The 54,226-nt window shown below is 69.3% G+C and carries 45 protein-coding genes and 1 pseudogene; 14 read left to right on the forward strand and 32 right to left on the reverse strand.

What is annotated here, in order from left to right:
- Positions 1–93 precede the first annotated feature (93 nt).
- Together ACFRMN_RS28215 and ACFRMN_RS28220 are read right to left on the reverse strand one after the other, a co-directional pair.
- Positions 94–2,730 (reverse strand): ABC transporter permease/substrate binding protein, encoded by a 2,637-nt coding sequence (locus ACFRMN_RS28215; protein ID WP_383024322.1) that lies wholly within the window; start codon positions 2,728–2,730, stop codon positions 94–96.
- A complete protein-coding gene (locus tag ACFRMN_RS28220; protein ID WP_383024325.1) occupies positions 2,723–3,868 on the reverse strand; it encodes a glycine betaine/L-proline ABC transporter ATP-binding protein in 1,146 nt (381 codons plus the stop codon). The genes ACFRMN_RS28215 and ACFRMN_RS28220 overlap by 8 nt, the downstream gene beginning before the upstream one ends.
- 365 nt (positions 3,869–4,233) lie before the next feature.
- Between ACFRMN_RS28220 and ACFRMN_RS28225 the strand changes: the two genes are divergently transcribed.
- Positions 4,234–5,139, forward strand: a complete 906-nt coding sequence (locus tag ACFRMN_RS28225; RefSeq protein ID WP_383024446.1) for a 5'-3' exonuclease H3TH domain-containing protein — start codon at positions 4,234–4,236, stop codon at positions 5,137–5,139.
- A 48-nt stretch (positions 5,140–5,187) separates the two neighbouring features.
- A complete protein-coding gene (locus tag ACFRMN_RS28230; protein ID WP_383024328.1) occupies positions 5,188–6,033 on the forward strand; it encodes a siderophore-interacting protein in 846 nt (281 codons plus the stop codon).
- 324 nt (positions 6,034–6,357) lie between these two features.
- Here ACFRMN_RS28230 and ACFRMN_RS28235 read toward each other — a convergent pair.
- Positions 6,358–6,921, reverse strand: a pseudogene (locus ACFRMN_RS28235) (ABC transporter); the annotation flags it as partial.
- A 121-nt stretch (positions 6,922–7,042) separates the two neighbouring features.
- Between ACFRMN_RS28235 and ACFRMN_RS28240 the strand changes: the two are divergent.
- Complete coding sequence (locus ACFRMN_RS28240; RefSeq protein WP_383024330.1) at positions 7,043–8,404, forward strand: cryptochrome/photolyase family protein; 1,362 nt, start codon at positions 7,043–7,045, stop codon at positions 8,402–8,404.
- An 89-nt stretch (positions 8,405–8,493) separates the two neighbouring features.
- Here the strand turns inward: ACFRMN_RS28240 and ACFRMN_RS28245 are convergent, their stop codons facing one another.
- Both ACFRMN_RS28245 and ACFRMN_RS28250 read right to left on the reverse strand, forming a co-directional pair.
- Positions 8,494–8,994 (reverse strand): DinB family protein, encoded by a 501-nt coding sequence (locus ACFRMN_RS28245; protein WP_383024333.1) that lies wholly within the window; start codon positions 8,992–8,994, stop codon positions 8,494–8,496.
- Positions 8,995–9,032: 38 nt separating this feature from the next.
- Positions 9,033–9,659 (reverse strand): class I SAM-dependent methyltransferase, encoded by a 627-nt coding sequence (locus ACFRMN_RS28250; protein ID WP_383024336.1) that lies wholly within the window; start codon positions 9,657–9,659, stop codon positions 9,033–9,035.
- 87 nt (positions 9,660–9,746) lie between these two features.
- Here ACFRMN_RS28250 and ACFRMN_RS28255 point away from each other — a divergent pair, with 87 nt between their 5' ends.
- Positions 9,747–10,352: a helix-turn-helix domain-containing protein gene (locus ACFRMN_RS28255; RefSeq protein ID WP_383024338.1), complete on the forward strand. Its 606-nt coding sequence runs from the start codon at positions 9,747–9,749 to the stop codon at positions 10,350–10,352.
- 94 nt (positions 10,353–10,446) lie between these two features.
- Here ACFRMN_RS28255 and ACFRMN_RS28260 read toward each other — a convergent pair whose 3' ends face one another.
- From ACFRMN_RS28260 to ACFRMN_RS28310, 11 genes are all read right to left on the reverse strand, one after another.
- The gene (locus ACFRMN_RS28260) at positions 10,447–13,275 is read right to left on the reverse strand and encodes a DEAD/DEAH box helicase (protein WP_383024341.1); all 2,829 of its coding nucleotides are present in this window, start codon (positions 13,273–13,275) and stop codon (positions 10,447–10,449) included.
- A gap of 235 nt (positions 13,276–13,510) precedes the next feature.
- Entirely contained in the window at positions 13,511–14,464 is a 954-nt protein-coding gene (gene tatC / locus ACFRMN_RS28265; protein ID WP_383024344.1) for a twin-arginine translocase subunit TatC, read from the reverse strand.
- A gap of 63 nt (positions 14,465–14,527) precedes the next feature.
- On the reverse strand, positions 14,528–14,821 hold the full coding sequence (gene tatA, locus ACFRMN_RS28270; protein WP_129772623.1) for a Sec-independent protein translocase subunit TatA: 294 nt from the start codon (positions 14,819–14,821) through the stop codon (positions 14,528–14,530).
- A gap of 209 nt (positions 14,822–15,030) precedes the next feature.
- Positions 15,031–15,228: a hypothetical protein gene (locus ACFRMN_RS28275; protein WP_383024347.1), complete on the reverse strand. Its 198-nt coding sequence runs from the start codon at positions 15,226–15,228 to the stop codon at positions 15,031–15,033.
- 89 nt (positions 15,229–15,317) lie between these two features.
- Entirely contained in the window at positions 15,318–15,578 is a 261-nt protein-coding gene (locus tag ACFRMN_RS28280; RefSeq protein WP_383024349.1) for a hypothetical protein, read from the reverse strand.
- Between the two features lie 35 nt (positions 15,579–15,613).
- Positions 15,614–16,570: a helix-turn-helix transcriptional regulator gene (locus tag ACFRMN_RS28285; RefSeq protein WP_383024352.1), complete on the reverse strand. Its 957-nt coding sequence runs from the start codon at positions 16,568–16,570 to the stop codon at positions 15,614–15,616.
- Between the two features lie 17 nt (positions 16,571–16,587).
- A complete protein-coding gene (locus tag ACFRMN_RS28290) occupies positions 16,588–17,544 on the reverse strand; it encodes a WYL domain-containing protein (RefSeq protein WP_326612859.1) in 957 nt (318 codons plus the stop codon).
- Positions 17,545–17,665: 121 nt separating this feature from the next.
- Positions 17,666–18,040 carry an FKBP-type peptidyl-prolyl cis-trans isomerase gene (locus tag ACFRMN_RS28295; RefSeq protein ID WP_382877400.1) on the reverse strand — a complete coding sequence of 125 codons (375 nt, stop codon included), beginning with the start codon at positions 18,038–18,040 and terminating at the stop codon, positions 17,666–17,668.
- Positions 18,041–18,083: 43 nt separating this feature from the next.
- Complete coding sequence (locus ACFRMN_RS28300; protein WP_383024356.1) at positions 18,084–19,019, reverse strand: FKBP-type peptidyl-prolyl cis-trans isomerase; 936 nt, start codon at positions 19,017–19,019, stop codon at positions 18,084–18,086.
- Between the two features lie 122 nt (positions 19,020–19,141).
- The gene (gene pafA, locus ACFRMN_RS28305) at positions 19,142–20,503 is read right to left on the reverse strand and encodes a Pup--protein ligase (RefSeq protein WP_383024359.1); all 1,362 of its coding nucleotides are present in this window, start codon (positions 20,501–20,503) and stop codon (positions 19,142–19,144) included.
- Positions 20,504–20,512: 9 nt separating this feature from the next.
- A complete protein-coding gene (locus ACFRMN_RS28310) occupies positions 20,513–21,772 on the reverse strand; it encodes an MFS transporter (RefSeq protein WP_383024362.1) in 1,260 nt (419 codons plus the stop codon).
- 147 nt (positions 21,773–21,919) lie between these two features.
- Between ACFRMN_RS28310 and ACFRMN_RS28315 the strand changes: the two genes are divergently transcribed.
- A complete protein-coding gene (locus ACFRMN_RS28315) occupies positions 21,920–22,957 on the forward strand; it encodes a LacI family DNA-binding transcriptional regulator (protein WP_383024364.1) in 1,038 nt (345 codons plus the stop codon).
- A gap of 73 nt (positions 22,958–23,030) precedes the next feature.
- Here ACFRMN_RS28315 and prcA read toward each other — a convergent pair whose 3' ends face one another.
- The 5 genes from prcA to arc form a co-directional block, all read right to left on the reverse strand.
- Positions 23,031–23,912: a proteasome subunit alpha gene (prcA, locus tag ACFRMN_RS28320; protein WP_383024367.1), complete on the reverse strand. Its 882-nt coding sequence runs from the start codon at positions 23,910–23,912 to the stop codon at positions 23,031–23,033.
- A gap of 52 nt (positions 23,913–23,964) precedes the next feature.
- Complete coding sequence (prcB, locus tag ACFRMN_RS28325; RefSeq protein WP_383024370.1) at positions 23,965–24,810, reverse strand: proteasome subunit beta; 846 nt, start codon at positions 24,808–24,810, stop codon at positions 23,965–23,967.
- A gap of 143 nt (positions 24,811–24,953) precedes the next feature.
- Positions 24,954–25,172 (reverse strand): ubiquitin-like protein Pup, encoded by a 219-nt coding sequence (locus ACFRMN_RS28330; RefSeq protein ID WP_030754525.1) that lies wholly within the window; start codon positions 25,170–25,172, stop codon positions 24,954–24,956.
- A gap of 134 nt (positions 25,173–25,306) precedes the next feature.
- A complete protein-coding gene (gene dop, locus ACFRMN_RS28335; RefSeq protein WP_383024373.1) occupies positions 25,307–26,818 on the reverse strand; it encodes a depupylase/deamidase Dop in 1,512 nt (503 codons plus the stop codon).
- Between the two features lie 242 nt (positions 26,819–27,060).
- A complete protein-coding gene (gene arc, locus ACFRMN_RS28340) occupies positions 27,061–28,827 on the reverse strand; it encodes a proteasome ATPase (protein WP_383024376.1) in 1,767 nt (588 codons plus the stop codon).
- 253 nt (positions 28,828–29,080) lie between these two features.
- On the opposite strand from arc, the gene ACFRMN_RS28345 reads away from it, so the two are divergent.
- Positions 29,081–29,401: a ferredoxin gene (locus tag ACFRMN_RS28345; protein ID WP_383024379.1), complete on the forward strand. Its 321-nt coding sequence runs from the start codon at positions 29,081–29,083 to the stop codon at positions 29,399–29,401.
- A 44-nt stretch (positions 29,402–29,445) separates the two neighbouring features.
- On the opposite strand, the gene ACFRMN_RS28350 is transcribed toward ACFRMN_RS28345, so the two are convergent.
- The 3 genes from ACFRMN_RS28350 to ACFRMN_RS28360 all read right to left on the reverse strand — a co-directional run bounded on the left by ACFRMN_RS28350 (position 29,446) and on the right by ACFRMN_RS28360 (position 32,433).
- Positions 29,446–30,039, reverse strand: a complete 594-nt coding sequence (locus ACFRMN_RS28350) for a hypothetical protein (protein ID WP_383024381.1) — start codon at positions 30,037–30,039, stop codon at positions 29,446–29,448.
- A gap of 181 nt (positions 30,040–30,220) precedes the next feature.
- On the reverse strand, positions 30,221–31,123 hold the full coding sequence (locus ACFRMN_RS28355; RefSeq protein ID WP_030354613.1) for a tRNA (adenine-N1)-methyltransferase: 903 nt from the start codon (positions 31,121–31,123) through the stop codon (positions 30,221–30,223).
- A 62-nt stretch (positions 31,124–31,185) separates the two neighbouring features.
- Entirely contained in the window at positions 31,186–32,433 is a 1,248-nt protein-coding gene (locus ACFRMN_RS28360) for a site-2 protease family protein (RefSeq protein WP_383024384.1), read from the reverse strand.
- Between the two features lie 106 nt (positions 32,434–32,539).
- On the opposite strand from ACFRMN_RS28360, the gene ACFRMN_RS28365 reads away from it, so the two are divergent.
- On the forward strand, positions 32,540–33,415 hold the full coding sequence (locus ACFRMN_RS28365) for a RecB family exonuclease (RefSeq protein WP_383024386.1): 876 nt from the start codon (positions 32,540–32,542) through the stop codon (positions 33,413–33,415).
- A gap of 87 nt (positions 33,416–33,502) precedes the next feature.
- A complete protein-coding gene (locus tag ACFRMN_RS28370; protein WP_383024389.1) occupies positions 33,503–34,174 on the forward strand; it encodes a response regulator in 672 nt (223 codons plus the stop codon).
- A 105-nt stretch (positions 34,175–34,279) separates the two neighbouring features.
- Here the strand turns inward: ACFRMN_RS28370 and ACFRMN_RS28375 are convergent, their stop codons facing one another.
- The 3 genes from ACFRMN_RS28375 to metH form a co-directional block, all read right to left on the reverse strand.
- Positions 34,280–35,884, reverse strand: a complete 1,605-nt coding sequence (locus ACFRMN_RS28375; protein ID WP_383024391.1) for an ABC transporter substrate-binding protein — start codon at positions 35,882–35,884, stop codon at positions 34,280–34,282.
- Between the two features lie 507 nt (positions 35,885–36,391).
- Positions 36,392–37,093: an HAD family hydrolase gene (locus ACFRMN_RS28380; RefSeq protein ID WP_383024392.1), complete on the reverse strand. Its 702-nt coding sequence runs from the start codon at positions 37,091–37,093 to the stop codon at positions 36,392–36,394.
- A 172-nt stretch (positions 37,094–37,265) separates the two neighbouring features.
- Positions 37,266–40,775, reverse strand: a complete 3,510-nt coding sequence (gene metH, locus ACFRMN_RS28385; RefSeq protein ID WP_383024396.1) for a methionine synthase — start codon at positions 40,773–40,775, stop codon at positions 37,266–37,268.
- 237 nt (positions 40,776–41,012) lie between these two features.
- On the opposite strand from metH, the gene ACFRMN_RS28390 reads away from it, so the two are divergent.
- The 5 genes from ACFRMN_RS28390 to ACFRMN_RS28410 all read left to right on the forward strand — a co-directional run bounded on the left by ACFRMN_RS28390 (position 41,013) and on the right by ACFRMN_RS28410 (position 46,875).
- On the forward strand, positions 41,013–41,777 hold the full coding sequence (locus ACFRMN_RS28390; RefSeq protein ID WP_383024399.1) for an IclR family transcriptional regulator: 765 nt from the start codon (positions 41,013–41,015) through the stop codon (positions 41,775–41,777).
- A 223-nt stretch (positions 41,778–42,000) separates the two neighbouring features.
- Complete coding sequence (locus tag ACFRMN_RS28395) at positions 42,001–42,792, forward strand: MIP/aquaporin family protein (RefSeq protein ID WP_383024402.1); 792 nt, start codon at positions 42,001–42,003, stop codon at positions 42,790–42,792.
- Between the two features lie 91 nt (positions 42,793–42,883).
- On the forward strand, positions 42,884–44,434 hold the full coding sequence (gene glpK, locus ACFRMN_RS28400) for a glycerol kinase GlpK (RefSeq protein WP_383024405.1): 1,551 nt from the start codon (positions 42,884–42,886) through the stop codon (positions 44,432–44,434).
- A 54-nt stretch (positions 44,435–44,488) separates the two neighbouring features.
- Positions 44,489–46,096, forward strand: coding sequence for an FAD-dependent oxidoreductase (locus tag ACFRMN_RS28405; RefSeq protein WP_383024408.1), 1,608 nt, complete (start codon positions 44,489–44,491; stop codon positions 46,094–46,096).
- 107 nt (positions 46,097–46,203) lie between these two features.
- A complete protein-coding gene (locus ACFRMN_RS28410; RefSeq protein ID WP_383024410.1) occupies positions 46,204–46,875 on the forward strand; it encodes a FadR/GntR family transcriptional regulator in 672 nt (223 codons plus the stop codon).
- A 73-nt stretch (positions 46,876–46,948) separates the two neighbouring features.
- Here ACFRMN_RS28410 and ACFRMN_RS28415 read toward each other — a convergent pair whose 3' ends face one another.
- The 5 genes from ACFRMN_RS28415 to ACFRMN_RS28435 are packed head-to-tail and all read right to left on the reverse strand — an operon-like array spanning position 46,949 to position 52,769.
- A complete protein-coding gene (locus tag ACFRMN_RS28415; protein WP_383024413.1) occupies positions 46,949–47,977 on the reverse strand; it encodes an ABC transporter permease in 1,029 nt (342 codons plus the stop codon).
- Positions 47,974–49,542 (reverse strand): sugar ABC transporter ATP-binding protein, encoded by a 1,569-nt coding sequence (locus ACFRMN_RS28420; protein WP_383024415.1) that lies wholly within the window; start codon positions 49,540–49,542, stop codon positions 47,974–47,976. Before ACFRMN_RS28420 ends, ACFRMN_RS28415 begins: the two co-directional genes overlap by 4 nt.
- 2 nt (positions 49,543–49,544) lie before the next feature.
- On the reverse strand, positions 49,545–50,618 hold the full coding sequence (locus ACFRMN_RS28425) for a sugar ABC transporter substrate-binding protein (protein ID WP_383024418.1): 1,074 nt from the start codon (positions 50,616–50,618) through the stop codon (positions 49,545–49,547).
- A 43-nt stretch (positions 50,619–50,661) separates the two neighbouring features.
- Positions 50,662–51,453 carry an SDR family NAD(P)-dependent oxidoreductase gene (locus ACFRMN_RS28430; RefSeq protein ID WP_383024421.1) on the reverse strand — a complete coding sequence of 264 codons (792 nt, stop codon included), beginning with the start codon at positions 51,451–51,453 and terminating at the stop codon, positions 50,662–50,664.
- The gene (locus ACFRMN_RS28435) at positions 51,450–52,769 is read right to left on the reverse strand and encodes an enolase C-terminal domain-like protein (RefSeq protein WP_383024423.1); all 1,320 of its coding nucleotides are present in this window, start codon (positions 52,767–52,769) and stop codon (positions 51,450–51,452) included. Before ACFRMN_RS28435 ends, ACFRMN_RS28430 begins: the two co-directional genes overlap by 4 nt.
- A gap of 250 nt (positions 52,770–53,019) precedes the next feature.
- Here ACFRMN_RS28435 and ACFRMN_RS28440 point away from each other — a divergent pair, with 250 nt between their 5' ends.
- A complete protein-coding gene (locus tag ACFRMN_RS28440) occupies positions 53,020–54,165 on the forward strand; it encodes a PAC2 family protein (RefSeq protein ID WP_383024426.1) in 1,146 nt (381 codons plus the stop codon).
- The last annotated feature ends 61 nt before the right edge of the window (positions 54,166–54,226 follow it).

Here is a 54,226-nt window from a genome sequence, read left to right on the forward strand (position 1 = left end):
GAGGCGCTGCGGCTGGCCGCCGCCCCGCCCCCCCCCCGGGTGGGGGGTTCTTCGCCCCCGTTCCCCCCCCCCCTCCCGCCTGCCGCGCTCTCGCTACACCGGGGCCATGGTGTCCGCGATGCCCGGATTATCAGCCATCCAGGCCTTGACGGCCTCTTCCTCGTGTCCCGTGCCGCGCTTCTGGATCTCGTTCTCCAGACCGGCGAGCTGCTGCTCGGTCAGCTTGAAGTCCTTGAACCACTTGGTCAGCTGCGGGTAATTCGTGGGGAAGTCCTTGTTGGTGACGGTGGTGAGCTGGTCGCCCTCGCCGAAGGCCTTCTTCGGGTCCTTCAGCTTGGTCAGTTCGTACTCGTTGTAGGCCCAGTGCGGAGTCCAGAGCATGACCGCGATCGGCTCCTTCTTCGCGTACGCCCGCTTCAGCTCGGCCAGCATGCTGGGCGTGGAGCTGTCGACGACCTCGTAGGACTTGTCGAGCCCGTACTCCGGCAGGACCGTGTCCTTGAGGATGTTCATGGTTTCCGTGCCGGCCTCGATCCCGACGATGCGGCCCTTGAACTCGTCCTCGCGGCCCTTGAGGTCATCGAGGGAATCGACGCCCTTGACATACGAGGGGACGGCGATCTCCAGCGAGGTCGGGCCGTACCAGGACCCGAGGTTGCGCAGACTCTCGTGGTACTTGTCCCAGTATCTCTTCTGCGTATTGGGCAGCCAGCCGTCGAACTGGACATCGATCTGGCCGCGGGCCATCGCGGCGTACATCGGACCGACCTCGAACTGCTTGAGGTTCATCGTGTACCCGCGCTCCTCCAGGACTGCCTTCCACAGATAGGTGGCGGCGATGTCCTCCTCCCACGGGAACCACGCGACCTGCAACGGCCGGTCGCGTTCGTCCTTGCCGTTCGCGGCCTTGGCGGCCTTCTGGGCCTGGGCGACCGGGGTCCACTTGTCGGCGACGCCCGGGTTCTCCTTGAGCCAGGCGCGGACGGCCTCCTGCTCCTTGCCCTTGCCGGTGACCTGGATCTTGGCCTCAAGGCTGGTGAGCTGCTTCTCGGTCATCGAGAAGTCCTTCAGCCAGGTGGCCACCCGGGGGTTGTCGGCCGAGAAGCCCTTGCGGGCCAGGGTGTGGACGCCGTCGCTCTCCGCGCCGAAGGCCTTCTTCGGGTCCGCCAGCTTGGTGAGGTCGTAGTCGTTGTAGGCCCAGTGCGGCGACCAGAGCACGACCGCGATCGGCTCCTTCTTCGCGTACGCCCGCTTCAGCTCGGCGAGCATGCCGGACGTGGAGCCGTCGATGAGCTTGTACTCGGTGTCGAGGCCGTAGGCCTTGAGGACCTTGTCCTTGAGCAGGCCCATCTCGCCCGCGCTGGGCTCGATGCCGACGATCCGGCCCTTGAAGGTGGAGGACTTGCCCTTGAGGTCGGCCAGGGAGTTGATGCCCTTGACGTACGAGGGCACGGAGATCTCCAGGGAGGTCTTGTCGTACCAGGACCCCAGGTCTTCCAGCTTGTCCTTGTACTTGGCCCAGTAGGCGGCGTGGGTGACCGGCAGCCAGGAGTCGGTCTGGAAGTCGATCTGACCGGCCGCCTGGCCGGTGTAGAGCGAGCCGGCCTCGTACTGCCGGGCGTCGACCTCGTAGCCGCGCTGCTCCAGCAGCTCCTTCCAGAGGAAGGTGGAGGCGATGCCCTCGTCCCAGGGGATGTACCCCATGCTGATCTTCTTGCCCTGGCCGACGTTCTTGGCGTCGGCGGTGGTGCCGCCGGACGAGGAGCCGCCGAACAGGCCGATGCCGCCCGCGACGAGCGCGAGAACGACGACACCGGCGATCGCGACGACGGGCTGCGGGCGGTGGTTCCAGAGCTTCAGTCCGCCGGTCAGTTCCTTCGCCTTGGCCAGCGCGCGGCGGCCGACCGGGGAGACCTGGAGGGAGAGCGAGCCGGTGATCCGGTCCAGGTACACGGCCAGGATGACGACGGAGAGACCCGCCTCGAAGCCGAGCCCGATGTCGATGTTGCCGAGCGCGCGGTAGACGGCGCCCCCGAGGCCGCCGCCGCCGACCATGCCGGCGATGACCACCATGGACAGGCCCAGCATGATGACCTGGTTGATACCCGCCATGATCGTCTGGAGGGCCAGCGGCAGCTGGACCCGCAGCAGGGTGTTACGGGGACTGGTGCCGAACGCCTCGGCGGCCTCGACCAGTTCCTCGTCGACCTGCCGGATACCGAGCTCGGTCATCCGGACGCCGGGCGGCAGGGCGAAGATGATCGTGGCGATGATGCCGGGCACCACGCCGATCCCGAAGAAGACGACGCCCGGGATCAGATAGACCATGGCGGGCATGGTCTGCATCAGGTCGAGCACCGGCCGGACGATCGAGCTGACCGTCTTGGAACGCGCGGCCCAGATGCCCAGCGGTATCGAGATGACCAGCACCACGATGGTCGCCACGAGCACCAGCGAAAGAGTCTCCATCGACTCGTCCCACAGCTCGATGGAGTCGATCAGCGCGAAGCCGCCGAAGGTGAGGACACCCGCGACCAGGCTGCGCAGCCACCAGGCGAGCACGGCCAGGATGCCCGCGAGGAGCAGCGGCTCAGGGGCGGAGAGCACCGCGTTGATGCCGTCGTACATGCCCGAGACGACCGAACCGATCGCGTCGAACAGCCAGGAGAGGTGGTTCTGGAGAAAGTCGACCGTGTCGTCGACCCAGTCGCCGAGAGGGAGCCTAGGCACTGGCTACCGCCTTGTCGGTCTGAGTCTTCGGCACCGTGATCCCGGCGGGCGCGCCGACGGGCACGGCGGGCGTCATCGGCTCGCCGAGGACGGCCAGCAGCCTGGCGCGCGGTACGACGCCGATGAGGGTGCCCGCGTCGTCGACGACGGCGACGGCGACCCCGCTGGTCGAGCACGGCGTGAACAGGTCGATGATCGGGGTGGACTCGGTGACGGTGGCGGGCGCGGCGGCGAGGACGTCCTGGGCGTCGCGCAGTTCCTTGCCGCCGTCCGCGACGGTGCCGAAGGCGGTCTCCGGGTCGGCCATGATGGCGCCCGCGGTGAGCACCCGGGAGCGGTCGACGTCCTGGGTGAAGGAGGCGACATAGTCGTTGGCCGGGGTGACGAGGATGTCCTCGGCGCTGCCCTGCTGGACGATCTCGCCGTCGCGCATGACCGCGATCCGGTCTCCGAGGCGCATGGCCTCGTTGAGGTCGTGGGTGATGAAGACGATGGTCTTCTTGAGCCGCTTCTGGAGCTGGAGCAGCTGATCCTGCATATCGCGCCGGATCAGCGGGTCGAGCGCACTGAAGGACTCGTCCATCAGCAGCAGATCGGCGTCGGTGGCGAGGGCGCGGGCAAGGCCGACGCGCTGCTGCATACCGCCGGAGAGCTCATCGGGCCAGGACGCCTCCCAGCCGCCCAGGCCGGTGAGTTCCAGCGCCTCGGCGGCGCGCTTCTGGCGCTCGGCCCGGGGCACGCCCTGCACTTCGAGGCCGTACCCGGCGTTCTCCAGAACGCTGCGGTGCGGGAAGAGCGCGAAGTGCTGGAAGACCATACTGATCTTGGTGGAGCGGACGTGGCGCAGCTCCTGCGGGCTCAGGGCGGTCAGGTCCTGGCCGTCGAAGAGCACCCGTCCCGAGGTGGGTTCCAGCAGCCCGTTGAGCATGCGCAGCAGCGTGGACTTGCCGGATCCCGACAGACCCATCACGACGAATATCTGGCCGGGCTCGACCGAGAACGAGGCGTCGATCACCGCTGCGGTCGTACCGTCGGTGCGCAGCTCGTCACGGTCCGTACCGTGTTCGAGCTTCGTCACGGCTTCGTCTGGTCGTCTGCCGAATACCTTGTACAGGTGTTCGGCTTGCAGCCTGGACACATACACCTCACGCGTTGAACGGAAAACGGCCCGTCACCCCCGCGGGCGGGCCGTGGAGCGGGCGGATTCTGTCCGCTTACCGGACGCGGCGTGTGAAGTCGCGACCTGGTTCGCTCCAGTCGCGCGCCTGCCCGTGCTTACACGGACCAAACAAAAAGGTGTCCCAGGTCACTCTCCTGAGGGAACACTTCGGCGTGAAAGGTCCTTTCGGAGACTGTCCGATCACCGTCGGTCACCTGGTGTGCCGTGTCCGCTGGGGTGGGGTCGCGGGGTGCGGTAGGCGGGTGTGCGGGTACGCGGGGGGGGTGCGGTACGCGGGCGTTGTCAGTGGGCTGGGGCATCATCGGGGTGTGACGCGACGCCTGATGCTCCTCGACACCGCCTCCCTCTACTACCGGGCCTACTTCGGGGTCCCCGACTCCGTACGGGCCCCCGACGGCACCCCGGTCAACGCGGTGCGCGGGCTGCTGGACTTCATCGGCCGCCTGGTCCAGGACCACCGCCCGGACGAGTTGGTGGCCTGCATGGACGCCGACTGGCGGCCCGCGTGGCGGGTGGAGCTGATCCCCTCCTACAAGGCCCACCGCGTGGCACGGCCCCACGAGGAAGGGCCCGACGAGGAGGACACCCCGGACACGCTGGCGCCGCAGGTCCCGATCATCGAGGCGGTGCTCGACGCGCTGGGCATCGCCAGGGTGGGCGTCGCGGGATACGAGGCGGACGATGTGATCGGCACGCTCGCCGGCCGGGCGACGGGTCCGGTGGACATCGTCACCGGCGACCGCGATCTCTATCAGCTGATCGACGACAAGCGTGGTGTGCGGGTGCTCTACCCCCTCAAGGGAGTGGGATCGCTGCACCTCACCGACGAGGCGGCGCTGCGCGAGAAGTACGGCGTGGACGGCCCCGGCTATGTCGATCTGGCCCTGCTGCGCGGGGACCCGAGCGACGGGCTGCCCGGGGTGCCGGGGATCGGCGAGAAGACCGCGGCCAAGCTGCTCGACGCCTTCGGTGATCTGGCCGGGATCATGGCGGCGGTCGACGACCCGCGCTCGAAGCTCACCCCGTCCCAGCGCAAGCGGCTGGACGAGGCCCGGGAGTATGTGGCGGTCGCGCCCACGGTGGTCCGGGTGGCCGGTGACGTACCCCTCCCGGACTTCGACCCGACGCTGCCCGCCGGGCCGCGCGATCCGGCCATGGTCGACGCGCTCGCCACCCGGTGGGGACTGGGTGGCGCGCTGCGCCGACTGCTCGCCACCCTCCAGCCGTGAGTGTTAGCTTAGGTAAACCTAAGCAACACAACCGTCAGGGAGACCGCCGTGGCAGAAAAGCCGGCCCGCACGTCACCGAAGGCCCACGAGGGGCAGGTCGTACGCACCGAGTGGCTCACCCCGCACATGGTGCGTGTGGTCCTGGGCGGTGAGGGGCTGGCCGCGGTGGAGTGCGGCGAGTTCAGCGATCACTACGTCAAGGTGCTGTTCGCCCCCGAGGGGGTCAGCTACCCCGAGCCGTTCGACATGGAGCGCATCCGCGCGGAGTTCCCCCGCGACCAGTGGCCCACCAACCGCACGTACACCGTGCGCGGTTGGGACCCGGTGGCACGGGAGATGGCCATCGACTTCGTCGTGCACGGCGACGAGGGGCTGGCGGGACCGTGGGCCGCGCGCGTGCGGCCGGGCGAGACAGTACGGTTCCTCGGCCCCGGCGGTCTCTACGTACCGGACCCGGCGGCCGACTGGCATCTGCTGGTGGGGGACGAGAGCGCCCTGCCCGCGATCGCCGCGTCACTGGAGCGGGTACCGGCCGGCGCGCTCGTCCACGCCTTCGTCGAGATCTCGGGCGCCGAGGAGGAGCAGAAGATCACCACACCCGACGGGACCGGGATCACCTGGCTGCACCGCGGCGAGCGTCCGGTGGGCGAAGCCCTGATCGCCGCCGTCCGCGGCCTCGACTTCCCCGCCGGGGACGTCCACGCGTTCGTGCACGGCGAGGCGGGCTTCGTGAAGGAGCTGCGCCGCCATCTGCGGCTGGAGCGGAACGTCCCGCGCGAGCGGCTGTCGGTCTCGGGGTACTGGCGGCTCGGCCAGACCGACGAGGCATGGCGGGCGGTCAAGCGCGAGTGGAACGAGCGGGTGGAGCGCGAGCAGGAGACCCCGGCCGCCTGAGCGCGACGCCCCGCCCTCGGCCCGTGCCGCGCTTGCGACCAAGGGCCGAGGGCTCGGAGCTCGTCCGGCCGGACAGGACCTGGCTAGACGGACTTCTGGTACGAGCGGAACGTACGCCGGATCACCGGCTGGATCAGCGAGATCAGCAGAAAGACGGGCCGGCGCACGATCGCCATCAGCTGACGCTGCGTCATGTACCAGGTGTGGGCAAGGGTTTCGGTACTCCCGGGCACCTCCGGCGGTGGCCCGAACGGGGGTGCCGGAAGTGCCGGAAGTGTCGTGAGCGCCGGCTCCGGCGGTGTCCGCCTGTGCCTCGGCCTCGGCCTCGGCCTCGGAGAACCGGCGCCCCGCGTACCGCAGATAAACGTCGTCCAGGGAAGGGCGGGCCACGGTGGCGGCGGCCACGGCCGCTCCAGCGCGCTCCAGCGCGGCGAGCAGGACGGGCACGGCGGCGGCGCCGTCATCGGCGCGGACGCTGACCCGGCGGCCGTCGACCGCCGGGTCGTGCAGACCGTCCAGCCCGGCGAGTACGTCGCTGAGGGCCGCCCGGTCGCCGTCGGCGCGCAGCTCCAGATGGACGGCGTCGCCGCGCGGTTCACCCTTGAGGGCGTCGGGGGTGCCCTCGACCACGATCCGGCCGCGGTCGACGATCGCGATGCGCTCGGCGAGCCGGTCGGCCTCCTCCAGATAGTGCGTGGTGAGCAGGATCGTCAGGCCCTCGTCACCGGCGAGCCGGATGATCTCGTCCCCCATGGCGGTCCGGGCCTCCGGATCGAGCCCGGTCGTCGGTTCGTCCAGGAAAGGCACCTCGGGCCGGTGGACCAGCCCGAGCGCCACATCGAGCCTGCGCCGCATACCGCCGGAGTACCCCTTGACCAGCCGCCGCCCGTACGACGGCGTTCCGGTCCTCGTGGATCGGGTACTCATGGTTCCGGTACTCATGGAGGCAAGCCTCAGGTCCCCCGCACGGCTCATCCGGCTGCCCGCGACTGCGACGAGGAATGTGGACATGAGCGTTGCGGTGGTGCTCTTCACCTCCGATCTGCGGGTGCACGACCAGCCGGTGCTGCGCGCCGCTCTGGACGGCGCCGAGGAGGTGGTTCCGCTCTTCGTCCGCGACCCGGGCGTGGCGGCGACGGGCTTCGACGCCCCCAACCGCCGCGCCTTCCTGGCCGACTGCCTGGCCTCACTGGACACCGCCCTGCGTAAGCGCGGCGGACGGCTGGTCATCCGTTCGGGTGATCCCGTCGAACAGGTCTGCCGGGTGGTACGCGAGTGCGGCGCCCGGCGGGTCCATGTGGCGGGCGGGGTGAGCCGGTACGCGGCACACCGGGAGGAGCGGCTGCGTACGGAGCTGACGGCCGCCGGAGCCGCCCTGACCGTGCACGACGCGGTGATCACGGCAGTGCCGCCGGGGCAGATCGCCCCGGCGGGCAGGGACCATTTCGCGGTCTTCACCCCGTACTTCCGCCGCTGGAACGAGACGGGCCTACGCGCGGTGACGGCCGCGCCCAGGACCGTACGGGTGCCGCGGGTCGACGGTGAGCCCCTGCCCGCGCGCGGTGCCGTCGAGGGGGTCTCGCCCGGTCTGGCCGACGGCGGCGAGGAGGTGGCGCGCAAGCGGCTGGCGGCCTGGCTGGCCGACGGCATCGAGTTGTACGAGGACCGTCACGACGACCTGGCCGCCGACGCGACCTCCCGGCTCTCGCCGTACCTCCATTTCGGCTGTCTCTCCCCGGCGGAGGTGGTGCACCGGGCGCGGCGCCGGCGCGGCGCGGGGGCGGCGGCGTTCGTACGGCAGCTGGCCTGGCGGGACTTCCACTACCAGGTACTGGCCGCGCGCCCGGCGTCCGCGTGGTCGGACTACCGGACGCGCGGGGATCACTGGCGTACGGACGAGAGGGAGATCAGCGCCTGGCGGGAGGGGCGCACCGGCTGTCCGGTCGTCGACGCGGCCATGCGCCAACTGTCGTACGAGGGCTGGACGCACAACCGGGGGCGGCTGCTGGTGGCGAGCTTCCTGACCAAGACGCTGTACGCGGACTGGCGCGTCGGCGCGCGGCACTTCCTGGATCTGCTGGTGGACGGCGACCTCGCCAACAACCAGCTCAACTGGCAGTGGATCGCGGGCACCGGCACGGACACCCGGCCCAACCGGGTCCTCAATCCGCTCACTCAGGCCAAGCGGTTCGATCCACGCGGCGATTACGTACGGCGCTGGGTGCCGGAGTTGGCGGAGGTGGAAGGCGCCGCTGTCCATCAGCCATGGCTGCTGGACGGCCGGGACCGGGCCCGGCTCGGCTATCCGGAACCGATCGTGGACCTCGCCGAGGGCCGGGACCGCTTCTTCCGGGCCCGGGGTCTCGGCTGATCCGGCGAGTGCACGGCTCAGCGGTGCGGCAGCGGGAAGGGTGCGGCGGCGGGAAGGGTGCGGCAGCGGGGAGAAGGAAGGTGGTGGAGTCAGCGCCCGGTCTCGCCGTCGATCAGTTCGCGGAGGATGTCCGCGTGGCCGGCATGGCGGCCGGTCTCCTCGATCATGTGGGTGAGTGCCCAGCGAATGCTGGGAGCGGGACTTCCCGGCCGTGGCCGGGGAACCGGTGCGCCGAGGTCGGCGCACCCGTCGAGAACTTCGTTCGCGCGCTCGACCGTCTTTCGGTAGCGGGCGACGACGTCGGCCACGCTGTCCGCCGGTGCGGCCCGGAACGTCGCCTGCCAGTCGGTGACTTTGTCCCCGAGGAACGTCGCGCGCTCGACGAAAGCGAGGTGATTGAGCAGTCCGAGCAGGTTCGTGCCCGACGGCACTTTGGCTGTTCGGACCTGTGGTTCGGGGGCACCGTCGACCTTCGCCACGATCGAGTTCCGCAGGTAGTCGAGGAAGCCGCGCAGAATCTCGGTCTCGCTGCTTCCGGTCCGGGGCGGCGGGGTGTCGCCGCGGCGGCCGCGGCGGGAGGCGATGGGCATGGTGGTCTCCTTCGTGGGGGAGCGATTGTGACGCCGGGTCAGGAGGTACGGCGGATGAGCAGGACGTGGTCGATGACCTCGGCGGTGCGCCCGCCCGGTCCGGTCGCGACCCGGCGCGGTGCGTCAGCCCGCTCCACCGTCCACGCCGCCGGGTCCAGACCGATACCCGCGGCGACTTCCCGCGAGGACGGGTAACGGACGTCGGGATCCTGGTTCCACGACCACGGCGCGGTCGAGCCGTGGTCGACGACCAGCAGCCGCCCGCGCACGCGCAGCGCGTGCGCGGCCGAGCGCAGGACGGTTGCCCTGTCCAGGTCGAAGGGAGTTTGCAGGTAGTGGGCGCAGATCAGGTCGAACCCGCCCGGCGGGAAGGACTCCTCCAGGTCGTGCCGCTCGGCGATGACCCGGTCGCCCAGGCCGCGTGAGCGGGCAAGGCCGGCCAGCCGCTCGACCGCCACGGCCGAGATGTCGACGGCGGTGACCTGCCACCCCCGGCGGGCGAGCCACAGCGCGTCGCCGCCGTCGCCGCATCCGAGGTCCAACGCGTCGCCGGGCGGCAGGCCCGTCACCGTCTCGGCGAGACGGTCGTTCGGCCGCGGGTCGGTGGCCGGGGGCCGGGCCGCGTAGACGTCTTCCCAGAACGTGACCGCGTCGGTGGTGCTCATCGAGGCTCCTTCTGTCGGGATGCGCTCAGTCTCACCGGGCTCACCACGATCTGGCACGAAAACTTGCGGTTCTGGCAAGATGGCCTCGTGGACCAGGGAACGGAAGACGTACTCGACGCGGTGGGGCCGCGGCTGCGTGCGCTGCGTCGCGACCGCGGCCTCACCCTCGCCGACCTCGCGGCGACGACCGGGGTGTCGGAGAGCACCCTGTCCCGGCTGGAGAGCGGGCAGCGCCGGGCGAGCCTGGAGTTGCTGCTGCCGCTGGCCCGTACCTACGACGTTCCGTTGGACGATCTCGTCGGTGCCCCGCGCACAGGCGACCCCCGGATCCATCTGAAGCCGATCCGGCGGTTCGGGATGATCTTCGTACCGTTGTCCCGGCGGCCGGGCGGGATGCACGCGTTCAAGATGATCATCCCCGCTCGGCCGGAACCGCTCGAACCGACCCCGCAGACTCACGAAGGCTTCGAATGGCTGTATGTGCTCAACGGCCGCCTGCGGCTGGTGGTCGGCGAGCGCGACGTGACGTTGCCGCCCGGTGAGGCAGCCGAGTTCGACACGTCCTTGCCGCACTGGCTGGGCAGCGCCGACGGCGGGGTGGTCGAGCTGCTCATCCTGTTCGGCCTGCAAGGGATGCGTGCGCACATGCGCGTCGACCCCGATCGGTCGTCTCAGGGCGGGATCGAGCGGTGAGCTCAGCGACAGGGCCTGGGCCCGAACGCGCGGGAGCCCCGCCGGAACTCAAGCTCACCCGGCGGGGCCCCACACGCACGACCTCAGCGCACGGTCAGCCGACCGAGCTGTACGCCACCACCCCGCGCAGCACCGCCTCGACCGCCTTGCGGGCGTTCTTCGCGACCGTGCTGTTCTCGCGCGGCGCGGCGGCTGCGATCTGCCCGAGCACGTCGATGACCTGCTTGCACCAGCGCACGAAGTCACCGGCCGGCATCTCGGCCTCGCGCAGCACCTCGTCCAGCCCCTTGCCGGAGGCCCACATATAGACCGCCCAGGCGAAGCCGAGATCGGGCTCGCGCTGCCCGACACCCTCCGCCTGGTTGATCTTCAGGTCCTCCTCCAGCGCGTCGAGCCTGCCCCAGATATGGACCATCTCGCCCAGCGCGGCCTTCGCCGCGCCCGACGGGACCTTGGGCGCCACCGCGTCGTCCGACTGCCTGGCCTCGTACACCAGCGCAGAGACACAGGCGGCCAGCTCGGCCGGGGAGAGCCCTTCCCACACCTGGTCCCGCAGGCACTCGCTCGCCAGGAGATCCAGCTCGCCGTAGAGCCTGGCCAGCCGCCGTCCGTGCTCCGTGACCTCGTCCCCGCGCAGATAGTCCAGCTCGGTGAGGAGCGCGACGATCCGGTCGAAGGTACGGGCGATGGTGTTCGTCCGCCCCTCGATCCTGCGTTCCAGCTGCCGGGTGTCCCGCTGGAGGCGGTGGTAGCGCTCGGCCCAGCGGGCGTGATCCTCCCGCTCGTCGCAGCCGTGGCACGGGTGGGCGCGCAGTTCCGTACGGAGCCGGACGATCTCCCGGTCGTCCGCCGCGGCGGCACGCTGCTTGCGGTGCCGCTCGGGCACGATGTGCCCGGCCTTCGTACGCAGCGCGGACGCCAGATCACGGCGCGACTGCGGGGAGCGCGCGTTGAACGACTTGGGGATGCGCATCCGCTCCAGCGCCTCCACCGGAACCGGGAAGTCCATCGAGGCCAGCCGCTTGACCTGACGCTCGGCGGTCAGCACGAGAGGCCGGGGCCCGTCCTGATACTCCAGCCCCCGGTGACCATTGGCGCGGCCGGCCGGCAGCCCGGGGTCGAGCACCAGCGCGAGGCCGGAGAACTTCCCGGTCGGCACATGAATGACATCGCCCGGCTTGAGCTTCTCCAGCGACGAGGCCGCGGCGGCCCGGCGCTGCGCCGCGCCCTGTTTGGCCAGCTCGGTCTCGCGGTCCTTGAGGTCGCGGCGCATGCGCGCGTACTCCCCGAAGTCCCCGAGATGGCAGGTCATGCCCTCCCGGTAGCCGTCAAGCCCCTCCTCGTTGCGCTGGACCTGCCGGGAGATGCCGACGACCGACTTGTCGGCCTGGAACTGGGCGAAAGAGGTCTCCAGCAGCTCGCGCGAACGGTGCCTGCCGAACTGCTGCACGAGATTGACGGCCATGTTGTACGAGGGCCGGAAGCTGGAGCGCAGCGGATAGGTCCGCGTCCCGGCGAGCCCGGCGAGAGCGCCCGGGTCCATACCGCGCTGCCAGAGCACCACGGCGTGACCCTCGACGTCGATGCCGCGCCGCCCCGCGCGCCCGGTCAGCTGTGTGTACTCACCGGGGGTGATGTCGGCGTGCTGCTCGCCGTTCCACTTGACGAGCTTTTCCAGCACCACGGACCTGGCCGGCATATTGATGCCGAGCGCCAGGGTCTCGGTCGCGAAGACCGCCTTGACCAGGCCGCGGACGAACAGCTCCTCCACGACCTCCTTGAAGGTCGGCAGCATTCCGGCGTGGTGCGCGGCGATCCCGCGCTCCAGGCCCTCCAGCCACTCGTAGTAGCCGAGGACATGAAGGTCCTCACCGGGGATCGAGGCCGTGCGCTCCTCGACGATCTCGCGGACCCTGCGGCGCGCCTCGTCGTTGTTGAGCCGCAGCCCCGCGTACATGCACTGCTGTACGGCGGCCTCGCAGCCGGCCCGGCTGAAGATGAAGGTGATCGCGGGCAGCAGGCCCTCGGCGTCAAGGCGCTCGATGACCTCGGGCCTGCCGGGCGTCCAGATCCGGGAGCGCTGGCGGCGCTCGCGCTCGCGGTCCGCCTCGCGGATCATCTTCCCGCGCCGGCGTTCGCGCGGGTTGTACGTGCGCTGGTTCTCCATCCGGGCCAGCCGGACGAGATCCGGATTGACCTCGCGTTTGCCGACGCCGCGCCCGCCGTGGTCGGTCTCCTCCTCGAAGAGGTCGTACATCCGGCGCCCGGCCATCACATGCTGCCAGAGCGGCACGGGCCGGTGCTCGGAGACGATCACTTCGGTGTCACCACGGACGGTGTCCAGCCAGTCACCGAACTCCTCGGCGTTGGAGACCGTCGCCGAGAGCGAGACCAGCGTGACCGACTCGGGGAGGTGGATGATCACTTCTTCCCAGACGGCGCCCCGGAAGCGATCGGAGAGGTAGTGCACCTCGTCCATCACCACATAGCCGAGCCCGCTGAGCGCCTGGGACCCCGCGTAGAGCATGTTGCGCAGCACCTCGGTGGTCATGACGACCACCGGAGCGTCCGCGTTGACGCTGTTGTCCCCGGTCAGCAGGCCGACCTTGGCGGCGCCGTAGCGCTTGGCCAGATCGGCGTACTTCTGGTTCGAGAGCGCCTTGATGGGCGTGGTGTAGAAGCACTTGCGGCCCTCGGCCAGGGCCAGGTGTACGGCGAACTCGCCGACGATCGTCTTGCCCGAGCCGGTGGGCGCGGCGACCAGCACGCCCTTCCCCGCCTCCAGGGCCTGGCATGCCTCGATCTGGAAGGGGTCCAGGCCGAATTCATACATCTCGCGGAAGGGAGCGAGCGCCGTGGCCTGCTCGGCGGCGCGCGTCCGGGAAGCGGCGTAGCGCTCGGCTGGTGAGAGGTCCTCTGTCATCTTGAAGTCGAGCCTACCCGCCACCTCTGACAGTCAGCCCGATCTTTAATCGCCCTTGGAAAGCCCCCGCCTCGGGGACCTACGGCTCTCCGGAGCCGGGGACCGTACGTCCGGAGAATCCCGCGCCCCGGAACGCGAAGGCGGCCGGGTGCGCGGCTCCCGCGCCCCGGCCGCGCCTCGCGGCGGGATGGACGAACGGGGTGATCCCGCCGGTCACCCGGCGGGCCCCACGAGATCAGGTGACGTCGTCGTAACCGTTCAGTCGCCTCGTACCGCCGCTGTCCGACCGCTCGGAAAGCGCGGGCGGCGTCGAGACGGGTTCGATCTCCCCGACGGCCTCCGGGGTCAGATCCAGGTCCGAGGCCTCGTCGTCGCCGGGCCCCATGGCCTCGCGCTGTGCCTTGCGGCGGTCGTTCAGGAGCGAGATCGCCGTGGCGACGAAGTACAGCACCCAGATCGGGACGGCGAGGCCCATCATGGTCAGCGGGTCCGTGCTGGGCGTGGCCACCGCGGCGAACACGGTGATGCCCATGATCATGCCCCGCCACCAGCCGGCCATCCGCTTGCCCGTGATGACCCCGCCGAGGTTGAGCATCACCAGCAACAGCGGCAGCTCGAAGGAGAGACCGAAGACGACGACCATGCGGGTGATGAGATCGAGCAGATCATCGAGCGGAAGCTGGTTGTCCAGGTTGGCGGGCGAGAATTCGAGCAGGACCTTCGCCATCGTCGGCAGCGTCTTGTACGCGAAGAAGCCGCCGGCCAGGAAGAGCGGGAAGCCCGCCGCCACGAAGGCGAGCGAGTACTTCTTCTCCGCCTTGTGCAGCCCCGGGGCGACAAAGGCCCACAGCTGGTACAGCCAGATCGGTGAGGAGCCCACGACACCGGCCATCAAGGAGACCTTGAGCGCGAGAGTGAAGGGCGTAAGCAGACCATTCAGGACAATGCGGGCGCAGGTGCCGTCCCTCCGCTCAGCCAGATCCGCGAAGCTCGCTTCACATCCGACCGACTTCAGCACCGGGTTGGTGAAGAACTCGATGATGTCCTTGTAAAAGAACGCGGCGACCAGTGTCACGATGACGATTGCCACCAACGCCTTCGCGAGCCGGTTGCGCAGCTCACGCAGGTGCTCCACCAGGGGCATCCGCCCCTCGGGATCGGTCTCCTTCTTGCGGGCAGACTTAAGCAACCCACGTCCTCATCTCGTGCGGCGGGCGACCGGCGAACAGCGGTACCCGCTTCGGCCCAGGTGTCAGCGCTTGGTGGTCGAGTCCGTCGGCTCGGTCACCGGACGCGCGCTGGTCACATCACCGGGCGCGGCCTGGATCGTGCGCGGAACGACGTGGTCCTGAGCGGTCTCGTCGCCCTTCGGCTCCGCCGGGGCCGTCTGCTGGCCCTCCGACTTCATCGCCTTGGCCTCGCTCTTGAGGATGCGGGCCGACTTGCCGAGCGAACGCGCCATGTCCGGAAGCTTCTTCGCGCCGAACAGCAGGACGATCACGACGAGGATGAGAATGATCTCGGTGGGACCGAGCCTTCCGAACATAAGCTTTTACCTTCTCACCGAGGCGGCATGGGAGGGGCCTGCACAGATTCGGCCGGACTCTTGTCCGACGTGGTTGCGCAGCGATCGTAACGCGCAGGGGTGAACACGGGGCAATCCCTGTGCGTACTTCCGTCGGCGGCCCGCGCCTCGCTGCCGGGGCCACGCTGTGCAGCGTACCCCGCAATTTCGCCGGTGAGCAGGGTGCGTCGCTACCTCAACGCCTCACCCGTGGCGGCCAGCCGAGTGGCCGCGCGCTCCAGATCCTCGGCTGCCCGGTTGATCGTCTCCGTGGTGGTGGCGACCTGACGGCCGAGCCGCTGGGCTTCCACGAAGACGCGGACGGCCAGGACGCCGAGCACGGCGATTCCGCAGAAACCCAGGGCGATGGCGAGCATGGGCCAGAACATGGGCAGAGCCTAGACCGTTCCAGGAAGTGGGTTTCGGGACGTATTTCGGGGACGTTCGGACGTTCGGGGACGTGTTTCCGGCCCGTGTTTCAGGGGGTGGAGTGGAGGCGGAGGGTGCGCACCCCGCCGCCGGTGAGGAGTTCGACTATGCGCTCCCCGGCGGGCTTGCGCACCATGGCCTCGCACTCGGGACAGGTGAAGGAATAGAAGGTGGTCCTGGCGCTGGCGCCGATCGCCAGGCGCAGGGCGCCCGCGGAGAGTTCGAAGCGGGCACGGCACTCGGGGCAGGCCGCCTTGAAGAGCACCGGAGCGACGGTCGAAAGTCCGGACAGCCCAGCTATGGTCGACATTGCGCGTGGTTCTCCTTGTCCTCGTCCTCAGCCGTTCACCGGTGGTCGTCGTAGGCAGCGAGCGCCTCGCCCGCCGCCAGCCGCGCGCTGTCCGCCAGCTCCGGCGGGGAGACGATGCGTCCGTCCCCGCCGAGCCGCAGCGCCAGCCGTCTGAGCGAGGCGGGCGCGGGGGTACGCAGAGTGATCCGCAGCCCGCCGTCGGGGAGTTCGACCGCGCTGTCGTGCGGGTAGTACTCCGCCACCCACCGGCCGCCCGGCCCTACCTCGATCACCACCTCGGGGTCCTCGGCCGAGGGCTGCACCAGCCCTTCCGACAGATCCCTCAGCTCCAGCTCCGGAGGCGCGGCCGGTGCGTCCAGCAGCTTGATCTCGGCGACCCGGTCGAGGCGGAACGTACGCCGCGCCTCGGAGAGCCGGCACCAGGCCTCCATATAGGTGTGACCCACGGCGAACAGCCGGATCGGGTCGACCTCGCGCTCCGTCAGCTCGTCACGCGCCGGCGAGTAGTAGCGCAGCCACAGCCGGCGGCGCTCCGAGATCGCCCGGTCGACCTCGGCGAACACCCCGCCCTCGGACTCGAAGGTCACCGACAGCCGGGAGCTGGCCCCCGCGACCTCACCGGCGGCTGTCTCCAGCTTGGCGGTGGCGCGCAGCAGCGCCTCCCGGTCGCCCTCGCGCAGCCCCGGCAGGGTGGCGACGGCGCGGGCGGCGACGAGCAGCGCCGTCGCCTCGTCGGCGGCGAGCCGCAGTGGCTCGGCGACATCGTCGGGGTTGTGCCACCAGATGCGGTCGCCGTCGGTGTCGATGTCGAGCAGATCGCCGCCGCGGAAACTCGTCCCGCACATGGGCAGCACATCGAGGTCGGAGATCAGCTCGTCCTCGGTGATGCCGAAGGCACGGGCGACATCGCTGACGTGCGCGCCGGGGCGCTCCCGCAGATAGGTCACGAGCGAGAGCATCCGCCGGGTCTGGTCGATGGCGTTGGCTGCCATGGTTGTACGAGTCCCCCTCAGCCCTTGGCCACGGCGCGCAGCCGGTCCAGGACATCGGCCCGCAGATCCGCGGGCTCCAGTACGACCACGTCCGGGCCGAACTCCACCAGCCAGGCGTCCAGCCCGTGTCCGTACGGGACTTCCAGCTCGTCCCAGCCGTCGCCCAGTTCCCGTGACGACAGCGCCTTGGCCCGCAGCGGATAGCCGCACCCCGAGCGCAGCTTGATCAGCGCGGAGCGCGTCGCGGTCTCCCCCGCCCAGCTCTCCACGGTCTCCCGTACGGTCACGACATCGGGTACGGGCGCGCTGAAGACACCCGCGCGGGAGCGGACCCGGCCGGTGATCCGGGAGAGCCGGAAGACCCGCTCGGCACCGCGGTCCCGGTCCCAGCCGGCCAGATACCAGTGGCCGCGCCAGCACTCCAGCGTCCACGGCTCCACCTGGCGCTGTTCCGGTCGGGCGGCGTTGGCCTTGCGGTAGTCGAAGGCGACGGGACGCCGGTCGCGGCAGGCGAGCATCAGCGGTTCGAAGGCGGCCTCATGAACGGGGATACGGGGTTCGAGCGCGCCGTGGTGCGCCTCGTAGGTGTCCTCCGCCTCCGGCATCCCGGCGGCGCGCAGCTTCTGCAGGGCGCCGCTCGCCGCGCCGGCCAGCCGCGCCTGCTGCCAGACCTTGGCGGCGAGACCGAGGGCGGCGGCCTCCTCGGCGTCGAGGGTGATGGCGGGCAGCCGGTTGCTGTCGCGGCGGGCGAGATAGCCGGTGTCGCCGTCGAGGTTCTCCACCGTCTCGATGACCAGGCCGAGTTCGCGCAGATCGTCCTTGTCGCGCTCGAACATCCGGTTGAACGAGTCGTCGGTGCCGGCCTCCAGATAGGCCTCGATGGAGCCCCGCAGCTCACGCTTGCTGAGCGGACGCCGGGTCCCGAGCAGACACAGCGCCAGATTCATCAGCCGCTCGGCCTTGGCAATGGCCATCGACGCCTCGCACCCCTCTTGATCGTGCCGCGCTCCCCGCTGACCGTACCGCCCCGGGGTGTCGCCGTAAAAGCCGAGGGCCCATGCCGGACAGCATGGGCCCTCGGGTGTCCGGATGTGATCAGACAGCGACCAGGTCGCAGACGAAGATCAGCGCCTCACCGGGGGCGATCCGGCCGCCGCCGGCGCCGCGCTCGCCGTACGCCAGGTGCGAGGGGATGATCAGCTGGCGACGCCCGCCGACCTTCATGCCCTGCACGCCCTCGTCCCAGCCCTTGATGACCTGGCCGGCGCCGAGCTGGAACTGGAGCGGGGTGCCCCGGTTCCAGGAGGAGTCGAACTCCTCACCGGTGGAGAACGCGACGCCCACGTAGTGGACGGAGACGGAGTCGCCCGCCTTGGCCACCGGGCCGTCACCTTCGATGATGTCCTTGATCTCCAGATCGGCCGGCGGCTCGCCACCCGGGAAGTCGACCTCGGGCTTGTCGATGCTCACTGAACTGCTCCTCTAAATGATGAACGGGGCAACCGGGACAGTCTTACACCTTCGCCAGGATGTCCACCGCGAAGACCAGCGTGGAGTCCTTCGGGATGCCCTGCTGCTCCTGGTTGCCGAAGCCCTGGTCCGGCGGGATCACGATGAGGACCCGGCTGCCGACCTTCTTGCCGACGATGCCCGTCTTGAGGCCCTTCAGGTTGAGCTGCGGCAGCGGGAAGGTCTGCGTGCGGCCGCTCTTGTACGTGCTGTCGAACTGCTTGCGGTCCTTCCAGATGTACGCGGCGTAGTTCAGCACGACGGTGTCCGAGTCCTTGACGACCTCGCCGTCGCTCTCCAGCACGTAGTTGGAGACCAGCTTCTTGGGCGGGGCGCTCTTCGGGACGGTGACGGTCGGCTCCTTGCCGTCGTCGTTCGTGCCGACCTTGGGCAGGTCGATGTTGTCCTGCGCGACCGCGGTCCCCTTGGCGGAGGCCGGGACCTGGGTGGACTTCAGAATGTCGACGACGAAGACCAGCGTGGAGTTGGGCTTGATGTCGCCCTGGCCCTGGGCGCCGTAGCCGAGCTCCGGCGGGATGCTCAGCTCGACGCGGCTGCCGACCTTCTGGCCTTCCAGGCCCTCGTCCCAGCCCTTGATGACCATGCCGGCCCCGACGGTCAGATCGAACGGCTGCTTCCGGTCGAAGCTGTTGTCGAACGGCTTGTCGGAGTCCCAGCTCTGGCCCAGATAGTTGACCTGGATCGCATCGCCCTTTTTGACCGTCGCTCCGTCGCCCTTGCTGAGGACATCGACCTTCAGCTCCTTGGGCGGCGTGCCCTCCCCCTTGTCGAGGGTCGGCTTCTGACCGAACTTGGCACCCGAGCTGATCGCGGGAAGCCCGTTCTTGGACGAGGTGGAGTCGGAGCCTCCATCGCTGCCACAGGCCGCTGTCGACAACAGCAGCAACGGGACGACGATGAGGCCGGCAAGTCGGCGCACGTGTTCCTCAGATCTCAGACGGCACAGTAGTTGCCCGCCACTCTAAGGCGTGCCGAGGGCCCCGTACGCGATACGTACGGGGCCCTCCTCACATTCCACCAATGCGTGTGTCTCCGGCCGGCTCACATACCGGCGATCAGTTTCTCCACCCGCTCGTCCACCGAACGGAACGGGTCTTTGCAGAGCACCGTGCGCTGTGCCTGATCATTGAGCTTGAGATGCACCCAGTCGACGGTGAAGTCCCTGCGCTGCTCCTGGGCCCGGCGGATGAAGTCGCCGCGCAGTCGCGCCCTGGTGGTCTGCGGGGGCACCGACTTGCCCTCGAAGATCTTCATGTCGTTGCAGATACGAGCGGCCTGGCCCTTCTTCTCCAGCAGGTAGTAGAGACCGCGGCGGCGATGGATGTCGTGATAGGCGAGGTCTATCTGAGCGACCCTCGGATGCGACATCGTCATATTGTGCTTGGCCCGGTACCGCTCGATGAGCTGGTACTTCATGACCCAGTCGATCTCGGTGCCGATACGGTCGAGATCCTCGGCCTCGATCGCGTCGAGCGTACGGCCCCACAGTTCCAGGACCTGTTCGACGGTGCCGGTGCGGATGCCCCGGCGTTCCACGAAGTCGACGGCCTTCTCGTAGTACTCGCGCTGGACCTCCAGGGCGGAGGCCTCGCGGCCGCTGGCCAGGCGGACCTTGCGCTGGCCGGTGAGGTCATGGCTGACCTCGCGGATCGCCCGGATCGGGTTCTCCAGGGTGAGATCGCGCATCACCGTGCCCGCCTCGATCATGCGCAGGACGAGGTCGGTGGCGCCGACCTTGAGCAGCATGGTCGTCTCGGACATGTTCGAGTCGCCGACGATGACATGGAGCCGGCGGTAGCGCTCCGCGTCCGCGTGCGGTTCGTCACGGGTGTTGATGATCGGACGGGAGCGGGTGGTGGCGGAGCTGACGCCCTCCCAGATGTGCTCCGCGCGCTGACTGACGCAGTAGACCGCGCCCCGGGGGGTCTGGAGTACCTTGCCCGCGCCGCAGAGCAGCTGACGGGTGACGAGGAAGGGGATGAGGATGTCCGCGAGCCGGGAGAACTCGCCGTGGCGGGCGACGAGATAGTTCTCGTGGCAGCCGTAGGAGTTTCCGGCGGAATCGGTGTTGTTCTTGAAGAGATAGACGTCGCCCGCGATTCCCTCCTCGTGCAGGCGGCGTTCGGCGTCGACGAGCAGCCCCTCCAGAATGCGCTCGCCCGCCTTGTCGTGCGTGACCAGCTCGGAGATGTTGTCGCATTCGGGAGTTGCGTATTCCGGATGCGAACCCACGTCGAGGTAGAGACGGGCGCCGTTCCGCAGGAAGACATTGCTGCTGCGGCCCCATGAGACAACACGGCGGAAGAGGTAGCGCGCCACTTCGTCAGGTGACAGTCGGCGCTGTCCCCTGAACGTGCACGTGACGCCGTACTCGTTCTCCAGCCCGAAAATGCGGCGGTCCATGTCTGAACATTACGCCTGATGGCCAGAGCTGAAACCGGGTTGGGCCGCACCGCTTCGATCATTTTCCGTCCGGATGGTGGCATCCGAAGGGCCGGTGGGAGCCTTCAGGACCCGCTGGGTGACCAGCAGTACCAGCAGCGCGGCGATACCGCCGGCGCCCGCCACGGCGAAGCTCGCGGAGGTGCCGCCGAGCTCCACGGCGGGGCCCGCGGCGGCGGTGCCGAGCGCGGTTCCGACACCGAACGTGGTGACGAGCCAGGAGAACGCCTCGGTGACCGTGCCGAGCGGGGCGTGCCGGTCGACGACGATGAAGGCGCAGGCCAGCGCGGGTGCCAGAAAGACCCCGGCGAGGGCGGACAGCGCGGTCATCGCGACCACACCGGGGGTGAGCGTCAGCGGGAGGTAACAGAGGGCCAACAGGGCGACGATGCCCCGCAGACGGCGCTCGGGACCCCCGGTCCACTGCCGCGATCCGTACACCGAGCCGCCGATCAGCGCGCCCAGACCGAGAGCGGCCATCAGCCAGCCGTACACGGACTCGTCGCCGTGGTCGTCGGCGTAGGCGACGCCCGCGACGGTGATGGAGCCGAGGGCCATGCCGATGAAGAGGAACGCGCCGAGCAGGACGAGCAGCCCCGGCGAGCGCAGGGCGCCGAGCCAGTGCGCCTCCCGGGGCGCGGAGCGCCAGGCCCGGGAGGGCCCGGACAGGACGACGGAGAGTGCGCCGAGTACGCCGATGACGTTGATGACGAGCAGCGCGGAGGCCGGGGACCAGAGCGCGACCAGCAGGGTGACGAAGAGCGGGCCGACCGTGAACATGACCTCCTGGGCCACGGCGTCCATCGCGTACGCCCGGTGCACCCGGTCCTCGCGGCCCAGGACGCTCGGCCACAGCGCGCGGAGCCCGCCCTCCAGTGGCGGGGTGAACAGGCCCGCGATCGCCACGGCCGGGTACGCGAGGGCCGGCTCCCCCGTTCCGACAGCCGCGAAGAGCACCATGGCGAGGGCCGAGACCAGCGCCGCGGGGAACTGCACACGGGGCTGTCCGAACAGGTCCACGGCCCGGCCCAGCAGCGGCTGGCCGATGGCCGTGGTGATGCCGAAGAGCGCCGTGTACACCCCGGCCAGGGTGTAGCTGCCGCCCTCGGCGCGGGTGAACAGGACGATCGCGATATGGCCCGTGGCGCTCGGCAGCCGGCCCACCAGTGTCCCGGTGAGCAGCCGTGCGGCGTGCGGCGCCTTGAGTATGTCCAGATACCCCGTGGCCATGTCGCCCTCTGTTTCCGTCGGTTCGTCCCCGGGCCGCGCAGTCCTGTCCCGTCCGGGGTTTTACGTATAACGTGCAGCGACATACGTACCATGTGCGCAGTCCGCGGGTCCACCGCGATTCTCACCGCGCGACGGAGAACGGCAGTCATGACAGAGCAGTCCGCCAGGCCCACCAGCAAGGACGTGGCGCGCGCCGCGGGCGTGTCCCAGGCCACGGTCTCCCTCGTCCTCGGCGACAAGTGGCGGGGCAGGGTCTCGGAGCGGACCGCCGCTCTGGTGCGGGACACGGCACGCGCCCTGGGCTACCGGCCCAATCTCGCCGCCCGCAATCTGCGGCTCGGCACCACCAGAACGGCGCTCCTGGTCGTGCCCGCGCTCACCAACGAGTTCTTCGCCCGGGTCTACACGGGAGCGGCCGAGGTCGCCGCGGAGCACGGCTTCGGGGTCGTCCTCTACCCCTCACCGGCCGGGGTGGGTCCCGCCAGAGACCCCTTCGCCTCGGCGCGGGCCGCGCTGGACGGGGTGATCGCCTCCTCGATGGCGACCGGCGCGCTGGACACGATCCGCGGCTCGGACGGCGCGGATCTGCCGCTGGTGATGCTCGACAGCGATCCGGCGGCGCCCGGAGCCGCCGCCCGGGTGAATCTCGACATCGCCGACGGCATGCGACAGATCGCCGGGCATCTGCTGGGTCTTGGTCACCGGCGGCTGATCCATCTCTCCTCCGCCGTAACCTCCTGGACCTTCGACGTACGGGCGGCGGCACTGGCCGAGACGGTACGGGGGGTGCCGGACGCGGCCGTGCGCACGGTCTCCGCGCCGCTGGAGGTGGATGCCGCGCGGGAGGCCACCGAGCGCGCCCTCACCGGCCCCGGGCCCCGGCCGACGGCGCTGGTGTGCGACGACGACATCCTGGCCGCGGGCGCTTGCAAGGCCGTACGGCGGCTCGGGCTGCGGGTGCCTGAGGACATCTCGGTGAGCGGCTTCGACGATCTGGCGCTCGCGACGGCGGTCGATCCGGAGCTGACGACGGTACGGCTGCCCGCCGAGCGGGTGGGCGAGCGAGGGATGTCAGCCCTGCTGGCGGTCCTGGACGGCCGCCGGCCGGAGACCGGCGACCTCCCGGTCTCGCTGGTGGTCCGCGACTCCACGGCGCCCCCGCCGCCCGCGCGGCCCGTCCCGTGACACGCTCCGTGAGCACGACGATGCCCCGGCGCGTGCGAGCGCGCCGGGGCATGCTGAGACGTTTCCGCCCGGGCTACTCGCCGGTGTCTTTCCCGTCCGGCTTGCCGCTGTCCTTGCCCTCGGGCGCCTTGGGCTCCGGCTTCTCGGTGGTCTCGGACGCCTCCGGTGCCTCCGAGGGCGCCTTGGCCGGGGCGGGCGTGGCGCCGTCCGGCTCCTCGGTGTCCGAGGGCGCGTCCGTCGGCGTGGAGGCGGCGCCGTCCGCCTCAAGCAGCCGGGAGAGCTGACGGCCCACGATCCGCTTGAACTTGCGCTGCTGCGGTCGCGTACGGTCCAGAACCGCCACCTCCAGCCGCTCGGCCGGGATCTCCCGCTCGCCGCCGTTGGTGTCCCTGGAGAGCGCCTGGACAGCCAGCTTGAGGGCCTCGGCGAGCGACATGCCGTCGCGGTGCCGCTGGTCCAGATAGGAACTGATCTGCTCCGAGCTGCCGCCCACCGCGACCGAGCCGTGCTCGTCCACGATCGAGCCGTCATGGGGCAGCCGGTAGATCTGGTCGCCGTCCGGGGTGGCGCCCACCTCGGCGACCACCAGCTCCACCTCGTACGGCTTCTCACCGGCGCTGGAGAAGATCGTGCCGAGCGTCTGGGCGTAGACATTGGCGAGCCCGCGGGCGGTCACATCGTCGCGGTCGTAGGTGTAGCCGCGCAGATCCGCGTAGCGCACCCCGCCGATGCGCAGATTCTCGTACTCGTTGTACTTACCGGCTGCCGCGAAGCCGATCCGGTCATAGATCTCGCTGAACTTGTGAAGTGCGCGGGACGGGTTCTCGCCGACGAAGACAATGCCGTCGGCGTACTGCAGCACGACCAGGCTGCGACCGCGGGCGATGCCCTTGCGGGCGTATTCCGCCCGGTCGGCCATGGCCTGCTGGGGTGAGACATAGAACGGCGTCGACACCGGCTATCCGTCCCTTTCTGTCAGAGGCATGTTTGTTCAGAAGAGAGCGGCATCAGAGCAGCGCGGCGCGCGGGCCGTCGGGCTGTTCCAGCCGGCGCTCCAGGATCGAGCGGGCGATATCGGCGGATTCCTGGTCGGTCAGCTTCCGGAAGCCCTCTTCGGTGATGACGGTGACGATGGGATAGATCCGGCGCGCCACATCGGGTCCGCCGGTCGCCGAGTCGTCGTCCGCGGCGTCGTAGAGCGCCTGGATGACCAGGGTGGTGGCCTGCTCCTCGGTCAGATCCTCGCGGTAGAGCTTCTTCATCGCGCCACGGGCGAAGATTGAGCCGGAGCCGGTGGACGCGAAGCCCACCTCCTCGGAACGGCCGCCCGTCACGTCGTACGAGAAGATGCGGCCCTTCTCGCGCTCCACGTCCCAGCCTGCGAAGAGCGGGACCACGGCCAGGCCCTGCATCGCCATGGCCAGATTGCTGCGGATCATCGTGGAGAGCCGGTTGGCCTTGCCCTCCAGGGAGAGCTGCGCTCCTTCGACCTTCTCGAAGTGCTCCAGCTCCAGCTGGAAGAGCTTGACCATCTCCACGGCGAGACCCGCCGTGCCCGCGATGCCGACGGCCGAGTACTCGTCGGCCGGGAAGACCTTCTCGATGTCGCGCTGGGCGATCATGTTGCCCATCGTCGCGCGCCGGTCACCGGCGAGCACCACACCACCGGGGAAGCTGACCGCGACGATCGTCGTCCCGTGCGGCGCCTCGATGGCGCCCTGGAGGGGCGGCAGCGTGCGCTTGCCGGGCAGCATGTCCGGCGAGTGGTGGGACAGGAAGTCCATGAACGAGGACGAGCCGGGCGTCAGGAAGGCTGCCGGCAGACGCCCGGTGCTACGAGGGTTGGCTTCCACACGTTTCCTTCCGGATGGGCGGCGGCCCGCCGCTCGCGCCGGGCCGATCTAAAGAACTGTGCACGGACCTTACCCGCGCCGCCGCGTGTCATCCGTCCCGGTGCGACCGGCTTTCACCGGCGCACCGGAACGGACAACCGCTGCTACTGGCCGCCCTTTTGGACGAAGGAGCGCACGAAGTCCTCGGCGTTCTCCTCAAGGACGTCATCGATCTCGTCCAGGACGGAGTCCACGTCGTCGGACAACTTCTCCTGGCGCTCCTTGAGGTCCTCGGACGCCTGCGCCTCCTGCGCCTGCTCCTCGGTCTCCTCGGTGGAACGCGTCGCCTTCTGCTGTCCGCCGCCGGTGTCCTTGGTCGCCATAACCCTCACCCCGCTCGGTTCGCCCCGCTCGATGTGACCTACAAGATCAGACCCTACAAGGAGGGCCCGACATCGGCCCCGCACTTCTGACAACGTCCGGGTACCACCTCGATCATTCCCGGACAGGGACCATTTCAGCCTCCGGACAGCACCCGGACCAGCTCCTCCGCCGTACGGCACCGGTCAAGCAGCTCCTTGACGTGGTTCCGGGTGCCCCGCAGCGGCTCCAGAGTGGGTACGCGCTGGAGCGAGTCACGGCCGGGCAGGTCGAAGATGACCGAGTCCCACGAGGCGGCCGCCACATCGTCCGCGTACTGCTCCAGACACCGTCCGCGGAAATACGCCCTGGTGTCCTCCGGAGGCTTCGTCCTGGCCCGCTCGACGTCCTGGTCGTCCAGGAGCCGCTGCATCTTGCCGCGGGCCACCAGACGGTTGTAGAGGCCCTTGGCGGGGCGTACGTCGGCGTACTGGAGGTCCACGAGGTGCAGCCGGGCCGCGTCCCAGTCCAGGTTGTCCCGGCGCCGGTAGCCCTCCAGGATCTCCCGCTTGGTGATCCAGTCGAGTTCTCCCGACAGGCTCATCGGATCGTTCTCCAGCCGGTTGAGGGTGTCCTCCCAGCGGCCCAGGACGTCCTTGGTCTGCTCGTCGGCGTCGACGCCGTAGCGCTCCTCCACGTACTTCCTGGCCAGCTCGAAGTACTCCATCTGGAGCTGGACAGCGGTGAGTGTCCGTCCGCTGCGGAGGGTGACCAGCCGGCCGAGATCGGGGTCGTGCGAGACCTGGTGCAGCGTGCGGACCGGCTGGTCGACGGCGAGATCGACGTTGATGAAGCCGTCCTCGATCATGGAGAGGACGAGCGAGGTCGTGCCGAGCTTGAGATAGGTCGAGATCTCCGACAGATTCGCGTCGCCGATGATCACATGCAGCCGGCGGTATTTCTCCGCGTCGGAATGCGGTTCGTCACGGGTATTGATGATGGGGCGCTTGAGCGTGGTCTCCAGGCCGACCTCGACCTCGAAATAGTCCGCGCGCTGGCTGATCTGGAAGCCGTGCTCATGGCCGTCCTGGCCGATACCGACCCGGCCCGCGCCGGTGACGACCTGCCGGGAGACGAAGAACGGCGTCAGATGGCGCACGATGTCCGAGAAGGGGGTCTCCCGCTTCATCAGGTAGTTCTCGTGCGTGCCGTAGGACGCGCCCTTGTTGTCGGTGTTGTTCTTGTACAGATGGATCGGCTGGGCGCCAGGGAGCTGGGCCGCGCGTTCGGCGGCCTCGGCCATGATGCGCTCGCCCGCCTTGTCCCACAGGACGGCGTCGCGCGGATTGGTGATCTCGGGGGAGCTGTATTCCGGATGGGCGTGGTCGACGTACAGCCGCGCGCCATTCGTGAGAATCACATTGGCCAGACCGATGTCCTCGTCGGTGAGCTGACTGGAATCGGCCGTCTCGCGGGCGAGGTCGAACCCGCGGGCGTCCCGCAGCGGATTCTCCTCCTCGAAATCCCAGCGGGCGCGTCGCGCCCGGTGCATCGCCGCCGCGTAGGCGTTGACGATCTGGGACGAGGTGAGCATGGCATTGGCGTTCGGGTGACCCGGAACGGAGATGCCGTACTCCGTCTCAATGCCCATTACTCGCCGTACGGTCATGCGGCCCTCCTTGCCCGGCGGCGCTCCCCTCCGGAAGCGCCGCTCAAGTACCGCTGTCTCTCCGTCGCGTATGCGTGTGCGGTGCCCGGCCCCGCACTGCGCGACGCGGCGGTAGGAAAGAGCCTAGAACGCCTCTGCGCCGGTGGGGAGATCATTTCCGTCATTGGCCTGGTGTGGTGGAAGGTACGTGGAAAGCAACCGGCTGCGGATGCCCTTCCGGACATCCGCAGCCGGTCCGCGCTCTACAGGTACTGACCGGTGTTCGCCACCGTGTCGATGGAGCGTCCGGTGTCCGCGCCCTGCTTTCCGGTCACCAGGGTACGGATGAAGACAATCCGCTCGCCCTTCTTACCGGAGATACGGGCCCAGTCGTCCGGGTTCGTGGTGTTCGGCAGGTCCTCGTTCTCCTTGAACTCATCCACGCATGCCTGGAGGAGATGGGAGACCCTGAGGCCCTTCTGGTCGTGGTCGAGGAATGCCTTGATGGCCATCTTCTTGGCCCGGTCGACAATGTTCTGGATCATCGCGCCGGAGTTGAAGTCCTTGAAATACAGGACTTCCTTGTCGCCGTTCGCGTACGTGACCTCAAGGAAGCGGTTCTCCTCGGATTCCGCGTACATCTGCTCCACGACGGACTGGATCATTCCGTGAGCCGCGGCCTCCTTGGAGCCGTTGTGCTCGGAGACGTCGTCCACGTGCAGCGGCAGCGAGGACGTCAGATACTTCGCGAAGATGTCCTTCGCCGCCTCCGCGTCCGGACGCTCGATCTTGATCTTCACATCGAGCCGGCCGGGCCGCAGGATCGCGGGGTCGATCATGTCCTCGCGGTTGGAGGCGCCGATGACGATGACGTTCTCCAGGCCCTCCACACCATCGATCTCGGCGAGCAGCTGGGGGACGATGGTGTTCTCCACGTCCGAGCTGACACCGGATCCGCGGGTGCGGAAGAGGGATTCCATCTCGTCGAAGAAGACGATGACGGGCGTGCCTTCGCTCGCCTTCTCCCGGGCACGCTGGAAGACCAGGCGGATATGCCGCTCGGTCTCACCGACGTACTTGTTGAGGAGCTCGGGACCCTTGATGTTGAGGAAGTAGCTCTTCCCCGCGGGCCGGCCGGTCACCTCCGCGACCTTCTTGGCGAGGGAGTTCGCGACGGCCTTGGCGATCAGTGTCTTGCCGCAGCCGGGCGGGCCGTAGAGCAGGATGCCCTTCGGCGGTCGCAGTTCGTGCTCCTTGAAGAGGTCCGGGTGGAGGTACGGAAGCTCGACCGCGTCGCGGATCATCTCGATCTGGCCGCCGAGACCGCCGATCTTGTTGTAATCGACGTCCGGAACCTCTTCGAGGACAAGCTCCTCGACCTCGCTCTTGGGAACCACTTCGTAGACATAGCCGGAGCGGGGTTCGAGCAGGAGGGCGTCGCCGGGACGGACGGTGATGTCCAGCAGCGGCTCGGCGAGCCGCACCACCCGTTCCTCGTCGGTGTGCCCGATCACCAGGGCGCGCTCGCCGTCCTCAAGGATCTCCTTGAGGGTGACGATGTCCCCGGCGCGCTCGAACTCCATGGCCTCGACCACATTGAGCGCCTCATTGAGCATGACTTCCTGGCCGCGCCTGAGCTCGTCGAGCTCGACGCCGGGGCTGACATTCACCCGGAGCTTGCGGCCCCCGGTGAAGATATCGGCCGTGCCGTCCTCATTGGCCTGCAGAAAGACACCGAAGCCGGCCGGCGGCTGAGCGAGCCGGTCGACCTCCTCCTTGAGGGCCACGATCTGATCGCGGGCCTCACGGAGCGTATTGGCGAGCCGCTCGTTCTGTGCGGACACACCGGCGAGATTCGTCTGCAACTCGACGATCCGCTCTTCGAGAATCCTCGTGTGCCGCGGAGAGTCGGCGAGCTTACGTCGCAGGACGGCGATTTCCTGCTCGAGATAGGCAACCTGGCCGGCTGGGTCTTCGGACCCCCGCCCGGGCCGGATGCCGCGGTTGATGTCGTCGTCGTGGGCTGCCACGGTCCTCACCTCCTCCAAGGGGAGCTGGACGCTTCCTGACCCTACCTGGGTGGGTGATGATTGAAACCCCTAGATCACAAAGACTGTCGGGGTAGGTCCGATCTTCACCCTTGCGCCCTCCCTCACGCCAGGGGAATACCCACCCAGGAACATCGGAAAGCTGTCGGTTGTATCGTCGAAGCGTTCAACACCCGTCAGGGCCGCCGCGACTTACTCCATAATGCGCTGCCCGACGCGGTAAACGGCAGGAGAGATGACCGTGCAGCAGGAGGCTCCCACCGAAGGCGTCACCGAGAACGGTGAGCCGCTGGAGGTCTGGATCGACCAGGACCTCTGCACCGGGGACGGGATCTGTGCGCAGTACGCCCCTGATGTGTTCGAGCTGGACATCGACGGCCTGGCCTATGTGAAGAGCCCGGACGACGAGCTGCTTCAGGCCCCTGGCGCGACCACACGCGTACCCCTGCAGCTGCTGCGCGACGTGGTGGATTCCGCCAAGGAGTGCCCCGGTGACTGCATTCATGTACGCCGCGTGACGGACCAGGTCGAGGTGTACGGCCCCGACGCGGCGTAACTCCCCGTCACAGCCCGTCGCATGGCGCCACCTGTGGTGATCTTTCACACACTCCGCGCGACGGGCCGCTCGCCGCGTACGAACGCGCCGTTCCGCCACCGCCAGGAGACACGCTGTTCCTCGTCGGGACAGCAGCTGGGGACCGTGGGTCCCGAGTAGCCGAGCAGGGTCGCGACGATCTCCCCGTCGCGTACCGCGAAGTCGGGGCCGACGGTGAGCTTGTCCTTCGGGTCCACCAGCGTCGCCACGATCCTGGCCCGGTCGTCCTCGCCGCCGGTCCTGGTCAGTACGTACACGCCGTTGGGCGGGGTGCCGGAGCCGGCCGCGCAGTGTACGACCGCCACGGTCTCCGGGTTGCCGTCCCCGTCGAGGTCGCCCGAGGCCTTCTTCGCGAGGGTCGTGCCCACGTCCCCGCACTCCAGCGGGTAGTCCACGCCGGAGGGGTCGGGGGCGGGCAGCGGGGCCCGGCCGGGGTCCGCCGCCTTCGGGGATCCCGAGCCCGACTGGGACGCCGTGGCGGCGCCGGGCTGGAGCAGACCGGCCAGGGCCACGACAGCGGCCATCGCGGTGGCCGTCGCGAGCCAGTGCACGGGGCGGGGCCGGGTGTGCGCGAGGTCCGGAGCGTCGGAGAGCTGCACGCGGAGTGTCTCCTGTGAAGGCGGTGCCGGTTGATGACCAACGGCGGGGAGGGGGGAGACAGCATCGTGCCACACGTCACAGTGCGGCGGAACAGCGGGGTCCGTAAGACCAACATAAAGAAAGCGCCGCCGAGTTCCCCCGTTCCGGACGGGAACTCGGCGGCGCTGTGCGCGTGTTCGGTCAGCCGCGTGAGCCGCTGCCGCTGCCGGGGCCGTCGTAGTCGTCGCCGTACGCGCCCTTGGCGGGACGGCGGCGGCGCAGCGGCGGCTCGACGCCGTCCGCGAGCCGACGGGCGGTCACCAGAAAGCCGGTGTGGCCGATCATGCGGTGGTCCGGGCGTACGGCAAGGCCCTCCACATGCCAGTTGCGGATCATCGACTCCCAGGCGGCCGGCTCGTTGAACGTGCCGAACTCCCTGATCGTCTCGACGGTGCGGGCGAGTTGAGTGGTCGTCGCGACATACGCGCAGAGGATGCCGCCGGGCACCAGCGCCTTGGAGACGGCCTCGACGCACTCCCAGGGGGCGAGCATGTCCAGGATCACGCGGTCGACGTCCGTGTCGGACAGATTGTCCTGAAGGTCACCGACCGTCAGCTGCCAGGCGGGGTGCGGCTCGCCGAAGTAGCGCTCCACGTTCTGCCGGGCGATGTCGGCGAAGTCCTGGCGGCGCTCGTAGGAGTGCAGCATGCCCTGGTCCCCGATGACGCGCAGCAGGAAACTGCTGAGCGAGCCGGAGCCCACGCCCGCCTCGACGACGCGTGCGCCGGGAAAGATATCGGCGAAGGCCAGGATCTGGCCGGCGTCCTTCGGATAGACCACCGCGGCGCCGCGGGGCATGGACAGGACATAGTCGGGGAGCAGGGGGCGCAGCGCGAGATAGGCGACGTTTCCCGTGGTACGGACAACACTGCCCTCGGGAGCACCGATCAGCTCGTCGTGCGGGAAGGACCCTTTGTGGGTGTGGAAATTCTTCCCGGCTTCGAGCGTGAAGGTGTAGTGGCGTCCCTTGGGGTCGGTGAGCTGAACCTGGTCCCCGACCTTGAAGGGGCCGCGACGACGGGCGGCACCGGTCGGTTCGGACATGTTTGAAGCTTAGCCGCTTTTTCCGGGGGCTCGGTTCGCCCCGATGGGCGGCCCCGCGATGCTCACTTCCCCTGTGGGCGGGCCATCGCGGCGACAAAGGCGCGTTCGACATCGGCGGTCGACAGGACCCCGTAGATCTCTCCCGTCTCCTCCAGCACCAGGTACTCCGTCGCGGGGCTGGCCCTGAGCCGTTCGAGCAGTGCCTCCCCCGCCAGGTCCGCGGGGACCTTCATGCCTTCCGTGAGGTCCTGGGCGAGACCGCTGACGGCGACCCAGGGGCGGCGGTGCTGGGGTACGCCGACGATCGCGGACTCCCTGACCAGGGCCGTCGGGTCGCCCTGGCCGTCGACGACGACCAGGGCGCGGGCGCCCGCCTCGTTGGCCCGGCGCAGCGCCTCGGAGAGCGGGGTGGAGGACTCGACCGGCACCGCGCGCCGGGTGAGGGCGCGGGCCTGGAGTTCGGGGAGGTGTTCGCGGAGCCTGGCCATCCGCAGACTGTTGCCCGCGCCGGTCCAGATGATCGCCGCGAGGATGGCGGCGAGCAGCGCGTCGGTGACGGTCTCCATGCCGCTGACGTTCCTGGCGGAGGTGCCCAGGGCGCCCGTACGGGTGAGGAGCGGCAGGCCGATCAGCACGGCGACCGCGAGCGCCCGGCCGACCCAGGCGGCGGCGACGGTGCCGCTCATCGGCTTGCCGGTGATCTTCCAGACGACCGCGCGCAGCATCCGGCCGCCGTCCAGCGGAAGGCCGGGGAGCAGATTGAAGGCGGCGACGATCAGATTGGAGACCATCAGCCCCGCGAGCAGGACGCCGGGGACCGTACCGGGCTCGACGGCCAGCAGGCCGAGGTAGAAGATCCCGGAGAGCACCAGCGAGAGCAGCGGCCCGACGAAGGCCAGGATGAATTCGCGGCCCGGGGTCTCGGACTCCTTCTCGATCTCGGAGACGCCGCCGAAGAACTGGAGCTGGATCCGGCGCACCGGCAGCTTGAAGCGCAGCGCGGCGACCGTATGGGCCAGTTCATGGACGAGTACGGAGGCGTAGAAGGCGACGGCGAAGAAGAGCGCCAGCAGATAGCGGAGGCCGCCCAGCTGCGGGAGGACCCGTTCGAGCTGGCCGCCGAAGATCCAGGTGATGAGCGCGGCCACCAGGAACCAGCTCGGGGCGACGTACACCGGCACGCCGAAGGGGCGGCCCATGAGAATGCCACCGCCTGGGTCTTCGCGGCGCGGTGGCTTGCCGTCGGGGCCCGTATCCCCCTTGCCGGGCTGCGACGGCTTGCTCTCGCCGCGCTCGTCGTCCTCTTTCACGGGTTCCCTTCGTCAGCAGCGTCGCTCGCTCGATCATGCGGTGCGAGTGGCTCTGTAGTCGATGGTATTCGGATCGCTGTCGGTGTCGGGTCATAGGGTCTGCGTCATGAGTACGAGCCTGCCGCCCACTTCCGCGACGACGCCGCCCACTTCGCCATCGAGCCGGCCGCCGGTGTCGCTGTCGCCGTCGCGTGCGAGCGACTTCATGCAGTGCCCTCTGCTGTACCGGTTCCGCGTGATCGACAAGCTGCCGGAGAAGCCCAGCGAGGCGGCGACCCGCGGCACGCTCGTCCACGCCGTGCTGGAGCGGCTCTTCGACGCGCCGGCCGCGGAGCGTACGGCGCCACGGGCGAAGGCGCTGGTCCCCGGCCAGTGGGACCGGCTGCTGGAGTCCCGTCCCGAGCTGGCCGAGCTGTTCGCGGAGGACTCGGAGGGCGAGCGGCTGGCGGGCTGGCTGGCGGAGGCGGAGCGGCTGGTCGAGCGGTGGTTCTCGCTGGAGGACCCGACCCGGCTGGAGCCGGCCGAGCGGGAGCTCTTCGTCGAGACGGAGTTGGAGTCGGGGCTGCGGCTGCGCGGGGTGATCGACCGCGTCGATGTGGCCCCCACGGGCGAGGTACGGATCGTCGACTACAAGACGGGCAAGGCCCCCCGTCCGGAGTACGCGGACGGGGCGCGGTTCCAGATGTCGTTCTACGCGCTGGTGATCTGGCGGCTGAAGCGGGTGGTGCCGCGCCGGCTCCAGCTGGTGTATCTGGGCAGCGGGGAGGTCGTCACGTACGACCCGGTGGAGGCCGATCTGGAGCGGGTGGAGCGCAAGCTGCTCGCGCTGTGGGAGGCGATCAGGCTGGCCACCGAGACGGGTGACTGGCGGCCGCGTCCCACGAAGCTGTGCGGCTGGTGCGACCATCAGGCGCTCTGTCCGGAATTCGGTGGTACGCCTCCCGTCTATCCGCTGACGGTCGGCGTGCCGGGGAGCGCGTGAGGGAGCGTGTGGGGGGCCGCCGCGCCCGGCGGGGGCGCGGTCGGGCTGTCAGGGCAGAATGGGGCCGGTCTAGTGAAGGAGTTCCCTGTGACTGTCCGCGTCCTACTGGTCGATGACCAGCCGCTGCTGCGCACCGGCTTCCGGATGATCCTGGAGGCCGAGCAGGACATCGCGGTCGTCGGCGAGGCCGGGGACGGCCTCCAGGCCATCGACCAGGTCCGCGCGCTGCAGCCCGATGTGGTGCTGATGGACATCCGGATGCCCCGGATGGACGGGGTGGAGGCGACGCGCCAGATCACCGGCCCCGGCCGGGACGGTCCGGCGAAGGTGCTGGTCCTGACGACCTTCGATCTCGACGAGTACGTGGTGGAGGCGCTGCGCGCGGGGGCCAGCGGCTTTCTGCTCAAGGACGCGCCCGCCAATGAGCTGGTCCAGGCGATCCGGGTGGTCGCGGCGGGTGAGGCGATGCTGGCGCCCAGCGTCACGCGCCGGCTGCTCGACAAGTACGCGGATCATCTGCCGTCCGGCGAGGAGCCGGTGCCCAGCACACTCCACACGCTGACCGAGCGCGAGGTCGAGGTCCTGAAGCTGGTCGCCCGCGGGCTGTCCAACGCGGAGATCGCCGCGGATCTCTTCGTCAGTGAGACCACGGTCAAGACGCATGTGGGTCATGTGCTGACCAAGCTGGGGCTGCGCGACCGGGTACAGGCCGCGGTGTACGCGTACGAGAGCGGGCTGGTGCGCCCCGGCGCCCAGTGACGGCGGCGGGCCACCGCGCATGACACGTCCGGCCGCGTGGGACTCGCCCACGCGGCCGGACCGCTGTTCAGGAAGTTCCGGAGGTCTCCCGGAAGCCCGGGAAGGTCAGGACGCGCCGGGGCCGCGGCGGAGCTCCCAGAGGAGCAGTTCCGCCGAGGAGTTGACCGCCCACTCCACACCCGCGATGTCATCGCGCGAGGCGACGTACTGCTTGCCCTGCCAGAGCGGCAGCACCGGCACCTCGTCGGCGACGATGTCCTGGATCTGGCTGAAGGTCCTCGTCGCGGCGCTGCGGTCGGCCTCACGGCGCGACTGCGGGATCAGCTCGCCGCGCAGTTTGGCGTTGTTGTAGGGCGTGTTGAGGAAGTTGTCCTTGTCCAGGAAGGGCGCGACATAGCTGTCCGGGTCCGGGAAGTCGGGGAACCAGCCCATGCCGTAGACGGAGTAGTCACCGTTGATCTGGTTCGGACGGAAGGTCTTCCACTCCGTGCCCTTGATGGAGACGTCGAAGAGCTTGCTGCTGTTGAGCTGGTCCCTGAGGGTCTCGAACTCCTTCGCCGTCGCCTCACCGTAGTGGTCGGTGGTGTAGTTCAGCGAGAGCTTCACGGGGGTGGCGATCCCGGCGCTCTCCAGCATGTCGGCGGCCTTGGGCAGGTTGCGGTCGCCGTACTTGTTGAAGAACGAGTTGGTGTGTGTGGCGATGCTCGACGGGATGAGCGAGTACAGCGGCTCGGCCACCGAGCCGTACACCTTGGTGACCAGGTCGCCGCGGTCGATGGTGTACGCCATGGCCTGGCGCACCGCCTTCTCCTTGACGGTCGGGGCGTCGGTGTCGAAGCCGAGGTAACGGATCTCCAGACCCGGCATCTCGGTGAGCTGGATGCCGTCCTTGGGCTTCTCGACCATCGACTGCACCTGATCGGGCGTCATCGCGCGGGTCATCACATCGATGTCGCCGGCGTCGAGCGCCTTGCCCATGTCGCTCGCGGCCTTGAAGGGCCGCAGCTCGACCTTGTCGTTCTGGATGTTCAGATCGCCCTTGTAGTCCGCGTTCCTGGTGAAGGTCGCCTTGGTGACGGTGTCACCCTTGACCTCCGGCTTGAAGTTGTACGGACCGGAGCCGGACACGTCGAAGCCCTTGCGGAGCTTCGTCGGCTCGTAGTCCTTCTTGCTGACGATGCCGGCCGGCGGCGTGGAGAGCTTGTACGGGAACGTCGCGTCGGGCGTCTTGAGGTGGAAGACGATCTCGCGGGCGCCGTCGCTCTCCATGGTGTCGATGTTGGTCAGCAGACCGGCCACACCACTGGGGTCGTTGATCTTCAGGACCCGCTCGATGGAGTACTTCACGTCATCGGCCGTGATGGGGTCGCCGCCGGCGAACTTCAGCCCCTCGCGCAGGGTGCAGCGGTAGCTCTCGTTCGCCCGGTCCGTGAACCGGCAGTTGGAGGCGGCGTCCGGGATCGGCTTGCCGCCACCGCGCGGTACGTGCATCAGCGTCTGGATGGTCTGGCGAAGGACGTTCCAGGAACCGGTGTCGTACGCGGCGGCCGGGTCCAGCGGGGCGATGGCCTCGTCCGTCGCGATGTACTGGTCCGTGGTGCCCACGACAATGGCCTCGCCGCCGGAGCCACCGTCCGAGCCACCGCAACCGGCGAGCACGGGCGCAAGCAGGCCGATCACGGCCGACAGCGCCAAAGTCTTGCGGTTCATCCTGGACGTACTCCCTCATCCGGCACTGAGATACAGCGGTGCAAATGGGAGACTCCGCCGCGCCCACCCGTTCGGGGCAGATGCGATCGGGCCGGGATACAGGGCGATCGGTCCTGTGTGCGTGGCGACTTGGTGAGTCGTCGGGACACGTCGTTGAAGCGGCGAAGTGCTCGCGACGAGATTAGTCGGAGCCTCCGGGAATGCCGGACCGGGCCCGATCTGAAACGTAATCACACAGTGATCGGAAATAGCGGCGCGTGGATATCCGGGCCGCGGAATGATTCACACACCGATCAATAAACCGGGACACAAGGGCACAGGAATCCTCGCCTCAGGCCGACATGGATCACCCCGGCCCTCCCCTGTCGACGCCCGCGCGAGTGACAAAGGTCACTTCCACGGCGTTTGGGAATGGCCCGGATTGTGGTCGGCGAAGGTCACGGAAAATATCCGCGCCAATGCCGAGAGTTTCCGTTCGGCATTCCGCCGCGACGCTCAGTACGCGGTTCAGTGCCTGTGTGTCATCAAACCGCGCAGGAATACCAGATCGACCTCTTCGAGCGAGCCGACGACCGTGCGGCCGGCCGCCGGGGCGATCGGTGCGACGGAGGGTACGGCGACCACCCGGCACCCGGCGGCCTCGGCGGCGGCCACACCGGTGGCCGTGTCCTCGATGACGGCGCAGCGCGCCGGATCGGCGCCCAGGCCCCGCGCCGCGAGCAGATACGGGTCGGGGTGCGGCTTGGTACGGGGCACCTCGTCGCCCGCCACGGTGAGCGCGAAGTTCTCGGGCCCGAGCGAGGCCAGCACCCGGTCGATGATGCGCCGGTGCGAGGCGGAGACCAGGGCGGTGGGCACCTCATGGGCGGCCAGTTCGGTGAGCAGCCGGTTCGCGCCCGGCATCAGGGGCAGGTCGCGCCCGATCCGGTCCTCGAAGGAGTCATTGAGCAGCACGGTCAGCTCGGCGAGGGTGATGGCGGCTCCGGTGGCCTCGATGAGGAAGCTCGCGCTGCGGGTCATGGGCCCGCCGACCACCACTTCGCGCCAGGTCTCGTCGAGGACGTGCCCGAGGGCCTTGAAGACCTCCACCTCGGCTTCCCACCAGAATCCCTCGGTGTCGACCAGGGTGCCGTCCATGTCGAGAAGGACGGCCTGAAGAGCGGAGCCTTCGGCCGTTCGGGTCAGGGACGCGGGGACCGTACTGGTCATCCGGCACACCTCCATGAGGGACGAGAAGGCCGGTCACCTAGCCCGCGGGGTTTCCCCTCCGGGACAGGCGACCGGCCTGCACTGGACCGATAAGTGTACGACTCGTCCGCCGCGCGCGCCGGTCGGTTTCCCCTGGAGGGGATCCGGGGGCCGGCGCGCGCCGGTCGAGGCCTCAGCGCGCGTTGAAGTACTTGGCCTCGGGGTGGTGGATCACGATGGCGTCGGTGGACTGCTCGGGGTGGAGCTGGAACTCCTCCGAGAGCTGGACCCCGATGCGCTCGGGCTCCAGCAGCTCCGCGATCTTCGCGCGGTCCTCCAGGTCGGGGCAGGCGCCGTAGCCGAGCGAGAATCGGGCGCCCCGGTACTTCAGGGCGAACATGTCCTCGACCTCGGCCGGGTCCTCGCCGGCGAAGCCCAGCTCGGAGCGGACCCGGGCGTGCCAGTACTCGGCGAGCGCCTCGGCGAGCTGGACGGAGAGCCCGTGCAGCTCCAGATAGTCGCGGTAGGCGTTGGCCTCGAACAGCTCGGCGGTCGCCGCGCCGATCTTCGAACCGACGGTGACGACCTGGAGGCCGACCACATCCGTCTCGCCCGACTCCTCCGGGCGGAAGAAGTCCGCCAGGCAGAGGCGCCGGCCACGGCGCTGGCGCGGGAAGGTGAAGCGGGTGCGCTCGGAACCGTCGTCGTTCAGCAGGATCAGGTCGTCGCCCTTGGACACGCAGGGGAAGTAGCCGTACACGACGGCGGCTTCCAGCATGTTCTGGGTGTGCATCTGCTCCAGCCAGCCGCGCAGATGGGGCCGGCCCTCGCTCTCCACCAGCTCCTCGTAGCTGGGGCCGCCCTTGCGGGCCTCCTTCAGGCCCCACTGGCCCTTGAAGAGCGCGCCCTCGTCCAGCCAGGACGCGTACTCCTTGAGCTGGATGCCCTTGACGACGCGGGTGCCCCAGAACGGCGGCGTGGGGACCGGATTGTCGACGGCGACGTCCGAGCGGACCGCGCCCTCCTCCGGCCGCTCCTCGATCTCCGTGGCCGGCCTGGCCTTGACCCGGCGCTGCTTCAGCTCGGGCAGGACGGCGCCCGGGACGCCGCGCTTGACGGCGATCAGCGCGTCCATCAGCCGCAGTCCCTCGAACGCGTCGCGCGCGTAGCGGACCTCGCCCTCGTAGATCTCGTGCAGATCCTGCTCGACATAGGCCCGGGTCAGCGCCGCGCCTCCGAGGATCACCGGGTAATCGGCGGCCATCCGACGCTGGTTGAGCTCTTCCAGGTTCTCCTTCATGATCACGGTCGACTTCACCAGCAGACCGGACATGCCGATGACATCCGCCCGGTGCTCCTCGGCGGCCTCCAGGATCGCGGCGACGGGCTGCTTGATGCCCAGATTCACCACGTTGTAGCCGTTGTTGGAGAGGATGATGTCGACGAGGTTCTTGCCGATGTCATGGACGTCGCCGCGGACGGTGGCGAGCACGATGGTGCCCTTGCCCTCGTCGTCGCTCTTCTCCATGTGCGGTTCCAGATGGGCGACCGCGGTCTTCATGACCTCGGCGGACTGGAGCACGAACGGCAGCTGCATCTGGCCGGAGCCGAACAGCTCGCCGACGACCTTCATGCCCTCCAGCAGGGTGTCGTTGACGATGTCCAGCGCGGGCCGGGTCTCCAGGGCCTCGTCCAGATCGGCCTCCAGGCCGTTCTTCTCGCCGTCGATGATGCGGCGCTGAAGGCGCTCGTCCAGCGGCAGGGCGAGCAGTTCCTCGGCCCTGCCGTCCTTCATCGACTTGGCGTTGACGCCCTCGAACAGCTCCATGAGCTTCTGGAGCGGGTCGTAGCCCTCGCTCCGCCGGTCGTAGATCAGGTCGTGCGCGGCCTTGACCTGCTCCTCCTCCAGACGCGCGATCGGCAGGATCTTGGAGGCGTGCACGATCGCCGAGTCCAGTCCGGCCTTGACGCACTCGTCGAGGAAGACCGAGTTCAGGACGATACGGGCGGCCGGGTTGAGGCCGAAGGAGATGTTGGACAGCCCCAGCGTGGTCTGCACCTCGGGGTGGCGGCGCTTGAGCTCGCGGATCGCCTCGATCGTGGCGATGCCGTCGCCCCGCGACTCCTCCTGGCCCGTGCAGATCGTGAAGGTCAGACAGTCGATGAGGATGTCCGACTCGTGGACGCCCCAGTTCGTGGTGAGGTCGGTGATCAGCCGTTCGGCGATGGCGACCTTGTGCTCGACGGTACGGGCCTGGCCCTCCTCGTCGATGGTCAGCGCGATGAGCGCCGCGCCGTGCTCCTTGGCCAGCTCGGTGACCTTCGTGAAGCGGGACTCGGGGCCGTCGCCGTCCTCGTAGTTGACGGAGTTGATCACGGCCCGGCCGCCGAGCTTCTCCAGGCCGGCCCGCAGAACGGGCAGCTCGGTGGAGTCGAGCACGATCGGCAGCGTGGAGGCGGTGGCGAAGCGGCCCGCCAGCTCGGCCATGTCGGCGACGCCGTCCCGGCCGACATAGTCGACGCAGAGGTCCAGCAGATGGGCGCCCTCGCGGATCTGGTCGCGGGCCATCTCCACACAGTCGTCCCAGCGGCCCTCCAGCATGGCCTCGCGGAACTTCTTCGAGCCGTTCGCGTTCGTCCGCTCGCCGATCGCCAGATACGAGGCGTCCTGGCGGAACGGCACCGTCTGGTAGAGGGAGGCGGCGCCCGGCTCGGGGTGCGGCCGGCGCTCGGTGAGCTCCTGGCCGCGCACCCGCTCGACCACCTGGCGCAGATGCTCGGGCGTCGTACCGCAGCAGCCGCCCACCAGCGACAGGCCGTACTCGCGGACGAAGGTCTCCTGGGCGTCGGCCAGCTCACCGGCCGACAGCGGGTAGTGCGCTCCGTCCTTGCCGAGGACCGGAAGGCCGGCGTTGGGCATGCAGGAGAGCGGGATCCGGGAGTGCCGGGCGAGATAGCGCAGGTGCTCGCTCATCTCGGCCGGGCCGGTGGCGCAGTTCAGCCCGATCATGTCGATGCCCAGGGGCTCCAGCGCGGTCAGGGCCGCGCCGATCTCCGAGCCGAGGAGCATCGTGCCGGTCGTCTCGACCGTGACCGAGCAGATGATCGGCAGGTTCGTTCCGGTGGCGGCCAGCGCGCGGCGGGCGCCGAGGACGGCGGCCTTGGTCTGGAGCAGGTCCTGCGTGGTCTCCACCAGCAGCGCGTCGGCGCCGCCCGCGATCATGCCCTCGGCGTTCTGCTGGTAGGCGTCGCGCAGGGTCAGATACGGGGCGTGGCCCAGGGTCGGCAGCTTCGTACCCGGCCCCATCGAGCCCAGGACCCAGCGCTGCTGTCCGGTGGAGACGGTGAACTCGTCCGCGACCTCCCGGGCGATCCGGGCGCCGGACTCGGCGAGCTCGAAGACCCGCTCGGGGATGTCGTACTCCGCGAGGGCCGCGTAGTTCGTACCGAAGGTGTTCGTCTCCACGCAGTCGACACCGACCGCGAAGTACTCCTCGTGAACCGAGCGGACGATGTCCGGGCGGGTCACATTCAGGATCTCGTTGCAGCCTTCCAGGTTCTGGAAGTCCTCCATCGTCGGATCCTGTGCCTGGAGCATCGTGCCCATCGCACCGTCGGCGACCACCACGCGGGTGGCAAGCGCCTCACGGAGGGCTTCGATACGGGTCCGGCTGTCGGTGGAGGTGCTCGGCGACGAGGCCATGAAAGTACTCCCGGGGCTGCGACGGCTGTCGGCTTTGCGCCCGCTGTATGGAGGGCGCACCCGGCCAGGGTAGCCGGGCGGGCCCCATTACGGTGCGGCATCCCAGCGGACGGACGGCATCCTGTCCACGGGAAGATCCGGGGCGCGCGGTCTTGACAGATCCTCTCGATGGAGAGAGAAGGTCGGCATCGACCGATAGTGTTCAGCATTGTCGAACGTAGTGGAGGTCCGGGTCCGATGGCGAAGAACATCCAGTCGCTGGAACGGGCGGCGGCGATGCTGCGGCTGCTCGCGGGCGGTGAGCGCCGGCTCGGCCTGTCCGAGATCGCCTCCTCGATCGGGCTGGCCAAGGGCACCGCGCACGGCATCCTGCGCACACTCCAGGCGGAGGGCTTCGTCGAACAGGACGCCGCCTCGGGCCGCTATCAGCTGGGGGCCGAGCTGCTGCGCCTGGGCAACAGCTATCTGGACGTGCACGAGCTGCGCTCCCGCGCCCTGGTGTGGACGGACGATCTGGCCAGGTCGAGCGGCGAGAGCGTCCACCTGGGGGTGGTGCACCAGCAGGGCGTCCTGATCGTCCACCATGTCTTCCGCCCGGACGACAGCAGGCAGGTGCTGGAGGTGGGCGCCATGCAGCCGCTGCACTCCACCGCGCTGGGGAAGGTGCTCTCGGCGTACGACCCGGTGGCGCACACCGAGGCGGTGGAGGGCGAACGTACGGACTTCACCTCGCGGACCATCACCGATTTGGCGGAGTTCGAATCGGTGCTCGACCTGACCAGGGCGCGCGGCTGGGCCGCCGACATCGAGGAGACCTGGGAGGGCGTGGCCGCGGTTGCCGCCCCCATTCATGACCGGCGGCGGATGCCGGTGGGCGCCATCGCCATCACCGGCGCGGTCGAGCGGCTGTGCCCGGCCGGCGAACTGCGCTCCGAACTGGTCGCGGCGGTCCGTGAATGCGCCCGCGCGGTTTCCAGGGACATCGGCGCCGGGCGGTTTTGAACCGAATGCCGGATCATCGGTACTGATCGAGGTTTCGGCCACTGAACCCTTGACGACGCTGCACCACAGGACAAAACTGCCGTTCAACGGTCGGCATTGTCGAACACTTACCGGCAATACGAGTTAGTGTGTGACAACGCCAAGGGCCGGTAGCCCTCGCCCGAGGGCGCGGACCACTGGTGTGAGCCGGCGGTTTGTCTTTCCCTGGACGAAGGAGTCTCGGGTGTCCAACTTCGACATCTTCATAGGTGAGGTCACGGGCACCGCCCTGCTGATCCTCCTCGGTGGCGGCGTGGTCGCAGGCGTCGTTCTCAAGCGTTCCAAGGCACAGAACGCGGGCTGGCTCGCCATCAGCTTCGGCTGGGGTTTCGCCGTCATGGTCGGCGCGTATATGTCCGCTCCCCTCTCCGGCGCTCTGCTCAACCCGGCGCTCACCGTGGGTCTCGCGATCGAGGGCGGTGTCAAGTGGGGCGATGTCCCGCTCTACATCGGCTCCCAGATGCTGGGCGCGATGATCGGCGCCTTCCTGGTGTGGGTGGCCTACATGGGCCAGTTCAAGGCTCATCTGACCGACCCGGACATCCTCGCGGCGCAGCCCGCGGTCGAAGGGCTCGTCGACCAGAAGTCGGCGCCCAAGGCGGGGCCGGTGCTCGGTGTCTTCTCCACCGGACCCGAGGTCCGTAACGTACTGCAGAACGTACTGACGGAGATCATCGCCACATTCGTCCTGGTCATCGCGATCCTCACGCAGGGTCTGAACAACTCGGGCAATGGCCTCGGCACCCTCGGTGTCCTGATCACCTCGTTCGTCGTGGTGGCCATCGGTCTCTCGCTGGGCGGCCCGACCGGGTACGCCATCAACCCGGCCCGGGACCTCGGGCCCCGGATCGTGCACGCGCTCCTGCCGCTGCCGAACAAGGGCGGCTCCGACTGGACGTACGCCTGGATCCCGGTGGTCGCGCCCCTGATCGGCGCGGCACTGGCGGGCGGTTACTACAACTGGGCCCTCGCGTAAGAGGTCGCGCCCATCGGCACGCGACGCCGCCCCGCCGAGGTGCGCGGCCTCCAAGCCCCCTTCACCCCCGCATCGAACAGGAGCAGACACCGTGAGCGACACCACCACCACCGGAACCTCCTCCCACGGGACGGGGCCGTTCATCGCGGCCATCGACCAGGGCACCACCTCCAGCCGCTGCATCGTCTTCGACCGGGACGGCCGTATCGTCGCGGTCGACCAGAAGGAGCACGAGCAGATCTTTCCCAAGCCGGGCTGGGTGGAACACAACGCCAAGGAGATCTGGACAAACGTCCAGGAAGTCGTGGCCCGTGCCATCGAGAAGGCGGGCATCACCTCCGCCGATGTCAAGGCCATCGGCATCACCAACCAGCGCGAGACCACCCTGCTCTGGGACAGGAACACCGGCGAGCCCGTCCACAACGCCATCGTCTGGCAGGACACCCGCACCGACGCGCTCTGCCGGGAACTCGGCCGCAATGTCGGCCAGGACCGCTTCCGCCGCGAGACGGGTCTGCCGCTGGCGAGCTACTTCGCGGGGCCGAAGGCCCGCTGGCTGCTCGACAATGTCGCGGGGCTTCGCGAGCGCGCGGAACGCGGCGACATCCTCTTCGGAACCATGGATTCCTGGGTCATCTGGAATCTGACCGGCGGCACCGACGGCGGGGTGCATGTCACGGACGTCACCAACGCCTCCCGCACGATGCTGATGAATCTGCACACCATGGCGTGGGACCCGAAGATCCTGGACTCGATGGGGGTCCCGGCCGCGATCCTGCCGGAGATCCGCTCCTCCGCCGAGGTGTACGGAAACGCCAAGGGCGGCGCTCTGCACGGCATCCCGGTCGCCTCCGCGCTCGGCGACCAGCAGGCGGCGCTGTTCGGCCAGACCTGTTTCGCCGAGGGCGAGGCCAAGTCGACGTACGGCACCGGCACCTTCATGCTGATGAACACCGCGCACAAGCCGGTCAACTCGTACAACGGCCTGCTGACGACCGTCGGCTACCGCATCGGGGACCAGCAGGCGGTGTACGCGCTGGAGGGCTCCATCGCCGTGACCGGCTCGCTGGTGCAGTGGATGCGCGACCAGATGGGACTGATCAACTCGGCGGCCGAGATCGAGACCCTGGCGTCGTCGGTCGAGGACAACGGCGGCGCGTACTTCGTCCCCGCCTTCTCCGGTCTCTTCGCGCCGCACTGGCGTCCCGACGCCCGCGGTGTGATCGCCGGTCTGACCGGCTATGTGACCAAGGCGCATATCGCCCGCGCGGTACTGGAGGCCACGGCCTGGCAGACCCGTGAGATCAGCGACGCCATGACCAAGGACTCCGGCGTCGAGCTGACCTCGCTCAAGGTCGACGGCGGGATGACCTCCAACAATCTGCTGATGCAGACGCTCTCGGATGTCCTCGACGCACCCGTGGTGCGCCCGATGGTCGCCGAGACGACCTGCCTCGGCGCCGCCTACGCCGCGGGGCTGGCCGTGGGCTTCTGGCCGGACACCGACGCGCTGCGCGCCAACTGGCGCCGGGCCGCCGAGTGGACGCCCCGGATGGACGCGAACACCCGCGACCGTGAGTACAAGAACTGGCTCAAGGCAGTCGAGCGCACCATGGGCTGGCTCGACGACGACAGCAGCTGACTACCCGTCAGCTCACTCGCCGGTGAGCCGGTGAGATCCGAAGAGGAGTGAACAATGAGCACCCTGCAGCGCGTTCCCGCACTGGGGACGCACCCGGCCGGCGGTTCCCTGCCGACCCGCGCCGAGACCCGGGATCAACTGTCCAACGCGACGTACGACCTCCTGGTGATCGGCGGCGGCATTCTGGGCATCTCCACCGCCTGGCACGCCTCCCAGTCGGGACTGCGGGTGGCCCTGGTGGACGGCGGCGACTTCGCCGGCGCCACGTCGTCCGCCTCTTCGAAGCTGCTCCACGGCGGGCTGCGCTATCTGCAGACCGGCGCGGTCAAGCTGGTGGCGGAGAACCACTTCGAGCGCCGTGCGGTGTCCCGGCAGGTGGCACCGCATCTGGCCAATCCGCTCACTTTCTATCTGCCGGTCTACAAAGGCGGGCCGCACGGCGCGGCGAAGCTCGGCGCGGGCGTCTTCGCCTACTCCGCGCTCTCCGCGTTCGGTGACGGCGTCGGCCATGTGATCAGCCCGGCCAGGGCACGGCAGGCCGTGCCCGAACTGCGTACGGACAATCTGAAGGCCGTGGCCGTCTACGGGGACGACCAGATGAACGACGCACGGATGGCGCTGATGACGGTCCGGGCGGCCGTCGACTCGGGCGCCACCGTCCTCAACCACGCCGAGGTCACCGGACTGCGCTTCACCCAGGGGCGGGTGACCGGCGCCGATCTCAGGGACCGGATGGACGGTACGGAGTTCGGCGTCGACGCCCGGCTCGTACTCAACGCCACCGGACCCTGGGTCGACCATCTGCGGAAGATGGAGAACCCGGACGCGGCGCCGTCCATCCGGCTCTCCAAGGGCGCGCATCTGGTGCTCAGGCGTACCGCCCCGTGGAAGGCCGCGCTCGCGACCCCGATAGACAAGTACCGCATCACCTTCGCCCTCCCCTGGGAGGACATGCTGCTGCTCGGTACGACGGACGAGGAGTACGAGGGCGAGCCCGGGGACGTCGCGGTCAATGAGAAGGACATCCACCAGATCCTGGACGAGGCGGCGTTCTCGGTCCGCGACCAGCAGCTGACCCGTGATCTGATCACCTACTCCTTCGCGGGTCTGCGCGTACTGCCCGGTGGCCCCGGCGACACCTCCAAGGCCAAGCGCGAGACGGTGGTGACCGAGGGCCGCGGCGGCATGCTGTCGGTCGCCGGCGGCAAGTGGACGACCTTCCGCCATATCGGCCGTACGGTGCTCGCCAAGCTGGAGTCCTTGCCCGGTCATCCGCTCGGCGAGGGCATGGAGCCGGTCTCCCGGCTGCCGAAGAAGCTGCCGCTGCCCGGGATCGCCAGCCCGAACGCGGTCGCGCACCGGCTGCTGATCGACGGCGGCGGCACGGGCCCGTCGATGGCGGTGGACACCGCCCGTCATCTCGCCACCCACTACGGCTCGCTGGCCTTCGACATCGTGCGGCTGGCGAACGAGTACCCGGCGCTGAGCGAGCGGATCCACCCGGACGCCCCGGAGATCTGGGCACAGGTCGTCTACGCCCGGGACCACGAGTGGGCCGAGACGGTGGACGACGTACTGCGCCGCCGTACGACACTGACGATCCGCGGCCTGGACACGGAGGACATCCGTTCCCGCGTCGAGACACTGCTCGCCGAGCGCTGAAGGCACATCCGTACGAGTCGAGGGGCGCTCCCCGCCGGGGAGTGCCCCTCCTCGGCGTTCGGGGACGCATAATGGGGGCCGATACATCGGATGTATGGAGGTCGCCCATGGCTGTCACCGACGAGGCCATCGAGAAGATCAAGGGAATGATCGTCTCCGGCGCGCTGCGCCCGGGCGACCGCCTCCCCAAGGAGAGCGAGCTCGCCGCCGAGCTGGGGCTGTCCCGCAACTCGCTGCGCGAGGCGGTGCGCGCCCTGTCGCTGATCCGCATCCTCGACGTACGGCAGGGCGACGGCACGTATGTCACCAGCCTCGATCCCCAGCTGCTGCTGGAAGCGCTCAGCTTCGTCGTGGACTTTCACCGGGACGACACGGTGCTGGAGTTCCTGGCCGTACGGCGCATCCTGGAGCCGGCCGCCACCGCGATGGCGAGCGCCCGGATAACCGAGGCCGAACTCGACGTGCTGAGCGACCAGTTGGACGCTCTGGGGGAACGGCCCTCGGTGGAGCAGCTGGTCGCCGCCGATCTGGAGTTCCACCGGGGGATCGTGCAGTCGTCGGGCAACTCGGTGCTCTGCTCGCTCCTGGACGGGCTCTCCGGGCCCACCACCCGGGCCAGGATCTGGCGCGGGCTGACCCAGGAGGACGCGGTCAGCCGTACGCTCCACGAGCACCGGGCGATCCTGGCGGCGCTCAGGGACCGGGACGCCGAAGCGGCCCGGTCCTGGGCGACGGTCCATATCGCGAGTGTGGAGATGTGGCTGAGATCCACCCTCTGAGGTCCGCCCTCTGAGGTCCGCCCTCTGAGGTCTCGCATGAGGCCCGCCTCGGGGGGCGGGCCCCATGGGTCGGTCAGTCCTGCTTCTCGCCGCTCGCGAAGCGCGAGATGACCAGCGCGACGATGATGATCGCGCCGTTCAGGAACTGGTTCCAGAGCGCGGGCACGCCCCCGAGCGTCATCACATTGACCACCAGCTGAAGGGTCAGCACCCCCGTCAGCGCCCCGAAGAGCGTGCCGCGCCCGCCCTTCAGGCTGATGCCTCCGATCACCGCGGCGGCGAAGACCTGGAAGATCCAGCCATTGCCCTGGGTGGCCGCGACCGAGCCGTAGTGGCCGGTGTAGAGGATGCCCGCGAAGGCCGCGAGCAGCCCGCCGATGGCGAGCACGATCCAGGTGATCCGGTCCACCCTGATCCCGGCGGCGCGGGCCGCCTCCGGGTTGCCGCCGATGGCGTACAGCGAACGGCCGTGCCGCAGCCAGGCCAGCGCCGCACCTCCGATCGCGAACAGCGCCAGACAGATCCAGACGGCGGCGGGGGCGCCCAGCCAGTCGGTCTTGCCCAAGTACCGGAAGGACTCCGGGACATCGGTGATCGACTTGCCCTCGGTGATGCCGATATGGAGTCCGCGCAGCATGGTGAGCATGCCGAGGGTGGCGATGAAGCCGTTGACGCGCAGCTTCAGCATCAGGAAGCCGTTGACCACGCCGATGGCCATACCGACCAGCAGACAGGCGGGGATGGCCATCCAGACCGGCAGCAGGTCGAGCCCGGCGAACCGGCCGCCCTCGGAGGGCAGGACCAGCCACATGGCGATGACCGGCGCGATCCCGATCGTCGACTCCAGCGAGAGGTCCATCCGGCCGCAGATCAGGATCAGTGCCTGGCCGAGCACCAGCAGACTCAGCTCCGAGGACTGCTGGACGACGCTGATCAGATTGCTGGAGGTGAGGAAGACCGGCGAGACGATGAAGCCGATCACCATCAGCACCAGGATCACCGGCACCAGGGAGAAGTCGCTCCACCGGATGAGCCGGAGCCGGTTCAGCGGGCTCGCGCCGTCGGCCTCCTCGGCCACCGGCGGACGCATCGTCTCGGTCATTCCCGCTCCCCCACACCTTCCATGGCGGCGACCAGTTCCCGGTCGGTCCACCCACTTCCGAACGAAGCCACCACACGCCCGTGGAACAGGGCGAGTACCCGGTCGCACACCCGCAGATCGTCCAGCTCGTCCGAGACGATCACGGCCGCGCTGCCCTCGTCCGCCACTCTGCGCACCACGCCGAGCAGCGAGTCCTTCGACTTGACATCGACGCCCGCGGTGGGCCGCAGCGCGATCAGCGCGCTGGGTCCGCGCGCCAGGGCGCGGGCGACGACGACCTTCTGCTGGTTGCCGCCGGACAGCCCGGAGACCGGCTGTTCCGGGCCCTGGGTCTTGATGTCCAGCGACTTGATCATGGCTCTGGCGAACTCCCTGGTCCGGGAGGGCAGTACGGTCCCCCACGGGCCGAGCTGGTCGGTGACCGTGAGGGTGGCGTTCTCGGCGACGCTGCGGTCCAGGACGAGCCCCTGGCGGTGCCGGTCCTCGGGGATGTAGCCGATGCCCGCGTCCAGCGCGTGCGGAACGCTGCCCGGCCTCACCGTACGGCCGCGTACGGAGATCCGTCCCGAGGTCGCCGTACGCATCCCGGCGAGCGTCTCGCCGAGCGCGGTGTTGCCGCTGGCCGCGGCTCCGGCCAGGCCAAGCACCTCACCGGGCCGTACGGCCAGATCCAGCGGCTCGAACTCGCCCTCCAGCGCCAGCGCTTCGGCCTTGAGTACGGGCTCGGCGGCCGGGTCCTTCGCGTCCGCCGCGTCCTGCGGATCCGTCGTGTCCGCGCGCGCGGCGTGCCAGGCGGTGGCCGTCCCCGCGGACTCGCCGGTCATCGCCGTCACCAGGTCCGCCTTGGACAGCTCGGCGACCGGAGCGCTCAGCACATGGCGGGCGTCCCGGTAGACCGTGACGGTGGTGCACAGTTCGTACACCTCCTGGAGATGGTGGGAGATGAAGAGGAACGCCACGCCCTGGCCGCGCAGTTCCCGCAGCTTGTCGAAGAGCCGCTGGATGCCGCGCGCGTCGAGCTGCGCCGTGGGCTCGTCCAGGATGATGAGCCGGGCGCCGAAGGACAGCGCACGGGCGATCTCGACGAACTGCCGCTGCTCGACGGGGAGATCCTTGGCGCGGGCGTCGGGGTCGACCTCGACCCCGTACCCGGCGAGCAGTTCGCGCGCCTGCTTGCGCAGCCCCCGCCAGCTGATGAGGCGCCGCCCGCCCGACCCGGATCCCCGCACTCCGTAGTCATTGAGGAACAGGTTCTCGGCGACGGTCAGATCGGGCACGACCATCGACTTCTGGTACACGCAGGCGACCTTGGACTGCCAGGCCGAGGTGTCCCCGAAGGCGGGCGCGGGCTCGCCGCCGAAGGTCACCTCGCCGGCGTCCGGTCTGTGCAGCCCGGTGAGGACGCTGACCAGGGTGGACTTGCCCGCGCCATTGCGGCCGACGAGCGCGTGGGACTCACCGGGCCGTACGGTGAGCCGGACTCCGTCGAGCGCCACGGTGGGACCGAAGCGCTTGACGATGCCTTCCGCGTGGACCGCGGCGGGGGCCCGCTGCTGCTGATCCATGGCTAGCTCTTCTTCTCCAGCTGGTTGGCCCAGAGCTTCGGGTCGTCCACGTTCTCCTTGGTCACCAGCGGCGCGGGGAGCTGGTCCTCGAAGCCGTTCGGGATCTTGATGATCGTGGAGTCGTGGTCGGTCGGCCCCTCCTTGGGGGTGGTGCCCGCGAGCGCCTGCTTCGCCCAGTACAGCGCGTACTTGGCGTACAGATCGGCCGGCTGGGAGACCGTGGCGTCGATCTTCCCATCCCGGATCGCGTCCAGCTCCTCGGGGATGCCGTCATTGGAGATGATCGTGATGTGCCCCGCCTCGCCGGGCGCCTTGAGCAGCTTCTTCTGCTCCAGCAGGGCCAGTGTCGGCTGGAGGAAGACGCCGCCCGCCTGCATATAGATGCCGTTGATGTCCGGGTGGGCGGCCAGGGTCGACTGGAGCTTCGCCGAGGCCACATCGCCCTTCCACTCGGTGGCCAGCTCAAAGACCTTGATACCGGGGAACTTCTGGTCCATGCAGGACTTGAACGCCTCCGAACGGTCACGGCCGTTGATGGAGGAGAGGTCGCCCTGGAACTCGACGACCTTGCCCTTGCCCTTGAGCTGCTTGCCCAGGTAGTCGCAGGCCTTCTCGCCGTACGCGCGGTTGTCGGCCCGTACGACCATGTAGACATCGCCCTTGTCGGGCCGGGTGTCGACGCTGATGACGGGGATCTTCTTCTCGCTCAGCGTCTGAAGCGTCTCGGCGATCGCCCCGGTGTCCTGCGGCGCCATGACGACGGCCTTGGCGCCCTGGTCCGTGAAGACCTGGACGTTGGAGACGAGCTTGCCGATGTCGTTCTGCGAGTTGGTCAGGGAGAGCGCGTCGACCTCACCGTCCTTGACGCCCTGCTCGACGTACTGCTGATAGGAGTTCCAGAAGTCGCTGTCGCTGCGCGGCAGGTCGATACCGACCTTGCCACCGCCGGCCGCGTCGCTGCCCTGGTCGCGGTTGCAGCCCGCCAGGGCGGTCACGGCCAGGAGCACGGCGCAGGCCGAGGCGCTCGTCGTACGGAGTCTACGGAGTGGGGGGCGTCCCACAGGCTGTCGCGGCATGGATTGTCCCGTCCTTTGTCCCTCATGCGTGCGTGAGTACGGCTCAGGTGGCGGGGCGCAGGCGCAGGCCCTGCATTCCGCCGTCGACCGGGAGCGCCGTGCCGGTGACGGCGGCGGCGGCCGGGCTGGCGAGATAGGCGACGGCGGCGGCGACCTCGTCCGCGCCGACCAGCCGTCCGGTGGGCTGGCGCGCTTCGAGGGCGGCGCGTTCGGCCGCGGGGTCCTGGGCCTGGTCGAGCAGTCTGCCGACCCAGGGCGTATCGGCGGTACCGGGGTTGACGCAGTTGACGCGGATGCCCTCACGGACATGGTCGGCGGCCATCGCCAGGGTCAGCGAGAGGATCGCGCCCTTGCTGGCGCTGTACAGGGCGCGCTGGGGCAGCCCCGCGGTGGCGGCGATCGAGCAGGTCTGGGTGATCGAGACGCAGCCGGGCCGCTCGGCGGCCGTACGGCGCAGATGGGGCAGGGCGTGCCGGGCGGTGCGGACCATGCCGAGGACATTGATGTCGAGGACTCGCAGCCACTCCTCGTCGGCGTTGTCCGCGACGGTGCCGATGGCGCCGACCCCCGCGTTGGACACGAGCGTGTGCAGTCCGCCGAACTCCTCGGCCGCCGCGTCCACGGCCGCCCGTACCGCCGCGTCGTCGGTGACATCGGCGGTGAGGGCCAGCGTTCCGGCGGGCGCTCCGGCGCTCTCGCGGTCCAGTACGGCGACCTTGGCGCCCCGCGCGAGCAGCAGCGTCGCGATGGCCGCCCCGATCCCCGAGGCGCCACCGGTCACCAGTGCGCCGAGCCCTTCGAAATCCCGTACCTGTGCTGCCTCTGCGGCGGTCATGCGCCGGCCTCCTCGGTCGTGCGACGGGCCTGCCAGACGGGCCCGTCGGGATAGCTGTGCGCGGCGATGGACTCCGGGAGCATCCGGGCGGAGAAGCCCGGTGCGCTCGGTGTCTGATAGCGCGCGGAGACGACCACCGCCGGGTCGGCGAAGTGCTCGTGGAGATGGTCGACGTACTCGATGACCCGGCCCTCCAGGCTGCCGGAAACGGCGACGTAGTCGAACATCGAGAGATGCTGGACGAGTTCGCAGAGGCCGACGCCGCCCGCGTGCGGGCAGACGGGCACGCCGAACTTGGCCGCGAGCAGCAGGATCGCCAGATTCTCATTGACGCCGGCGACCCGGGCCGCGTCGATCTGGACATAGTCGACGGCGCCGGCCTGGAGAAGTTGCTTGAAGACGACCCGGTTGGCGACATGCTCGCCGGTGGCCACCTTGACCGGCTGGCCGGCCCGGATCGCGGCGTGGCCGAGGATGTCGTCGGGGCTGGTCGGCTCCTCGATCCAGTGCGGTTCGTACGGCGCGAGGGCCGACATCCAGCGCAGCGCCTCGGACACGTCCCAGCGCTGGTTGGCGTCGACGGCGATCCGGATGTCGGGGCCGACGGCGGCGCGGGCCAGCTTCATCCGGCGGATGTCGTCGTCGAGATCGCCGCCGACCTTCAGCTTGATCTGTTCGAAGCCGTCGGCGACCGCCTCTTCGGCGAGCGTCACCAGCTTGGCATCGTCGTAGCCGAGCCAGCCGGGCGAGGTGGTGTACGCGGGGTAGCCCTCGGCCCGCAGCCGGGCGGTGCGCTCGGCGCGCCCCGGCTCGGCGGCACGCAGGATGTCCAGCGCCTCGTCCGGGGTGAGGGCGTCGGTCAGATAACGGAAGTCGACGAGCGAGACGATCTCCTCCGGCGTCATCCCGGCAAGGAACTCCCAGACGGGTCTGCCCGCGCTCTTGGCCGCGAGATCCCACGCGGCGTTGATGACGGCGCCCGCCGCCATGTGCATCACGCCCTTCTCCGGGCCGAGCCAGCGCAGTTGCGAGTCATGGGTCAGTTCGGTGGAGAGCGCGGCGAGATCGGCCGGGGTACGGGGGGCCGGACGCCCGACGACATAGTGGCGCAGCGCTCCGATGGCCGCCGCGGTGACGTCATTGCCGCGCCCGATGGTGAAGCAGAGGCCATGGCCTTCCGCACCGTCGTCGGTTCGCAGGACCACATAGGCGGCCGAGTAATCCGGATCGGGGTTCATGGCGTCGGAGCCGTCGAGCTGTTCCGAGGTCGGGAAGCGGATGTCGTGAACCTCGAATCCCGTGACGGTCTGACTCATACACGCCCCTTGAAAAGAACATCGGATCTCTTTTGGTCATCCGATGTATAGCGTCGTCGGCGCCCGATCGTCCAGGGCTGGAACGAAAATTACGATCACAGCTCGGATGAATCGTCAGTGCGAGACCGCGATCCGTCGGGCTATGCCCCGGTACGAAGAAGTTCACCCGGCCGGGCACGGGCTGCGGGCGGGCAGGCGTGAAGCCGTAAGGTTGGTGCGTACGAGAGGGAACTTCGGAAGGAGGCACTGGGTGATCGAGCTCGACGGGGTTCCCGAGCTGATCGACCCGGTCATGGTGGCCGCGTTCGAGGGCTGGAACGACGCGGGCGACGCGGCCTCCACCGCGGTGGCGCATCTGGACCGGGAGTGGAAGGGCGAGGTGTTCGCGGCGCTGGACGCCGAGGACTACTACGACTTCCAGGTCAACCGGCCCACGGTCTATCTGGAGGGCGGCCTGCGGAAGATCACCTGGCCGACCACCCGGCTCTCCGTGGTGCGGGTCGGCGGTGAGAAGCCCCGCGATCTGGTGCTGGTCCGCGGGATCGAGCCGTCCATGCGCTGGCGCTCGTTCTGCAACGAGCTGCTGGGCTTCGCCCATGAGCTGGGCGTCGAGATGGTGGTCATCCTGGGCGCGCTGCTCGGCGACACCCCGCACACCCGGCCGGTGCCGGTCAGCGGGGTCACCTCCGACACGGACCTGGCCAGGACGATGGACCTGGAGGAGACCCGGTACGAGGGGCCGACCGGCATCGTCGGCATCCTCCAGGAGGCCTGTACGCACGCGGGTGTGCCCGCGGTGAGTCTGTGGGCCGCCGTACCGCACTACGTGTCGCAGCCGCCCAACCCGAAGGCCACGCTGGCGCTCCTCAACCGGCTGGAGGACCTCATCGGTCTCCGGATCCCGCAGGGTGAACTGGCCGAGGACGCACGGGCGTGGCAGCTGGGCGTGGACCAACTGGCCGCCGAGGACAGCGAGGTGGCGGAGTACGTCCAGTCGCTGGAGGAGGCGCGGGACACCGCGGAGCTTCCCGAGGCGTCGGGCGAGGCCATCGCCCGGGAGTTCGAGCGGTATCTGCGGCGGCGTGACGGCGATCCCGGCCAGGGGCCCGGAAGCCATGCCACGGAGAGTGGTGAGGGTCCGTCCTATCTGCGCGACACGCCGGGTGGCCGGCGCCGCCCGCAGAAACCGCCGCGCGGCGGCCCCGACACGGGCAAGGGCCCCGAGCAGGGTCCGGGTCCCGAGCAGGGTCCGGGTCCCGAGCAGGGTCCGGGTCCCGAGCGGGGCTCAGGACCGGCGCCGGACACGGGTCCTGACGGGGAGCCGGATCCTGACCGGGAGCCGGGTCCTGACCGGGACACTCGCCCCGAAGACGAGGACGGCTCCTCCGAGGACTGAACGCGCGCCTCGGGAGCGGAGCCTACGGCGGTACGGGAGCGGGGCGGTGCCTTCTCGGCAC

The sequence above is a fragment of the Streptomyces sp. NPDC056835 genome (assembly GCF_042789485.1).
Taxonomy (GTDB): domain Bacteria; phylum Actinomycetota; class Actinomycetes; order Streptomycetales; family Streptomycetaceae; genus Streptomyces.

Coding starts and splice junctions, on each gene's coding strand:
- ACFRMN_RS28380 (WP_383024392.1), bottom strand. CDS start 37,093: ATGACCAGTACGGTCCCCGCGTCCCTGACCCGAACGGCCGAAGGCTCC.
- ACFRMN_RS28245 (WP_383024333.1), bottom strand. CDS start 8,994: ATGCCCATCGCCTCCCGCCGCGGCCGCCGCGGCGACACCCCGCCGCCC.
- ACFRMN_RS28280 (WP_383024349.1), bottom strand. CDS start 15,578: ATGTCGACCATAGCTGGGCTGTCCGGACTTTCGACCGTCGCTCCGGTG.
- ACFRMN_RS28225 (WP_383024446.1), top strand. CDS start 4,234: ATGCTCCTCGACACCGCCTCCCTCTACTACCGGGCCTACTTCGGGGTC.
- ACFRMN_RS28310 (WP_383024362.1), bottom strand. CDS start 21,772: ATGGCCACGGGGTATCTGGACATACTCAAGGCGCCGCACGCCGCACGG.
- ACFRMN_RS28435 (WP_383024423.1), bottom strand. CDS start 52,769: ATGAGTCAGACCGTCACGGGATTCGAGGTTCACGACATCCGCTTCCCG.
- ACFRMN_RS28420 (WP_383024415.1), bottom strand. CDS start 49,542: ATGGATCAGCAGCAGCGGGCCCCCGCCGCGGTCCACGCGGAAGGCATC.
- ACFRMN_RS28425 (WP_383024418.1), bottom strand. CDS start 50,618: ATGCCGCGACAGCCTGTGGGACGCCCCCCACTCCGTAGACTCCGTACG.
- ACFRMN_RS28285 (WP_383024352.1), bottom strand. CDS start 16,570: ATGGCAGCCAACGCCATCGACCAGACCCGGCGGATGCTCTCGCTCGTG.
- ACFRMN_RS28250 (WP_383024336.1), bottom strand. CDS start 9,659: ATGAGCACCACCGACGCGGTCACGTTCTGGGAAGACGTCTACGCGGCC.
- ACFRMN_RS28390 (WP_383024399.1), top strand. CDS start 41,013: ATGGCGAAGAACATCCAGTCGCTGGAACGGGCGGCGGCGATGCTGCGG.
- ACFRMN_RS28415 (WP_383024413.1), bottom strand. CDS start 47,977: ATGACCGAGACGATGCGTCCGCCGGTGGCCGAGGAGGCCGACGGCGCG.
- ACFRMN_RS28345 (WP_383024379.1), top strand. CDS start 29,081: ATGACCGTGCAGCAGGAGGCTCCCACCGAAGGCGTCACCGAGAACGGT.
- ACFRMN_RS28355 (WP_030354613.1), bottom strand. CDS start 31,123: ATGTCCGAACCGACCGGTGCCGCCCGTCGTCGCGGCCCCTTCAAGGTC.
- ACFRMN_RS28430 (WP_383024421.1), bottom strand. CDS start 51,453: ATGACCGCCGCAGAGGCAGCACAGGTACGGGATTTCGAAGGGCTCGGC.
- ACFRMN_RS28275 (WP_383024347.1), bottom strand. CDS start 15,228: ATGTTCTGGCCCATGCTCGCCATCGCCCTGGGTTTCTGCGGAATCGCC.
- ACFRMN_RS28410 (WP_383024410.1), top strand. CDS start 46,204: ATGGCTGTCACCGACGAGGCCATCGAGAAGATCAAGGGAATGATCGTC.
- ACFRMN_RS28365 (WP_383024386.1), top strand. CDS start 32,540: ATGAGTACGAGCCTGCCGCCCACTTCCGCGACGACGCCGCCCACTTCG.
- ACFRMN_RS28330 (WP_030754525.1), bottom strand. CDS start 25,172: ATGGCGACCAAGGACACCGGCGGCGGACAGCAGAAGGCGACGCGTTCC.
- pafA (WP_383024359.1), bottom strand. CDS start 20,503: ATGGACCGCCGCATTTTCGGGCTGGAGAACGAGTACGGCGTCACGTGC.
- ACFRMN_RS28315 (WP_383024364.1), top strand. CDS start 21,920: ATGACAGAGCAGTCCGCCAGGCCCACCAGCAAGGACGTGGCGCGCGCC.
- metH (WP_383024396.1), bottom strand. CDS start 40,775: ATGGCCTCGTCGCCGAGCACCTCCACCGACAGCCGGACCCGTATCGAA.
- ACFRMN_RS28405 (WP_383024408.1), top strand. CDS start 44,489: ATGAGCACCCTGCAGCGCGTTCCCGCACTGGGGACGCACCCGGCCGGC.
- dop (WP_383024373.1), bottom strand. CDS start 26,818: ATGACCGTACGGCGAGTAATGGGCATTGAGACGGAGTACGGCATCTCC.
- ACFRMN_RS28240 (WP_383024330.1), top strand. CDS start 7,043: ATGAGCGTTGCGGTGGTGCTCTTCACCTCCGATCTGCGGGTGCACGAC.
- tatA (WP_129772623.1), bottom strand. CDS start 14,821: ATGTTCGGAAGGCTCGGTCCCACCGAGATCATTCTCATCCTCGTCGTG.
- ACFRMN_RS28375 (WP_383024391.1), bottom strand. CDS start 35,884: ATGAACCGCAAGACTTTGGCGCTGTCGGCCGTGATCGGCCTGCTTGCG.
- ACFRMN_RS28290 (WP_326612859.1), bottom strand. CDS start 17,544: ATGGCCATTGCCAAGGCCGAGCGGCTGATGAATCTGGCGCTGTGTCTG.
- ACFRMN_RS28260 (WP_383024341.1), bottom strand. CDS start 13,275: ATGACAGAGGACCTCTCACCAGCCGAGCGCTACGCCGCTTCCCGGACG.